The organism is Flavobacterium frigidimaris (assembly GCF_002217275.1).
GTDB lineage: Bacteria > Bacteroidota > Bacteroidia > Flavobacteriales > Flavobacteriaceae > Flavobacterium > Flavobacterium aquidurense.
Genome location: NZ_MUGV01000029.1, coordinates 1 through 57,671 on the forward strand (window position 1 = coordinate 1; position 57,671 = coordinate 57,671).

At 32.9% G+C, this 57,671-nt stretch carries 55 protein-coding genes and 1 tRNA gene; 28 read left to right on the top strand and 28 right to left on the bottom strand.

The window, feature by feature from the left end:
- Positions 1 to 162: 162 nt before the first annotated feature.
- Positions 163 to 1,041 carry a helix-turn-helix domain-containing protein gene (locus B0A65_RS16415; RefSeq protein ID WP_074659551.1) on the top strand — a complete coding sequence of 293 codons (879 nt, stop codon included), beginning with the start codon at positions 163 to 165 and terminating at the stop codon, positions 1,039 to 1,041.
- Between the two features lie 68 nt (positions 1,042 to 1,109).
- Here B0A65_RS16415 and B0A65_RS23555 read toward each other — a convergent pair whose 3' ends face one another.
- The 3 genes from B0A65_RS23555 to B0A65_RS16430 all read right to left on the bottom strand — a co-directional run bounded on the left by B0A65_RS23555 (position 1,110) and on the right by B0A65_RS16430 (position 2,204).
- On the bottom strand, positions 1,110 to 1,349 hold the full coding sequence (locus B0A65_RS23555) for an LbetaH domain-containing protein (RefSeq protein WP_242670298.1): 240 nt from the start codon (positions 1,347 to 1,349) through the stop codon (positions 1,110 to 1,112).
- Positions 1,350 to 1,459: 110 nt separating this feature from the next.
- Positions 1,460 to 1,726: a hypothetical protein gene (locus B0A65_RS16425; RefSeq protein ID WP_242670299.1), complete on the bottom strand. Its 267-nt coding sequence runs from the start codon at positions 1,724 to 1,726 to the stop codon at positions 1,460 to 1,462.
- An 85-nt stretch (positions 1,727 to 1,811) separates the two neighbouring features.
- Positions 1,812 to 2,204: a helix-turn-helix domain-containing protein gene (locus B0A65_RS16430; protein ID WP_074659552.1), complete on the bottom strand. Its 393-nt coding sequence runs from the start codon at positions 2,202 to 2,204 to the stop codon at positions 1,812 to 1,814.
- Positions 2,205 to 2,377: 173 nt separating this feature from the next.
- Between B0A65_RS16430 and B0A65_RS16435 the strand changes: the two genes are divergently transcribed.
- From B0A65_RS16435 to B0A65_RS16460, 6 genes are all read left to right on the top strand, one after another.
- On the top strand, positions 2,378 to 4,015 hold the full coding sequence (locus B0A65_RS16435) for a hypothetical protein (protein WP_074659553.1): 1,638 nt from the start codon (positions 2,378 to 2,380) through the stop codon (positions 4,013 to 4,015).
- An 11-nt stretch (positions 4,016 to 4,026) separates the two neighbouring features.
- Positions 4,027 to 4,863, top strand: a complete 837-nt coding sequence (locus B0A65_RS16440) for a hypothetical protein (protein ID WP_074659554.1) — start codon at positions 4,027 to 4,029, stop codon at positions 4,861 to 4,863.
- Entirely contained in the window at positions 4,850 to 5,212 is a 363-nt protein-coding gene (locus B0A65_RS16445) for a hypothetical protein (protein ID WP_074659555.1), read from the top strand. The genes B0A65_RS16440 and B0A65_RS16445 overlap by 14 nt, the downstream gene beginning before the upstream one ends.
- An 11-nt stretch (positions 5,213 to 5,223) precedes the next feature.
- Complete coding sequence (locus B0A65_RS16450; RefSeq protein WP_074659556.1) at positions 5,224 to 5,787, top strand: hypothetical protein; 564 nt, start codon at positions 5,224 to 5,226, stop codon at positions 5,785 to 5,787.
- A 52-nt stretch (positions 5,788 to 5,839) separates the two neighbouring features.
- Entirely contained in the window at positions 5,840 to 6,184 is a 345-nt protein-coding gene (locus B0A65_RS16455) for a hypothetical protein (protein WP_074659557.1), read from the top strand.
- 396 nt (positions 6,185 to 6,580) lie between these two features.
- On the top strand, positions 6,581 to 6,928 hold the full coding sequence (locus B0A65_RS16460) for a hypothetical protein (protein ID WP_074659558.1): 348 nt from the start codon (positions 6,581 to 6,583) through the stop codon (positions 6,926 to 6,928).
- 262 nt (positions 6,929 to 7,190) lie between these two features.
- Here the strand turns inward: B0A65_RS16460 and B0A65_RS16465 are convergent, their stop codons facing one another.
- Together B0A65_RS16465 and B0A65_RS16470 are read right to left on the bottom strand one after the other, a co-directional pair.
- Positions 7,191 to 7,502, bottom strand: coding sequence for a DUF6922 domain-containing protein (locus tag B0A65_RS16465; RefSeq protein ID WP_074659559.1), 312 nt, complete (start codon positions 7,500 to 7,502; stop codon positions 7,191 to 7,193).
- A gap of 48 nt (positions 7,503 to 7,550) precedes the next feature.
- Positions 7,551 to 8,240 (bottom strand): nucleotidyl transferase AbiEii/AbiGii toxin family protein, encoded by a 690-nt coding sequence (locus tag B0A65_RS16470; RefSeq protein ID WP_074659560.1) that lies wholly within the window; start codon positions 8,238 to 8,240, stop codon positions 7,551 to 7,553.
- A 224-nt stretch (positions 8,241 to 8,464) separates the two neighbouring features.
- Here B0A65_RS16470 and mobA point away from each other — a divergent pair, with 224 nt between their 5' ends.
- The 3 genes from mobA to B0A65_RS16485 all read left to right on the top strand — a co-directional run bounded on the left by mobA (position 8,465) and on the right by B0A65_RS16485 (position 11,035).
- Positions 8,465 to 8,899, top strand: a complete 435-nt coding sequence (gene mobA, locus B0A65_RS16475; RefSeq protein ID WP_074659561.1) for a conjugal transfer protein MobA — start codon at positions 8,465 to 8,467, stop codon at positions 8,897 to 8,899.
- A gap of 349 nt (positions 8,900 to 9,248) precedes the next feature.
- Positions 9,249 to 9,482: a hypothetical protein gene (locus tag B0A65_RS16480; protein WP_074659562.1), complete on the top strand. Its 234-nt coding sequence runs from the start codon at positions 9,249 to 9,251 to the stop codon at positions 9,480 to 9,482.
- Entirely contained in the window at positions 9,479 to 11,035 is a 1,557-nt protein-coding gene (locus B0A65_RS16485; protein ID WP_074659563.1) for a recombinase family protein, read from the top strand. Before B0A65_RS16480 ends, B0A65_RS16485 begins: the two co-directional genes overlap by 4 nt.
- Positions 11,036 to 11,312: 277 nt before the next feature.
- Here the strand turns inward: B0A65_RS16485 and B0A65_RS16490 are convergent, their stop codons facing one another.
- The 4 genes from B0A65_RS16490 to B0A65_RS16505 all read right to left on the bottom strand — a co-directional run bounded on the left by B0A65_RS16490 (position 11,313) and on the right by B0A65_RS16505 (position 16,547).
- Positions 11,313 to 12,254, bottom strand: a complete 942-nt coding sequence (locus B0A65_RS16490; protein ID WP_074659564.1) for a nucleotidyl transferase AbiEii/AbiGii toxin family protein — start codon at positions 12,252 to 12,254, stop codon at positions 11,313 to 11,315.
- On the bottom strand, positions 12,245 to 13,021 hold the full coding sequence (locus tag B0A65_RS16495) for a type IV toxin-antitoxin system AbiEi family antitoxin (RefSeq protein ID WP_074659565.1): 777 nt from the start codon (positions 13,019 to 13,021) through the stop codon (positions 12,245 to 12,247). Before B0A65_RS16495 ends, B0A65_RS16490 begins: the two co-directional genes overlap by 10 nt.
- A gap of 165 nt (positions 13,022 to 13,186) precedes the next feature.
- The gene (locus B0A65_RS16500) at positions 13,187 to 16,186 is read right to left on the bottom strand and encodes a DEAD/DEAH box helicase (RefSeq protein ID WP_074659566.1); all 3,000 of its coding nucleotides are present in this window, start codon (positions 16,184 to 16,186) and stop codon (positions 13,187 to 13,189) included.
- A 287-nt stretch (positions 16,187 to 16,473) separates the two neighbouring features.
- Positions 16,474 to 16,547, bottom strand: a tRNA-Met gene (locus B0A65_RS16505).
- A 153-nt stretch (positions 16,548 to 16,700) separates the two neighbouring features.
- Here B0A65_RS16505 and B0A65_RS16510 point away from each other — a divergent pair.
- Together B0A65_RS16510 and B0A65_RS16515 are read left to right on the top strand one after the other, a co-directional pair.
- Entirely contained in the window at positions 16,701 to 17,093 is a 393-nt protein-coding gene (locus B0A65_RS16510; RefSeq protein ID WP_026984135.1) for an START-like domain-containing protein, read from the top strand.
- Positions 17,094 to 17,148: 55 nt separating this feature from the next.
- A complete protein-coding gene (locus B0A65_RS16515; RefSeq protein WP_074659567.1) occupies positions 17,149 to 17,988 on the top strand; it encodes an aminotransferase class IV in 840 nt (279 codons plus the stop codon).
- Here the strand turns inward: B0A65_RS16515 and B0A65_RS16520 are convergent.
- The 6 genes from B0A65_RS16520 to B0A65_RS16545 all read right to left on the bottom strand — a co-directional run bounded on the left by B0A65_RS16520 (position 17,985) and on the right by B0A65_RS16545 (position 25,118).
- Positions 17,985 to 18,545, bottom strand: coding sequence for a YqgE/AlgH family protein (locus B0A65_RS16520; protein ID WP_026984133.1), 561 nt, complete (start codon positions 18,543 to 18,545; stop codon positions 17,985 to 17,987). The two genes, B0A65_RS16515 and B0A65_RS16520, sit on opposite strands and share 4 nt — an antisense overlap.
- 128 nt (positions 18,546 to 18,673) lie before the next feature.
- Positions 18,674 to 18,946 (bottom strand): HU family DNA-binding protein, encoded by a 273-nt coding sequence (locus B0A65_RS16525; protein WP_017498096.1) that lies wholly within the window; start codon positions 18,944 to 18,946, stop codon positions 18,674 to 18,676.
- 180 nt (positions 18,947 to 19,126) lie between these two features.
- Positions 19,127 to 20,074: a methionyl-tRNA formyltransferase gene (fmt, locus tag B0A65_RS16530; protein ID WP_074659568.1), complete on the bottom strand. Its 948-nt coding sequence runs from the start codon at positions 20,072 to 20,074 to the stop codon at positions 19,127 to 19,129.
- Complete coding sequence (locus tag B0A65_RS16535) at positions 20,074 to 21,969, bottom strand: RecQ family ATP-dependent DNA helicase (RefSeq protein ID WP_074659569.1); 1,896 nt, start codon at positions 21,967 to 21,969, stop codon at positions 20,074 to 20,076. Before B0A65_RS16535 ends, fmt begins: the two co-directional genes overlap by 1 nt.
- A gap of 65 nt (positions 21,970 to 22,034) precedes the next feature.
- Positions 22,035 to 22,568 carry an AAA family ATPase gene (locus B0A65_RS16540; RefSeq protein ID WP_074659570.1) on the bottom strand — a complete coding sequence of 178 codons (534 nt, stop codon included), beginning with the start codon at positions 22,566 to 22,568 and terminating at the stop codon, positions 22,035 to 22,037.
- 1,632 nt (positions 22,569 to 24,200) lie between these two features.
- Positions 24,201 to 25,118, bottom strand: a complete 918-nt coding sequence (locus B0A65_RS16545; protein WP_074659571.1) for a carboxylesterase family protein — start codon at positions 25,116 to 25,118, stop codon at positions 24,201 to 24,203.
- 256 nt (positions 25,119 to 25,374) lie between these two features.
- Here B0A65_RS16545 and B0A65_RS16550 point away from each other — a divergent pair, with 256 nt between their 5' ends.
- From B0A65_RS16550 to B0A65_RS16565, 4 genes are all read left to right on the top strand, one after another.
- Positions 25,375 to 25,671: a DUF493 family protein gene (locus B0A65_RS16550; protein WP_074659572.1), complete on the top strand. Its 297-nt coding sequence runs from the start codon at positions 25,375 to 25,377 to the stop codon at positions 25,669 to 25,671.
- Between the two features lie 3 nt (positions 25,672 to 25,674).
- Positions 25,675 to 26,397, top strand: coding sequence for a DUF4290 domain-containing protein (locus B0A65_RS16555; RefSeq protein WP_074659573.1), 723 nt, complete (start codon positions 25,675 to 25,677; stop codon positions 26,395 to 26,397).
- A 90-nt stretch (positions 26,398 to 26,487) separates the two neighbouring features.
- A complete protein-coding gene (gene murA / locus B0A65_RS16560) occupies positions 26,488 to 27,801 on the top strand; it encodes a UDP-N-acetylglucosamine 1-carboxyvinyltransferase (RefSeq protein WP_074659574.1) in 1,314 nt (437 codons plus the stop codon).
- 147 nt (positions 27,802 to 27,948) lie between these two features.
- Positions 27,949 to 28,824, top strand: a complete 876-nt coding sequence (locus B0A65_RS16565) for a cation diffusion facilitator family transporter (RefSeq protein ID WP_074659575.1) — start codon at positions 27,949 to 27,951, stop codon at positions 28,822 to 28,824.
- Positions 28,825 to 29,000: 176 nt separating this feature from the next.
- Here the strand turns inward: B0A65_RS16565 and B0A65_RS16570 are convergent, their stop codons facing one another.
- The 3 genes from B0A65_RS16570 to B0A65_RS16580 form a co-directional block, all read right to left on the bottom strand.
- Complete coding sequence (locus B0A65_RS16570) at positions 29,001 to 31,490, bottom strand: DUF5686 and carboxypeptidase regulatory-like domain-containing protein (protein ID WP_074659576.1); 2,490 nt, start codon at positions 31,488 to 31,490, stop codon at positions 29,001 to 29,003.
- Positions 31,491 to 31,560: 70 nt separating this feature from the next.
- Positions 31,561 to 31,974 (bottom strand): type II 3-dehydroquinate dehydratase, encoded by a 414-nt coding sequence (gene aroQ / locus B0A65_RS16575; protein WP_074659694.1) that lies wholly within the window; start codon positions 31,972 to 31,974, stop codon positions 31,561 to 31,563.
- A 131-nt stretch (positions 31,975 to 32,105) separates the two neighbouring features.
- Positions 32,106 to 32,672 (bottom strand): porin family protein, encoded by a 567-nt coding sequence (locus B0A65_RS16580; protein WP_074659577.1) that lies wholly within the window; start codon positions 32,670 to 32,672, stop codon positions 32,106 to 32,108.
- Between the two features lie 451 nt (positions 32,673 to 33,123).
- Between B0A65_RS16580 and B0A65_RS16585 the strand changes: the two genes are divergently transcribed.
- The 4 genes from B0A65_RS16585 (at position 33,124) to B0A65_RS16600 (ending at position 36,953) form a co-directional block, all read left to right on the top strand.
- Positions 33,124 to 33,699 (top strand): porin family protein, encoded by a 576-nt coding sequence (locus B0A65_RS16585; protein WP_074659578.1) that lies wholly within the window; start codon positions 33,124 to 33,126, stop codon positions 33,697 to 33,699.
- A 99-nt stretch (positions 33,700 to 33,798) separates the two neighbouring features.
- Entirely contained in the window at positions 33,799 to 34,302 is a 504-nt protein-coding gene (locus B0A65_RS16590; protein WP_074659579.1) for a hypothetical protein, read from the top strand.
- A 91-nt stretch (positions 34,303 to 34,393) separates the two neighbouring features.
- A complete protein-coding gene (gene xerD, locus B0A65_RS16595; RefSeq protein ID WP_074659580.1) occupies positions 34,394 to 35,290 on the top strand; it encodes a site-specific tyrosine recombinase XerD in 897 nt (298 codons plus the stop codon).
- Between the two features lie 142 nt (positions 35,291 to 35,432).
- Positions 35,433 to 36,953 carry a PAS domain-containing sensor histidine kinase gene (locus tag B0A65_RS16600; RefSeq protein ID WP_074659581.1) on the top strand — a complete coding sequence of 507 codons (1,521 nt, stop codon included), beginning with the start codon at positions 35,433 to 35,435 and terminating at the stop codon, positions 36,951 to 36,953.
- Between the two features lie 176 nt (positions 36,954 to 37,129).
- Here the strand turns inward: B0A65_RS16600 and rny are convergent, their stop codons facing one another.
- The 3 genes from rny to B0A65_RS16615 all read right to left on the bottom strand — a co-directional run bounded on the left by rny (position 37,130) and on the right by B0A65_RS16615 (position 39,491).
- On the bottom strand, positions 37,130 to 38,692 hold the full coding sequence (gene rny / locus B0A65_RS16605) for a ribonuclease Y (protein ID WP_074659582.1): 1,563 nt from the start codon (positions 38,690 to 38,692) through the stop codon (positions 37,130 to 37,132).
- Positions 38,693 to 38,901: 209 nt separating this feature from the next.
- Complete coding sequence (locus B0A65_RS16610) at positions 38,902 to 39,195, bottom strand: cell division protein ZapA (RefSeq protein WP_026984116.1); 294 nt, start codon at positions 39,193 to 39,195, stop codon at positions 38,902 to 38,904.
- Positions 39,196 to 39,200: 5 nt separating this feature from the next.
- Positions 39,201 to 39,491, bottom strand: coding sequence for a hypothetical protein (locus B0A65_RS16615; RefSeq protein ID WP_026984115.1), 291 nt, complete (start codon positions 39,489 to 39,491; stop codon positions 39,201 to 39,203).
- A 180-nt stretch (positions 39,492 to 39,671) separates the two neighbouring features.
- Here B0A65_RS16615 and B0A65_RS16620 point away from each other — a divergent pair, with 180 nt between their 5' ends.
- The 3 genes from B0A65_RS16620 to B0A65_RS16630 all read left to right on the top strand — a co-directional run bounded on the left by B0A65_RS16620 (position 39,672) and on the right by B0A65_RS16630 (position 44,698).
- Complete coding sequence (locus tag B0A65_RS16620; RefSeq protein WP_083370435.1) at positions 39,672 to 41,354, top strand: M23 family metallopeptidase; 1,683 nt, start codon at positions 39,672 to 39,674, stop codon at positions 41,352 to 41,354.
- An 11-nt stretch (positions 41,355 to 41,365) separates the two neighbouring features.
- Positions 41,366 to 43,825: a TonB-dependent receptor plug domain-containing protein gene (locus B0A65_RS16625; protein WP_074659584.1), complete on the top strand. Its 2,460-nt coding sequence runs from the start codon at positions 41,366 to 41,368 to the stop codon at positions 43,823 to 43,825.
- 150 nt (positions 43,826 to 43,975) lie between these two features.
- Positions 43,976 to 44,698: a CREC-EF hand family protein gene (locus B0A65_RS16630; protein WP_074659585.1), complete on the top strand. Its 723-nt coding sequence runs from the start codon at positions 43,976 to 43,978 to the stop codon at positions 44,696 to 44,698.
- 197 nt (positions 44,699 to 44,895) lie between these two features.
- Here the strand turns inward: B0A65_RS16630 and B0A65_RS16635 are convergent, their stop codons facing one another.
- The 5 genes from B0A65_RS16635 to B0A65_RS16655 form a co-directional block, all read right to left on the bottom strand.
- A complete protein-coding gene (locus B0A65_RS16635; protein ID WP_074659586.1) occupies positions 44,896 to 45,597 on the bottom strand; it encodes a hypothetical protein in 702 nt (233 codons plus the stop codon).
- Between the two features lie 112 nt (positions 45,598 to 45,709).
- The gene (locus tag B0A65_RS16640) at positions 45,710 to 47,539 is read right to left on the bottom strand and encodes an ABC transporter ATP-binding protein (protein WP_074659587.1); all 1,830 of its coding nucleotides are present in this window, start codon (positions 47,537 to 47,539) and stop codon (positions 45,710 to 45,712) included.
- Positions 47,540 to 47,878: 339 nt separating this feature from the next.
- Positions 47,879 to 49,606, bottom strand: coding sequence for a phospho-sugar mutase (locus B0A65_RS16645; RefSeq protein WP_074659695.1), 1,728 nt, complete (start codon positions 49,604 to 49,606; stop codon positions 47,879 to 47,881).
- Positions 49,607 to 49,731: 125 nt separating this feature from the next.
- Positions 49,732 to 50,679: a glycosyltransferase family 2 protein gene (locus B0A65_RS16650; RefSeq protein WP_074659588.1), complete on the bottom strand. Its 948-nt coding sequence runs from the start codon at positions 50,677 to 50,679 to the stop codon at positions 49,732 to 49,734.
- Between the two features lie 8 nt (positions 50,680 to 50,687).
- Positions 50,688 to 51,218: a DUF4199 domain-containing protein gene (locus B0A65_RS16655; protein WP_074659589.1), complete on the bottom strand. Its 531-nt coding sequence runs from the start codon at positions 51,216 to 51,218 to the stop codon at positions 50,688 to 50,690.
- A gap of 248 nt (positions 51,219 to 51,466) precedes the next feature.
- Between B0A65_RS16655 and B0A65_RS16660 the strand changes: the two genes are divergently transcribed.
- The 3 genes from B0A65_RS16660 to B0A65_RS16670 all read left to right on the top strand — a co-directional run bounded on the left by B0A65_RS16660 (position 51,467) and on the right by B0A65_RS16670 (position 55,131).
- Entirely contained in the window at positions 51,467 to 51,718 is a 252-nt protein-coding gene (locus tag B0A65_RS16660; protein WP_059116365.1) for a type B 50S ribosomal protein L31, read from the top strand.
- A gap of 359 nt (positions 51,719 to 52,077) precedes the next feature.
- The gene (locus B0A65_RS16665; protein ID WP_074659590.1) at positions 52,078 to 53,253 is read left to right on the top strand and encodes a GlmU family protein; all 1,176 of its coding nucleotides are present in this window, start codon (positions 52,078 to 52,080) and stop codon (positions 53,251 to 53,253) included.
- A 243-nt stretch (positions 53,254 to 53,496) separates the two neighbouring features.
- Positions 53,497 to 55,131: an ABC-F family ATP-binding cassette domain-containing protein gene (locus B0A65_RS16670; RefSeq protein WP_074659591.1), complete on the top strand. Its 1,635-nt coding sequence runs from the start codon at positions 53,497 to 53,499 to the stop codon at positions 55,129 to 55,131.
- Between the two features lie 77 nt (positions 55,132 to 55,208).
- On the opposite strand, the gene B0A65_RS16675 is transcribed toward B0A65_RS16670, so the two are convergent.
- Positions 55,209 to 55,493 carry a GNAT family N-acetyltransferase gene (locus B0A65_RS16675; protein ID WP_074659696.1) on the bottom strand — a complete coding sequence of 95 codons (285 nt, stop codon included), beginning with the start codon at positions 55,491 to 55,493 and terminating at the stop codon, positions 55,209 to 55,211.
- Positions 55,494 to 55,795: 302 nt separating this feature from the next.
- Between B0A65_RS16675 and B0A65_RS16680 the strand changes: the two genes are divergently transcribed.
- Positions 55,796 to 56,455, top strand: a complete 660-nt coding sequence (locus B0A65_RS16680) for an alpha/beta hydrolase family protein (protein ID WP_074659592.1) — start codon at positions 55,796 to 55,798, stop codon at positions 56,453 to 56,455.
- 262 nt (positions 56,456 to 56,717) lie between these two features.
- On the opposite strand, the gene B0A65_RS16685 is transcribed toward B0A65_RS16680, so the two are convergent.
- Positions 56,718 to 57,233: a hypothetical protein gene (locus B0A65_RS16685; protein WP_074659593.1), complete on the bottom strand. Its 516-nt coding sequence runs from the start codon at positions 57,231 to 57,233 to the stop codon at positions 56,718 to 56,720.
- A gap of 166 nt (positions 57,234 to 57,399) precedes the next feature.
- On the opposite strand from B0A65_RS16685, the gene rpmH reads away from it, so the two are divergent.
- Positions 57,400 to 57,561, top strand: a complete 162-nt coding sequence (rpmH, locus tag B0A65_RS16690; RefSeq protein WP_008464848.1) for a 50S ribosomal protein L34 — start codon at positions 57,400 to 57,402, stop codon at positions 57,559 to 57,561.
- The last annotated feature ends 110 nt before the right edge of the window (positions 57,562 to 57,671 follow it).

Below are 57,671 nucleotides of genomic sequence, written 5' to 3' on the forward strand. Positions count from 1 at the left end.
TTTATATTAATTTGTTTTTTTTGCATTAATTCAAAATAATTGTTCTTTTTATACTTTAAGTTTTCAAAGATAAGAGGATGAATGTTTTTGGATTAATATTAATTTATCAATTATATATCATATTATTGCAATACTAAACATTTATTAATAATATTTTTTAAAATGACAAATTCTGAAAATTTTCACCGTGAAATTGCACCACTTTCAGCTGGAGACAGTTTTTTGGTCTTTGACCGAATAAAAGATCGTTTTGATTTCCCCATTCATTATCATCCCGAATTTGAAATTAATTTTATTTTTAATGCTGCTGGGGTGAAGCGTGTGGTTGGTGATCACATAGATGAAATTGGTGAAATTGAGTTAGTTTTGATTGGACCCAATTTGTATCATGGTTGGCAACTTCACAAATGTAAAAGCGATAAAATTCATGAAATAACGATTCAGTTTCATAATGATTTATTTCCAGAGACATTATTGTCAAGACGAATTTTGGCTCCCATAAATGATATGTTTAACAGATCCATTCACGGAATTTTATTTTCCGATAAAATAGCTTATGAGTTAATGCCTCGACTTATAAATCTTTCTAAATTGGACGGTATTGATTATTTTTTAGAAATAACTTCAATATTGTATGATTTGGCGATTTCGAGAAATCAACGAATTCTTTCAAGTTACACCGTTGACTACGATAAATTTGAAGACTATGATAAAATGAAAATAATTTATGAATATGTTCAGAAAAATTTTTCAGAAAAAATCACTTTGGAAGATATTTCAACTATTGCAAATATGTCAAGTATATCGTTCAATAGGTTTATAAAAAAACGTACAGGCAAAACTTTCGTAAATTATTTAAATGACATCAGAATTGGTTATGCAGCAAGATGGTTAGTAGAAAATGATATGAGTGTTTCTGAAATTGCATACAAATCAGGCTTTAATAATATTGCTAATTTTAATCGAATATTCAAGTCAATTAAAAAATCTACACCAAGTCAGTATAAGGAAGAAGTTAATGGTATGAAACGAATATTATAACCATTTGTGTTTATTTATCATTGATATGTAAATTTATTGCATCTCTTATAATATTGATTAGGACTTTTTTATTTTGTTTGTTCTATTAGTTCAAGTTGTTTTACAATACTGCATTTTTCTAAAATTGTTCCTGGTGATAAAACTGCATTTGCTCCGATTTTAGAATTGTCTCCAACTATTGAACCAAATTTATCTGTCTTTGTCTCCACAGTATTATCCGATGTTTTGAAGTTGAATGATTCAAGTTTAAAATCGCAGTTTTGATAAAAATCATCGGTATTTGTTCTTTTAATTAAATCTTCTATCATTGAGCCTTTAGTTGTAATTATTATATCAAGTTTGTTATATGTAAATTAATTAGTAATCAGTCAAAAATAATTTCGTTTCTATCCTATCAATTCAAGTTAAAAAAAAAACACTACTTAACAGTGCTGAGTAATGTGATAATATCATTTACATTATGAGAAGAAATATAATTTAATATATAATTTTCTGCTTCTTTTTTTAGGTCTGTTGAAGTTGAAAAAGTGTTCACATAGAAATCTTCATTTTCATCTTCAATATGAATAATTTCTGTATAGCCTTTAGTAATTAATGTCCCTTTTAGTTTTAATACTTTAAGCTCACTTTCCCTGTCAATTTCTTTTTTTACTCTCAGCTTTATAGTTTTATGCATGGCATTCATTTTATATTAAAGTATGGAGATATTTGATAACAAAAAAGAGACTCGAAAGTCTCTTTTTGGAATTAATATATCTTTTATAAAAGCATCATTTTGCTTTTAATAATTTTTCCAAATATTCAACTTTATCTTTTTCGGCTTGAACTAAACGTTCGTAAAGTTCTACCACTTTATCTAGTGGGTTAAAATTACAAGTGTCTTGGCGTCCAAAATTATTATTTGCAACAGCTTCATTAAATGTATTGAAATAATTAAATACACCTTCTTCCGAGAAATTCTTTATTGCTTCAACAGTTACTCCCAAAGCCTTTGCTACTTCGATTAGTTTTTCTTCTTCAATTGTCTCGCTGTTTTCCATAATAGAAATAGCCTGCTGGTTTGTTCCCATAGCCTGGGCTAAAGCTTCCTGTTTCATGTCTTTTAGTTCACGAATACGACTGATTTTTCGTCCTATGTGATTTGGTTTTGTTACTGTACTCATAGCTCAAAGATAATAATTAAGAATAAAAAAGTAAGTCTCCTGTATGATATAGAAATAGTCTTGTACGGTACAATACAAATTGATACGGTACAGTACGACTAAACACTTACTTGCCTGTGTGTTAAACAAAAATACAATTTTTCACACAAGTATTAATTAAAAAAATTAAAATTATGAGTAGTGCAATTCAATTTCAAGATCGGAAAGAATTGGAGAATGCCGTTAGAGAGCTCCAATCATTTATGGATATTACAGCGGTCACTCTGCATGAGGCAGAGACCGCAGGTAAAAGAGGTTATATACTTACTATAATCTTAAGGGAAGATTCACAGCAGATTGCATCGGAAATGTATGACTGGGCAGATAAGATTTTAAAAAAATATCCGTCCGTTCCTTATGTAATTATAAATCTATGGGATGTACTGCATCGCTTAAAGTATGGAAGCTTGTATTATTTAAAGTGGTATTTATCAAATATAAGTCTGTTTAAAAACGAGGAGTTTGATTTTAAGATTAAAAAAGATATTCCCACTGTATCTGTTCTGCTTAAAAAAGCAGTAAAGAAAAACAGCGGGCTTTTAGCCAAAGCAGAATCATTAAGAAGAGGTTCCCAGCATTATGAAGGAACAAATAACCATCATATGGCGCTCTATACAATTCATCAGGCAGTAAACCTTCTTTTTGGTATAATCGGAGAACTGGTCATGGGAAAATCTCATTCGAATCATTATACACTAGAGCACTTAAATACGATAAAGGATTATGCACCTATTTTGAAACAGGTGTTTAATACGGATCATGATAAGGATAAAGAAATTGCTGATTTGCTTGATAGAGCAAGGATTGAATTTCCTTATGGAGGCAAAACAAAGATTAAGAAAGACAGGGTTAAAGAAGCACAAAAGAAACTTTACCGCATCTTAAAAGAAACTAAAAAGATCTTTCAAGACCAGCTTTCTTACTGCGAGGAAAAATCCGTTTTTTTTATTGAACCAAAACAGAATACAGACACTTTAAACGATGGTGTCATCGACTATGAGAAAATTGTCAATGATACCGTTACTTCTTATCTTAAGATTGAGGCAGTTTATTGTTTTGGAAAAGCGGAAAAAAGGATTAAACACTTTTATTTATTAATACTTGTCAAAGAAAGTAAAGTAAATGCAGTGCATGATCTGGCTGATATTATTAAAAGCAGAACCAAAGAGCAGTGCACCGCAACACTTTTGATTCATCATATTTCAGAGCTTAAGACTGCAACAGGCGATCAGAAATATTTCTTTTTGAATATTATAAAAAATGGAAAGGCTTTGTTTAAAAAAGAATCTGCTGTTCTGGAATTTGGAGATCTTCCAGTCCGCAGTATAGCATCTGCAAAAGAATATCTGTGCTATAGAAATATTGTGGTGAATAATATGGAAAAATGGCAGGAAGATTATGAATGGGCATGTTATGCTCCCCTTAAAGGTTTGATGCTCCATACTATGACAGAACAGATCTGTCTTGGGATGATCCGTTTGTTTATGGGGTATTCTCCGAATCATTTTTCTCTTTCTTATTTATTGGAAATCTGCGATCATTTTAACCCAGAAATAAGCAGTTACTTTCCGAGGGTTACAGAACAGGATAGAAACTTGTTTACGATATTAAGCAGATCATATGCTCAGCTAAGATACAGCGGTGCAGATACTTTTTCTGAAGTGGATATGAATCTTTTGCAGGATCGATACAATGATTTTGCTGGTTTCTGCACAGGTGTTGTACAAGATGAATTAAGACGTACTGAGAACCTGATTTCGGCTGAACCTTAAACAGACAGGTCATGAATTATAATATTTTAACACAGAAAGACCATCCTAAATATCAGGCAGTCAAGAAAACAGTGAAACTGTTAGTAGCGTTTATAGAAGCTGAGTGCATTTACTTTTCTGATTCTGCTGTAGAATCAAAAACAGGGATCCTGACGATTGTTGTGAGCAAAAAAAGCCCTCATTACTATGACGATGTTGTCTTCCATTTATGGAAAGTAGTTGAAAACTACAATAATTTTTCATTTTGTTTTTTTGACAGGGAGTGTATAAAGAGAGAAGTCGGAAAAGGAAATTTATTTTTTCTTTTCAATTGTAAAGAAACAGATCTTGTGTATAGAAATGCCGGAGAAAAACCTGTTCTGGATATAAAAAAAATAAATGTGAAACGGCTTTTGAAAAAGACTGTTACAAATTATCAAATGTGGATATCAGAGGCCAATACTATTGGCAGGGACTTAAAATACCACCGTGAAAACGAGAATCATTTAATGGCATTGTATGTTATACATGAGCAGTTTCGATATCTTTTTATTAATGCCTCATGGGTTCTAACGGGTGAATGGGTGATTGATGGAAACATTTCAGACCAGCAGGAGCGCATTGCGAAGTTTAATAGTGTCTTAGGCAACACTTTTAATTTAGATAACAAAGAAGAGAAAGAAGTTTTAAGAAAGCTTGATTTTGCCCGAAAAGCTGTTCAGTGGGGAGAGGAAATTGAACCGTTAACTGCAGAAATTGTTGAATCAGCATATGAAAAAATGCAGTGGCTGATGAATGAAGTAAAAATAATGTATCAGCAGTATGCTGAGCAAACCAAACAAATATTTAAAGAATATGGAAACCAATGAAAATAAAAAGGCGGATAATTTTATCAAAGAACTGAAAAGCAGTTTTTATTTTAGAACATTGATCCCGCAGAGAGATAAAGAAGGCACTTATTATGCCAGTATAAAATTTACAAGCTACATCAATCTGATGTTCACTATACAGGATCTTCTGAAAATAGCACTTCACACACTAGAGAATTCAGATCTTGAGAATTCCAGCCAGATCGCAGATCCTGCTTTTCATCTTACAAGTATTTTGGAAATTGCAATACAGCTACTGCCGTGCAGTGAAGCGGAAGGGCTTGATAAACTGCATAAGCTTTATTTAGAGATTAATAGCGAAAATAAAAATGAACAAATGGATAACTAATTTTTTAAATCATGAAAAAGAAGAAAAAAAACTTTGAGACCAAGTTCTGGGCTGGATTTGAGGCGGGAAATCCTTTTGAAGCATCTGATGCCCTTTTTGATTTTGCACATCTTGACTACTATAAGCGAAATTTAACGCAGGCAGTACTGTACAGCTTTAAAGAAGAAATCTGCAGTAATGATAGACCAAGCGAGATTTTTATATTCTATAAAGCGATATGGTCATTTTTGAAAACATACTACTGCCTGCATAAAAAAAGCAGTAAATGGAGAGTAAAAGAGTCAGTCCGCAACGAAAATGTATTTCATCTCACTTCACTGACAAAGCAGGAATATGACAATCCTTTCACAGTATTTCGAAAGGCATTTGCAGAGCAAAGCCTTAAGGAGTTTGAATTTTTCCTTTCTGAAATAGTGAGTCTTTCATTGTCTCCATACAAAGAAGAGGGGGATATTGACCTTACAACTCCGTATATCCATTTAATAAAAATGCTTGATGCGGGAGAGCTTATGCGTGAAAGAGGCCTTGAAAGGATAAAAAAAGTTAATGAATCTAAAGAGAATGCCGAATGCTGAAATTACTGCATCATTTCAGAGATGCTCGATTTAACTAATAAAATATATTGTTATGAAAAAAAATAAAATCAAATTAAATGATCTGGTTGAAAATCCGGAGTATTACTTTACAATGCTCAAACCTGCATCAAAAATACGGAACGATATACACAATCTCGAAATAAATGTTCAGGGATATTCCGATCTGTTTTGTATGATTATGGATTTACTCAAAGCAGGAATGCTGGCATTAGACGGAATGGAAGTCAGTACCAATAATAGTCCGAGGCATGTTGAAAGATACGTTTACAGCCTGTTGAGAATAATAGAAATGCTGATTCCATTGGAAGAAGGTGACTTACTGGATATGCTCCACAAGAAATATTTAAAAGAAAATAAAAAGAGCACTACAAACTAAGCTATGTCCATTCATAATTCTAATAAAACGCCGACTTTGGAGGCGTTTTCCAGCCCCGCAGGGCAAGTTGTTTTGAGATGCTGAATTCATTTCAAGCATCTCAAAACACAACTTGCCATGTTCTGGTGAACATATTATTAGAATATATTTTAATTGAAAGGGCTTGATGCCCTTTTTTTATGCTACTGGCAATAAAGTGCTTACTTAAGGATGCAGTGAATACTGACTATACAGTACAGCCCGAACGCAACGAAGGTTTTAAAATAATGCTGAATATATGGCGATAATGAACTTATGTATTATTATTTATGTATGCAGCCAGACATGTCTTCAAGCATTCAGGCATTCCGGCATTCAAGTAGGCATGTTTTCATATAACCATGTAGGCAGGTGTGTATGTATGCAGACTGGCATTCTTGCCTGCAAGCCGGCAGGCAGTCATCCACTCAAGCATGCAAGTGTACAGACAGGTCAGAAGGTGTGCCAGCAGTCCAACATTACCAAGAAGAAACAAAAATATTTTTCCAAAAGAAAACAGAAAAAGGAAAAAAAGAAAAAGAAAGCAATCTAAAAGGACGGGATGCAGTCAGGCAAAAAGGAATCGGAATAAGTCCCGAAGGGTGTCTTGTGAGGAACGAGCAAGGCATTATGCCGAAGTCTTTTTGCCTGACTGCGAAAGCCCGTCATACCTTCGGTTTCTTTTTAATTATTTCTTTTGATAAAAATATAAATAACAATCGGTAGATATATGATCGTTTATAAGGGTAGATGACTTTTCGGAAATTTTGCAATTACAATCTTAGTAGATATTCGGATATTGCATACAGCTTACTAAAACAAATGTTTTAAGCTTGTACTATATTATTTAGATAATCGTTTAAAAGCAAACGCCATAGTGCGGATAGTAAACATAAAATTGGAAGATTATGTTTATGGACATGCCCTCCACACTGTAATGAAGTGATTAGCATTATGTGTCGGAGGGCTTAATTTATTAAATGCAGGATTAAATCCAGTGATAGGGTTTATCCTTGCGGTTGAGGTAACAGTGCATCTCTTCCTTTTTGAGTTCGGGAAAGAATTTAAGGGCATCTTCAATGGCATAGTTGGGAAGAAAGGAAATCTCTTCACGGACTGCCTTAATTACTTTTTCACGACCATAAAAACGCACGATTTCGTCAATTTGATCCTGACCTCCACGTTCAACAATACGGGCAATAACCATTTTATATCCTCCATCCCAGTCAATGCTGTCGAATCTAAAATCCCAGAAGAATTTAGGGTGAAGATTGGGTATTTTTCTAGTTAATTTCTCCATTGTTTTTTGAATAATGGTTAGTATCAAATATAAGCAATTTCTGCTGAATTACCTGCGAAAACCTCTCTTTTTATTGGGGTTAATTGGTAAATTCTGGCTTTCAGATTTAAATTTATATAAAGGATTTTTTACTGCCAGTTCCAGACGTTTTTGGATGTTTTTCCAGTTCTGCTCTTTTTCTTTTAGTATATCTACACCGTCAAATGTGGTAATCTTGTCATAAGTATTCAAGCCTCTGCAAGCCCAGTATGGATCTTTGTCATATTTTCTCTGATAGGCTTGCAGATAAAACTTTAGAGGTTCTTGCTCAAGCATAAAGTACATGTCGACAAAATCCTTGTATCTGGTACCGCTCTGATGGATTGCATGGAGTTTCATTGCCCCAATATCTTCATTGGAAATCATGCGGACTCCTTCTGTTGTTTCCACAGAATTCAGAATAGGGTAATTGTGTGTAACAATATCGACTTTTACATTATCGATGTAGGTAAGAACTGTGTTATTGTACAGCCTGCTTTCTTTTTCATTTACACCATAAGTGTCATGTAAATATTTGAGCATCGTCTGCGGATCAAAATCTTTTGTTGTAAAAAGATCTATGTCTACCGATAAGCGGTGTCCTAGTCTTAAGGCCAGCGCCGTACCGCCTACCAATATGTGGTCTTTCAAATTTTCATCTTTCATAAGCCTTTGGAGAAGTTCCCACATCTCCGAAGTAACAGTTTCTTTGCAGAGCATAATTTTATATTTTCAGAAAAATTAATTCTGAAAAAGCCCTGCTTTTTTGAAGTGTCTTCTGATGGCTGTATTTGACAGCGAATGTCAAATTCTAAAGGTTTAAGACTAGGATTAGGAACAAATAAGACAAATGCTTCCAAGTACTTCCAAACACTTCCAAATTGGACTGTAACTGCTTAGTATAAATTATATTGGTTTTTTAAGTAATGCTATTAATTGAAATTATGATAAATGACGAAAAAAAGAACCCGCATAAAGGAGGCAGACCTTCCAAAATAGATCCCGCCGTCCATCGCTATTCCATCAGCTTTAATGCAGAAGAAAATGCACGTTTCCTGACTCTTTTCGAAACATCAGGAATGCATGTAATGGCACACTTTATTACAGCGTGTGTTTTTCAAAAAGGAATAAAAACAGTTAAAATCGATAAAGCGACATTGGATTATTATATGCGACTGACCTCCTTTTACAGCCAGTTTCGGGCTGTTGGGGTAAATTACAATCAGGTTGTCAAGATTTTATATCAAAAATTTTCCGAAAAGAAAGCTTCGGCATATCTGTACAAACTCGAAAAGCAGACAATAGAGTTAGCTGTTTTATCCAAAAAGATAATACAGCTCACAGAGGAATTTGAAGAAAAGCACATTAAAAAAACTTGACATAACAGCGAAATTTCAAGAACTGTAAGTCTACAGACTTGTTTAATTCGCGTCCAATGTATGAAACATGATTTTTGAGTGTACCATATATAAAGAATTGATAGGAAACATTATTGTATTTTTTTTAATTGCTCTTATTTTAAAAAAAATCCGCAGTTATGTTTCAGCATTTATATCCTTAGTTCTCCGCCTATGGTTTTTCGGAATTATGAAAACTTTCTATTATTCATTAGCATAACTTTTGAACATTATGACATCAAAAGACAAAGATTACCTTCAATGGCGAGAATATACTGATCTCAAAAACGCATTTTTATATTTGTTACTATCCATATAAGATAGGAAATAAATGAATGTGAAATTCAAAGACCGTCCTGGCGAGTCTTTGGCTACTAACAGCGAAAGTCAAATGAGAAGCGATGAGGAGGATAATGGAAAAAACAAGCTGAGTGCTGAGCAAGTATTGCAAATGCTGAGAGAAGAAGGGATGAATATTACCCTTGAACAATCAAGACTGATTTTGGAGTTTTTGCGAAAACTCGCCAATATTACAGTTTCTAATTATTTAAAAACAAAACAATGAAAAAATTAGCAGATTTGTATGTGCGTGTGAGCACTGACGAGCAGGCAGACAGAGGATATTCTCAAAGAAATCAAGAAGAGGTTTTGAGAAAATATTGTCAGATCAATGATATTGCTATAAGAGATGTTATCTATGAGGATCATTCTGCTAAAACATTTATCAGACCTCAATGGAATAAACTTTTAGAGAAGTTGAGAAAAAATAAAAATAAAACAGATCTGGTTTTGTTCACAAAGTGGGATCGTTTTAGCAGAAATGCGGGTGATGCTTATCAAATGATAAATATACTCAGAAAACTAGGGGTAGAGCCACAGGGAATAGAACAACCTTTAGATTTATCAATTCCTGAAAATAAAATGATGCTGGCTTTTTATTTAGCGGCTCCCGAAGTGGAAAATGACAGAAGAGCCTTAAATACTTTTCATGGAATGAGAAGAGCGAGAAAGGAAGGTCGTTATATGGGTTTAGCTCCGGCAGGGTATATTAACAGAATTCGTGAGGATGGCGCAAAATATATTGCCTTTGATGAGCCGGAAGCATCCATTATTAAATGGGCGTTTGTAGAGCTTGCAAAAGGCGTATTTAATACAGAACAGATATTTTTTAAAGCAAAGAAAAAAGGATTGAAATGTTCAAGAAATAATTTCTGGAGATTAATTAGAAATCCAGTTTACTGTGGAAAAATTGCAGTGCCGAAGTATAAGGATGAAGAAGCAAAATATGTCACAGGTCAGCATAAAGCTTTGATTACTGAAGCCCTTTTTAATGAAGTTCAAGAGGTTCTTGACGGCAGAGGAAGAAACTTCCGCCCAAAAATTGTCACGAAAGAACCTTTTCCTTTGAGAGGATTTTTTGTTTGTCCTGATTGCAATAAAACACTAACAGGAAGTATTTCAAAGGGACGAAATAATTATTATGCCTACTATCATTGTTCAGCAGGATGCAAATTTAGAATTAATGCAGATAGTGCAAATACTGTTTTTATGGATAATCTTAAAATGTATATTCCTATAGCAGAAATTGGTAATGTGTATACTAAATTAATTATTGAGGCATATAAAGAGAGCGATAAAATGAATTTTGATTATAAAATAAAGTTAGTTGAACAAATAAATGACTATAAAAAGAGGATTGCCTATATCAGAGATTTATTGTCAAAACAACAAATTGATGTGTCGGATTACAGCGAAATGAATTCGAATTATAAAAATGAAACCATCAAACTTGAGCAAAAGTTATCAAATTTAAATGAGACTGGTCAAGATGTAAAGGATTTACTTAGTCGAGGTGTTCTGAGGCTTCTTGAATTGAATCAATACTTTAAAGACGGGGGTTGGGTAGGATGCAGAGAGTTAATTGGTTCGATATTTCCGGAAAATTTCACTATCGTAAAAAACACCTTTCGAACCGCCCGAGTTAATGAGGTTTTGGAGCTAATATATATGATTAACAGGGCTTTGTTTGAAAATAAAAACGGGATAAAGGAAGATTTATCTTCTTTATCCCGTCAAGTAGCGAGGACGGGAGTTGAACCCGTGACCTCAGGGTTATGAATCGTGAAAATCATACATTTGTACTTGGTAATTACTTGATTTGTAATAATTTATAATTTATGTAAAAATAGGTTTTACACTTTTTTTTGGGTTTTCCTCACTCGAGTTCCTCACTTGAGTATTTAAGCAATTTCGATTATTTTTTTACTCTTGTGATAAATGGTTTTATTAGCATGACATTTATAACGTGTTAACTTTTTGGCTTTTTCTAACATGAGAATTTAACGTGTTAATTTTTTTAAATAACATTAACATGAGCTAAAAATTAAAAATCATTTTAACTTATTCTATTAAGGGTATATAATACCTTTTTTAATTTATCATAAGCTTCTTTATGCTTTTGTTCTGGCATCCTATTTAAATTTATCATTTTCCAAAGTACAGAAGGAAGATTTGCAATTATCTCAATATTCTCCATTTCTAGTAAACTCCAATCTGGAGTTTTATTTTTAAATGATAAAAGAAATTGCTTTTCATTCTCTGTCATTTGAGAATTGATTTGATGAATTAGATTTTCTCTAGCTTCCTCTAATTGCTCCAACGGAACATCTACTTCTGCCATTTGTCTAAATTCTGTTTCATAAATGTCAGTGATATCTTTACGATGGGGATCTAATAATTCAGACATCGGTCTTTGGTGACTTATTAGAAATATTAAAAATGTTTTTCTCAAATCATCTGTTAATCCTTCATTTTCCAAAAGAAATTTCACATCAAATAAATCTCTAGGATGTTGTCTATCTAAAGCTGCACATAATTTCCCAGCATATAAATCAGCATGTGACGCCAATTGCATTTCTACATATCCAAATTCTGCTTCTACTTCTTCAACTACTTCCATTCTCACTTCCGGAAAAACAGTTCCTCTTATTACAGGAGACAATTCTACTTTAATACGTATTTCGCCTTGGCTTACAATTAGTCTTAGAGCATCACTTTGGTCATGTGCATCTTGTACTCTGGTTCCAGGTATTCTTTCGTGTATAAGTTTGCTTATTCTAGATAAAGCTGCTCTAATATTGATTAATGCTTTATCGCGATCATCCATCGGGATGTATAATAAATCGATATCAACTGAAAGGCGAGGAAGTGCTCTATAAAATAGATTGATTGCAGTTCCTCCTTTTAAGGCGAAGCATTTTTCGGTGTCCACTAGTGGTAAAACACGAACTAAAAGTTGTACTTGTTTACGATAAATCTCTTTTGCATCTAAAGCCATTCTGGAACTGTTATTTTATATTTAGTATTTAATTTTCCACCCTTTATTATCATACGATTACCGGTTCCTAATGTTATTGTTTCTCTATTTAATTTGTCCAACCAAACATAATTTTGACGTTCTGCAAACCAAAAGAAAAGTCGCTTTACTTTTATGTTTTTGCAAGATTCTAATACCTTTTGAAGATTTCGAGGAGATAACGTTGTTAATCCCTGCATTAATTGATCAGCGTGTTCAAAAGTTGTTTTTTGTGGGACTTCTAATAATACTTCAAGATAAGCTCTTTCTGGTGAAGATATTATTAGTTTTCTATTGTCACTATCCCAATCTCGTTTTAATGTAAATTGATACATTTCTTGATCTTGCTTTGCAAACAAATTATTACTTGTGTGTCTCACAAATTTCACGTTCATATCTAAATTTTTAATCCACTCAGGAATTAGATCGTTACCAAATAAATAAACTATTTTATTTTCTGAAAGTGAGAGGTAATGTGATAATCCTTGAATTTCAAGTGCAGTTAAACCGCCAACTACCAAATCTGTTTTTAATATTGATTGTAACGAAAACACTATCGACTGCCAAGATATTTTGGAAACATTTCTAACGTAAACACCTTTGCTTATGGATTCCAACTGTTTGCTTTTTACCAAATTGTCTATTGCATGGCGGGTGAAATTATTTTCCACAAGCCACTTATGAGTTGTTATCAATCCCTCCGGCATTATTTCGTATAATTCTTTTCGTCTTAGTAAATTTGTTGCCATAATTTAAAAATTATATTTATTACGGCGTTAATCGCCGTTAAGTAAAGATAGTGTAAATTTATTTATTTACAAAATATTACGATAACGGCAATAATCGCCGTTATGAGTATTTTTTTTAAATATTTCTACTGAATGGCTATAATATTTATTAAATAAAAAAAATTATCAAGTCAGTCTTTCCTCAAGCAAACCTTTCCATGTAATAAAACCCTGTTTATCATCTGAATAGTCGTGAAGTATTCTACTAAAGTTTTCAGAGGGATTTTCCATAAAAGCCTGTCGTCCCTTATTTCTAATGATATTTAGATAACTATCGACTTTCTTTAAATTATCAGGAAGAGATTTTTTATTATTATCAAAATGCCAAATATAAGTCGCCTCTTCTGTATTTAATGTCTCTAAAACAATGTGAAAACCTGATTTTCCTGCTAGAAGAAATACAAATGAAAAAGGAGTTAATACGAATCTAATTTTTAGAATAGTCCGTTGGTGATTATTCGCTAAATATTGTAAATTTTTCTGATGTTTGTATTTTTGATTTTGTAAAAAATCATCTAATAACTCTTCTCCAGAATCGTAGAGGTTTATATTGCTTTTGTTTTGTAATTGGTTTATATCCAATAAAGATTCTTCTTCGGTAGAATGTGACTTACTCAGGAAAGTTTGTGAAATAAATTTGAATTTTACACTTTCAATCAAATCTTTGTTTATCTTTTTTAAATCGTTGGAAAATGCTAACTGTGAAATTAGTTTTCCGTTTTCGAATTCCGCTTTAATTGTAATCGTTATGTTTTTAATTTTAAGTGCTTTCGAAAAGTAAGATTTCAAAACTTCAAATTCTGGTCTCATTTCTAGATTTTCGATATCAAATTCAAGCTCGGTTTTCATCTCTGAAACATTATATTTTAAAACGATGCTTCCATATCGGAATTCAAGATTTTCAAACCCAACTTTTATTTTTCTACCAATATTAAAATTATCTTTTGAAAGATTTTCCTCTTCTTCGGTTTCATCAAATAAGGTTGCTTGCTTATCAATTTTCCTATAATAAGTATTTCTTTTTAAAAACATTTTATTTAAATAATCAATCTTGATGTCTCGATAATCATAAATAGTTGGTGTAATTTCAGAACGTTGTACTCTGCCAATATATTGAATCAGCTTTCCTTCGAAAGAAAATGGATAAACTAAAAAGAGACAATTGGCATTTTGTAAATCAGTGCCTTCTCCAAAGAATTGTCCGGTAGTAATTAAAACTTGATAATTTTTTTCTTTTAGTAGTTTCCATTTTGAATTTCTATTGCTTTCAGAATCTTCTCCACTTAATGTGATTACTTCATAAGATTGTTTTAAATATTGGTAAAGAGAGTCAATATGCTCTTTGCGTTCTGTAATAATAACAATTTTCTTGTCTGATTTTAGTTCATTAGTAATATCATCGAAAATGGCTTTGTTTCGAGCAGAATCATGAATTAAAATTTTTGATAATGTTTCAAATTTGTCTGTTTTTGAATTAAAAGAAACTTCAAGTTCTGTATTTCTAATAATAATTTTTGGCTTTTTTGCAATACTTATTTCATTGTGTTTTATCTCGGCAATTATTTCGCCCAAATAAATAGAAATCAATTTGCTATCATTATATTTTCTAAAAGGAGTTGCTGTTAATCCATAAAGATAAAATGTATGAAATTTTGAAACGGTATTTTTAAAAGTTTCTGCAGGAATGTGATGACACTCATCTATTAGAATAGTTCCAAAAGAATGTAAAAGTTTTTCGCTCTCAGGTTTTTCTAATTCTTTTGATAAACTTTGAATCATGGCAACTGTTATCTGTTTTCCAATTTTGGTTTTGCCTTGTCCAATTTTTCCAATTTCATTTTTTGAAATTCCTAAAAAAGTTTGGATTCTTTCTATCCATTGATCAGCAATTTGTTTGCGATGTGTAATGATTAAAGTGGATTGTTTTCTGTCTGTAATAATTTTTAGTCCCAGAATTGTCTTTCCCGAACCTGGGGGAGCCACAATAATCCCAAGATCTTTCTTGGAGATAGTATCAATTATTATTTGTTGATGTTCTAGGAGTTGTGCATTAAATAAAAAAGAAATCTCATTAAGCTTTTTTCTTTCATCTTTAAAATCGAATTCGATTTTATTATTCCTGCAAAATCGAATTATTTTCCCAATAAAACCTCTCGGAATTATTACTTCGTTTTCAGTTTCTTCAATCAGGTTGAAATATCGCTCTTTTCCGAAAGTATTTTTACCCATCTTCTTTTTTATCAAGAATTCGGAATTCAAAAAGTTCAATTCTTCTTTAAGAAAATTAATAAGTAAAAGTGGAATAGCGTTACGATTAATTCTGACAACGTTGTCCCATCTTATTGTTAACCCTTTCTCATATAGTATTTTTACAGTTGAATCTGGAATATTTTCAGAAATGTTTTGACTTTGGTATAATTCATTAAGTTGTACTGTTGAAATCTTTCGAATGTTCCTTAAAAAATCCCACTGATCCAGAATTGGCTCTAAATTTTCAATATCTAAAAAACAACTATTTCCTTGCTCAAATGTTTTCTTATAAAGGGGAAGTGCTATCAAATTTCCGAAACCTTTACCAGACAAGAAATCTTGATTCGGAAACATTCTGTCAAAGCTGGAGCTTTTATCAAATAAAGAAAAAACACCGGTTTGTAATAAAATAGAAATAAATATTTGCCTGCTTTTTATGGCAGGATAAGGTTCTTCAAAAAATATCCAAACATGTCCACCTTTTCCTGATCGAGAACGTTCTAAATAGGCAGGAATCCCTTTTTCATTACAGCCATTTATAAATTTTTCACAATCATTGATCCAGTCGACTTTATCAAAATCAGCAACAATAAACCAGGATGTATTGTTTTTAAGCAAAGGATAAACTCCAATATGTTGTTCCCCGTTTAAATGTTTTTCAATTTCTTTTTCCGTCAGAGGTAAATATTCTTTATCTGTGTAGGTTTGGAAAGTGCCGCCTTTCATTTTATGATTTCTGTACTGATATGGATCATAAAAATATGCGGGCATGTACCCACTTTTATTACCTTTTTCCCATCGAATAGCAAATATATCTTCTCTTCCCGTAAAAAGAGATTTGAAAAGTTGAATATTATGTACTGAAACTGAAGACATAATTTTATTACTCAGTTAAACTATTTAAGTCAATTACAAATATATTAAAGGAGAAGTAGATTTTTAATTTCTTAATTTAAAATTATCTTGTAGTTTAATTTAGTATATAAAGATTTCTAAAAAGTGTGATGCCTTTTGAAAACAAGATAGGATTATTGTGCTGAAGTATTTTTTCGCTTTGAAAAGTAATGATATTTAACCTGAGGTCTGGTTTTTTCCTCACTCAGTGAGGTTTTTTTTAAATAAAAAACCCTTAAACATTTGATGTTTAAGGGTTTTGTTTTTTGTAGCGAGGACGGGAGTTGAACCCGTGACCTCAGGGTTATGAATCCTGCGCTCTAACCAACTGAGCTACCTCGCCAAGATTGCAAGTGAACCGTGTTCCTCATTGCGGGTGCAAATATAAAAATAATATTAGAGCTTACAAGCATAAAATGAAGAAAAAAAAATATTTTTAAAAATGCATTGTTTTTGGACATATATTCTTATATTTCGAAAAAATTAAAAGTAGCACATGGATCCAAAAATACGTTACGAAATCGAGTTTCCTATAAATTCTTCGCCGCAATTATTATATCAATACATATCAACGCCTTCAGGTTTGTCAGAATGGTTTGCTGACAACGTAAATTCAAGAGGTGAGTTTTTTACTTTTATCTGGAACGACTCGCAGGAAAAAGCGCGTTTGGCGTCTAAAAAGACTGGTGAGAAAGTAAAGTTTAAATGGGTCGATGAAAGCAGTAAGGATACAGAATACTTTTTTGAATTGCATATTTTAGTTGATGAATTAACTAAGGATGTATCATTAATGGTGGTTGATTTTGCCGAAAAAGAAGAAGTAGGAGAAGCTAAACAATTGTGGGAGAATCAGATCTCAGACCTGAAACATCTTATAGGATCTGTTTAGTAAAATTCTATTTTATACCTTATATTTGCCCTGAACAAAATTCAGGGCTTTTTTTATGATCAATTTTAACGGAAACATAGTAGCGCAAGACGAGAATATATTAACTCAAAATCGCGCTTTTTTGTATGGTGATGGTGTTTTTGAAACACTAAAAATAGTAAATAACAGAATTTTGTTTCTTGAAGATCATTACTTTAGATTAATGGCTTCCATGCGTGTGGTTAGAATGGAAATTCCGATGAACTTTACAATGGAATTTTTTGAAGAACAAGTTTTAAAACTGGTTAAGGAAAATGAAATTTCTGCTTCAGCCAGAGCGCGAATAACTGTTTTTAGAAATGATGGTGGATTATATTTGCCAAAAACGAATGAGGTTTCCTATTTAATTCATGCAACTGCTCTTGAAAATACTTCGTATGCTTTAAATACTGCTCAATACGAAGTTGATTTGTATAAAGATTTCTATGTAACCAAGCAATTATTATCGTCGATTAAAACGACGAATAAAATGATAAACGTGACCGGAAGTATTTTTGCACACGAAAATGGTCTGGCAAATTGCCTTTTAGTAAACGATACAAAAAACGTGATCGAAGGCTTACAGGGTAATTTGTTTATGGTGACAGGTAAAAAACTAATTACACCTCCAATTTCTGAAGGATGTTTAAACGGAATAATGCGTAAACAAATTTTAGCTTTAGCTAAGAAAATAGAAGGCATAGAAGTGCTGGAAGAAATAATTTCGCCATTTGATCTTCAAAAAGCTGACGAATTATTTCTGACCAATGTAATCACGGGAATACAGCCGATAACCAAATATCGAAAAAAGGAGTTTACAGGTGATCTGGCGCATTTATTAGTACAAAAGCTCAATGAATCCATTGCTGAAAATTAATTCAGATACGGATTCTCTGGTGCATTAGACCAAATAAGATAATCGCCGCCAAGCTCAATAATTTGCTCTTTCCAGAAATGTGTGGTAGACTTGCCGATAATTTTGTTTTTATAACTATTATCAGTAATGATCCAGGAATTTCCCTGCATTTCACTCTCGAGCTGATTTTCATCCCAACCAGTATATCCTAAGAAAAAACGAATATTATTTTTACTAATAGATCCGTCGTTTATTAAGTCTTTGGTCGATTCGAAATCACCTCCCCAATAAATTCCATTCGAAATCTCAACACTATTTGGGATTAATTCAGGAATATTGTGAATGAAATAAAGGTTGTCTTGTTCTACAGGACCTCCGTTATATATCTTGAAAGTGGCGTCAATTTCAGGTATCAGATCATTAATAGTGTATTTTAATGGTTTATTAATGATAAAACCTATTGATCCTTCTTTGTTATGGTCTGCTAATAAAATTACCGATCTATTAAATGATAAATCTCCAATTATAGAAGGTTCGGCAATAAGCAGGTGTCCTTTTTTTAATTTTTCTGAAATCATACGGCTACAATTTTTATTAAATTTAATCATAAAATTTTTAAAAACCCAAATAAAATCGTTAAACCGCACAAAAAAACCCTCCATGAGGAGGGTTTTGATTATATTATAAGTTTAGAGAACTTTCTTACTTAGTTCACTGCACCTTCTAATTCAGCTCCAGCTTTGAATTTTACAACATTCTTAGCAGCGATTTGAATAGTTTTTCCTGTTTGTGGGTTTCTACCATCTCTAGCAGCTCTAGCAGATACCGACCAAGATCCAAAACCTACTAATGAAACTCTACCACCTTTTTTCAAAGTAGCTCCTACGTTTCCTAAAAATGATTCTAAAGCCAATTTTGCCGCAGCTTTTGTAATTCCTGCATCAGCAGCGATAGCATCGATTAATTCTGATTTGTTCATAATAATTAGTTATTAATTGTTGGTTAAAAAAAATTGTTAATACACAAATTTAGTAGGAAATCCGTTCCTTGCAAGTGTTTTCTTTAAATTTAGCAAAAATTGTTAATAACTTAGTTTTTTTGTTCATAAAGCCAGCTGTTCATCGACCAAAAACAGGTAGAAACCCCTGTTTTACTGACGTTAATACAGCTTTGCACTATTAGAAAAAGTTATTCCATTTAGTAATTCCGCCACTTGCATTCTCTTTTTTCCGGGTAATTGCAAACTAAATAGCTGTAAAAAGCCATTTTGAACCGCAACTTTGATTTCTTTTTTGCTACAAATCAAACTTCCGGCTTCGTAGGAATGTGCTTCTAAAACCAATTTTGCTTCGTATATTTTAATAGCTTGCTCTTCCTCTTTATCTTTCAAAAAACACCAGGCAGCAGGATAAGGACTTAGACCGCGAATCAGATTATTGATTTCATCTCCCGATTTTGTCCAGTCTATTTTGCAATTCTCCTTATTTAATTTATAAGCCGTTTTAATTTCTTCATTGTCTTCCTGAATTGTAGTGGTTACATTTCCATTTTCAATCACTTTCAAAGTTTCAATTACGGTCTCACTTCCTAAATGCATCAATCGGTCGTGTAATTGTCCGGCACTTTCTTCTGGCGCGATTGCGATTTCTGAATTCAGAATCATTGCTCCTGTATCTATTTTATCATCGATAAAGAAAGTAGTAACTCCAGTTTTGGTTTCTCCATTTATAATAGCCCAGTTAATGGGTGCCGCACCGCGGTAATTTGGTAATAACGAAGCATGAAGGTTAAAGGTTCCTAAACTTGGCATTTCCCAAACTACTTTTGGTAACATTCTAAAAGCAACTACAATTTGCAAATTGGCATTCAAGGCTTTTAGTTCCGCTAAAAAAGTCTCATCTTTCAAATTCGTTGGCTGCAATAAAGTAAGGTTGTTCGCCAATGCATATTCTTTCACTGCCGAATATTTTAATTTTTGTCCACGTCCAGCTGGTTTGTCTGCGGCTGTGATCACGCCCACAACATCGTAATTATTTTTAATAATGGTGTCCAAAATGCCTACAGCAAATTCGGGAGTTCCCATGAATATAATTCTCAATTTTTCCATTATGATTTTAAAGTGTATTTATTATTCGCTAATATGGTAATGTGATTGTTTTCTAATAATTCCTGAAGCACCAAAACAATATCTTTCGCATCTAATTTTATTTGGGTTTGAATTTCTCTGGAAGTCATCGAAGCTGATTTTAATAAATGTAGAATCTTATCGGCAATTGAATCGGCTTCAGTAATTTTTCCTTTTTGAGTAATACAATAGGAGCAAATACCGCAATTTTCGGTTGTTTCTTCTCCAAAATAATCTAAAACTAATCGGTTTTTACAAGTTTTGCTTTCTTTTATATAATATAGTACAGACATAAGTTGTTCTTCTTTTAACTTATTCTGTCTCTCTAAGTATTTCGAAACGCGATTTATAGTAAGATCATCTTCACGTACTTCATTAAATAATATAGTCGCGTCATTATTTTTGGATTTGTATTCGATGATTTCCTTTTCTTTCAGTTTTTCTAAAACAGCCGACACTTGTTCTTCTGTATGATGTGATTTTTTAGCAATCAAAGAAAGATTAAAAGGCGTCTTCATTTCGTATACTCCAGGATAAGTTCTTAAAATTGCCAGAATTATTTCTTCGTCATTTGGGTTTAAACTCATATACCGAATTACTTCTTTGGATTCAATCAGAAATTGCATCGTAATCTTTTCCGAGAATTCCTGAGACATTGTGATAATTCCCTGTTGATTCAGAAATTGTAGAGCATTATATGTTTTTAGAGTAGGGAAATCGTACTTATGACAAAAATGATTCAGTTTAAAAGAAAAAGAATCGTCTAAGCCTTCACCATATGCGATTTGAAAATAATTGCAAAGCTTTACATACATGGTTTTTAAAAACTTTTTATCGGGCAAAACGCTTAAGAATTGCTGTTCTGTCTGCTTGGCATCTGAATTATTAAATAGCAAAACCGAAAAAGCTTTTTCGCCATTTCGTCCCGCTCTTCCGGATTCCTGATAATAATTTTCCAGATTTTCAGGTAATTGCGTATGAATAACCGTTTTTACGTTGTCTTTGTCGATTCCCATTCCAAACGCATTGGTGGCTACAATAACCTGCGCTTGTTCCGACATCCACAATTGCATGTTTTTGTCTTTTTCTTTAGACGAAAGGCCGCCGTGATAATAGGTTGCTTTAAATCCTAAAGATTGTAATTGCGTAGACATATTCAAACACGATTTTCTATTTCGTACATATATAATAGAAGGTTGTGGATTCTTCTTTAAAATTTGTTCCGTGCGATACAATTTGTCTTCAATTTCGAAAACCATGTACGCAATATTTTTTCTTTCGAATGATTGCTGAAAAAGTACTGGTTCTTTCAAACCTAATTCGGTTTTGATATCTTCAATAACTCTTGGAGTAGCTGTCGCAGTCAAAGCCAAAAACGGAATCTTCGGAAAGTATTTTTTAAGTTCTGAAATCTTCAAATAGGCGGGACGAAAATCATGTCCCCATTGTGAAACACAATGCGCTTCGTCAATAGCAATCAAATTGATAGGAAGATTTTTAATTCGTTCCAGGATCCAGTCAGATTGTAAACGTTCTGGAGAAAGGTATAGAAATTTAAAATTTCCGTATTGGCAATTATCAAGAAGATCAATAATTTCTTCGGTGTGAATGCCGCCGGTAAGTGCAATTGCTTTAATATCTCGTTTTTGTAAATTCGCCACCTGATCTTTCATTAAGGCAATCAAAGGCGAAACAACCAAACAAATTCCTTCCTGCATCATTGCAGGAACCTGAAAACAAATCGATTTTCCTCCTCCCGTAGGTAAAAGGGCGAAAGTGTCCTGACCGTCCAAAACCGAGTCAATAATCTCCTTTTGTAACGGTCTAAAACTGTCGTGTTTCCAGTATTTTAAAAGAATTTCTTGCGCTTCTGGCATTGGTCTTGTTTTAAAGTTAAAAAATTTAGAAATCAGTTTCTAGTTTTGCAACTTTAACCAAATGCCTAAATTTTATCTAAGATATAAAGAATTCTGTTCTCCACCGTATCTTTAGGCACTTCAATTAAGTCGTAACCGTATTTCTTATAGGTTTCAACCAGGTGCTTTTGGATTGTTAGTGCCTGTTCGAAATTTTCGTAACGCTCAGTGTCGCTTTCGTAAATTTCCTCCCAAGGCGGTAAAATAAATGTTTTGGAATATTTAAAATCTTCGCAGGCTTTGGTAAAATGTTCAGGATATTCATCGCCAATGTAATCCATATAAGCTACAACATCCGGAATTCCGCGATCTATAAAAACTACATTTTCAGGTTCTTCAAGGGCGTTTTCGAATTGTTTAATTCTGCCTTCCAATAACATCTCGCTAAACAACAAAGGCTGTTCCAGGAACAATTGTTCGATCCCGCGTTGTTGCGCTTCGAGCGTAACTTGTCTTGAAATTTCAGGGTAACAGCAGTAGCCACGAGCTACTAATTCGTTGATCAGAGTAGACTTTCCCGTTCCCGGGCCACCAATTAGAACTATGATTTCTTTTTGCACTTTCTTAAAATAAAGCGCAAATTTACCTAAACTTATTGGTATTTAAAAAGATTTTTTTGTCTGAAGCGAATGATTTCGCAATTTTGGAGGTATGGGTTCCTGCTTTCGGCTATATCTTTTATGGCGAACCCCGCCATAAAAGGATACCGCCTCAATCAGGGCTAGCTAGGAAACATGGTTTTGTTTTTGGAATTATTTACAATATTGTGTGTATTTAAGAGGCTAGAATTGAACAACGAAATAATCTGAAATTTTATTAGACTGGACTAAAGTCCAGCTCTACAAAATAAATTGTTCCTCCGGAACGAAACAAAAAAGAGCCATGGGCTCTAAGAATATTGTAGGGCTGGACTTTAGTCCAGTTTAGTTCAAAGGAAATTAGTCCCGGCGGGACGTTATATTTATAGAAAAAATATTGGTTATTTCATAAAGCCCCATCAGGGTGACATTTTTCAAATTGACATATCGCTCCGTCGGAGCTTTTAAATATCAAACGTGAAAATGGTGAATTCCGGGATGATAAATTACGGTTCAATAAATACTATTATACTGGACTAAAGTCCAGCTCTACAAAATAAAATGTTCCTCCGGAACGAAACAAAAAAGAGCCGTGGGCTCTAAGAATATTGTAGGGCTGGACTTTAGTCCAGTTTAGTTCAAAGGATTTAGTCCCGGCGGGACGTTATATTTATAGAAAAAATTATAGGGTTGTTTGATAAAACCACATCGTGGTGGCATGTTTGAAATTGACATATCGCTCCGTTGGAGCTTTTAAATATCTAACGTGAAAATGGTGAATTCCGGGATGATAAATTACGGTTCAATAAATACTATTATACTGGACTAAAGTCCAGCTCTACAAAATAAAATGTTCCTCCGGAACGAAACAAAAAAGAGCCATGGGCTCTAAGAATATTGTAGGGCTGGACTTTAGTCCAGTTTAATTCAAAGGAATTTAGTCCCGGCGGGACGTTATATTTATAGAAAAAATATTGGTTATTTCATAAAGCCCCATCGTGGTGGCATGTTTGAAATTGACATATCGCTCCGCTGGAGCTTTTAAATATCAAACGTGAAAATGGTGAATTCCGGAATGATAAATTACGGTTCAATAAATACTATGATACTGGACTAAAGTCCAGCTCTACAAAATAAAATGTTCCTCCGGAACGAAACAAAAAAGAGCAATGGGCTCTAAGAATATTGTAGGGCTGGACTATAGTCCAGTTTAATTCAAAGGAATTTAGTCCCGGCGGGACGTTATATTTATAGAAAAAATTATAGGGTTGTTTGATAAAACCACATCGAGGTGGCATGTTTGAAATTGACATATCGCTCCGTTGGAGCTTTTAAATATCAAACGTGAAAATGGTGAATTCCGGGATGATAAATTACGGTTCAATAAATACTATCATACTGGACTAAAGTCCAGCTCTACAAAATAAAATGTTCCTCCGGAACTAAAACAAGGAAGAATCGTAGATTCAAAAAATATTGTAGGGCTGGACTTTAGTCCAGTTTAGGTCAAAGGAATTTAATCCCGGCGGGAGCTTTCTGATGTTGAAGAGTTAATCGTTTTTTTTTGCGAATTTATGATTTAATTTCTCTTGGTTTTCGTCGAATTATTTCAAATCATTCACAAAACAAGTATTTCCCAGAATCAACACCTTTCTTCTTAGAAGGAACAATCAAATGCGATTCAAATTTCTTCCCTTTCAAAACATCATTCACAAAATCCAGAGCATATTGTTTTCCGTCATGAAAAAGATAGCCAGAGAATTCATGTCCTCCGCCACAAAATGTAATCAGTTCAATATCCTTATGCAAATCAATCATATGATTGTAAACCGCATATGATCCAAAGAGAATTAACCAACCCGAAGCGTTTGTCGGGCAGGAGCGATGCGAACCTGCAGCATACGGAACCGTGTCGTCATTATTTCCATGCGCCAATAACATCGGCATTGCTTTTTCTTTTGTAATTAAATTGATATCCTGTATCGCTCCAGAGCCTCCAATGAAACCTGCGTATTTAAAGTCTTCAGGTAAATTGCTTTTATAGAGATTCATTAGTTTATAATCCCAAAAGGAAGCGTGGAAACCAATTTCGGCACCGGCACTAATTCCGGAAATAAATATTTTTGAAGCATCAAGATTATACTTATTTGCATTTGCAATTAAAAATGAAGTCGCCTGCCACATATCGCTCACGCCAATTTGGATGGCTTTTATTTTTTCGGTCAAAGTTCCTTTACAGCCAAAATCTTTTCCTTTCATATATAAACTGTACGAAATGCTGGCCACCGCATAACCGTTTTTCGCCATAAACATTCCAAACTCTTTCTCGCTTGTACGTTCTCCGCCAGAAAATCCTCCACCAAAAGCAAAAATCACTAACGGAATTTTTTCATTCGATTTTTTTTCAGGCAAATACAGATCTAAATCCAGTTTGATGGTGTCATTTTGGAAATAAGTCATTGTTTTGATTTGCTGAGCCTGAATATTGTTAAATGTGAGAATTGTTAAAAGTAAAAAGATATATTTTTTCATAGGATTTATTTTTAATCTCGAAAAGTAATAAAACCGCAAAGAAGACTTAAAATAAAACTTTGCGATTCTGCGACTTTGCGAGAGATTTTTATGGCAAAGTTTTTCAAATATAAGAGGAATTTTACAAAGAAATATTGTCATAAAGCTTTTTTCTCTGCACCTTTGAACCTTTGTAACTTTGAACCTTTTTTCTAAAAGAAAAAATCTAAAAAATCTGAAATCAAAACCGTATATTTGCGTTTATTTTTAATTACGAATGGAAAACGATAAAGAAAAAGAAACCGCCGAATTTTACGAAAGATTAAAGGTTGAGTTAGATAATTCAAATACTTGGCCAGCAGAATATTTGTATAAATTTATAATGCCTTCAGTGGGTGATAACGTTGAGCGAGTTGAAAAAGCTTTTGACAATATGGGCGCGGTTATCAAAACAACAAAATCTAAAACCGGTAAATTTACCAGTGTTTCTGTTGATGTAACGATGAGCAGCTCTGATGAAGTGATTGGTAAATACAAAGAAGTATCTACAATAGAAGGTATAGTTTCATTATAACTTATGGTCGAAAAATATAAAAAAGAAGTCGCAAATGATGTTGTTTTTAACTTAGAATACAATTCTGAAAGACAACGTTTACTTATTCCCGAATATGGTCGTCATTTGCAAAAACTGATTGATCAGGCTACTATTATTGAAGATGCTGAAACGCGCAACAAAGCCGCGAAATACATCATTCAGGTAATGGGAAGTCTGAATCCGCATTTGCGCGATGTACCCGATTTTCAACATAAATTATGGGATCAGCTTTTTATCATGTCTGATTTTAAATTAGATGTAGAATCGCCATATCCAATTCCGTCGAGAGATGTATTGCAGCTAAAACCAGATGTTTTACAGTATCCGCAAAACTTTCCAAAATACAGATTTTATGGTAACAACATCAAATATATGATTGATGTTGCCAATAAATGGGAAGAAGGTGAAATGAAAAATGCATTGGTGTTAGTAATCGCCAATCACATGAAAAAATCATACTTAAGCTGGAATAAAGACACAGTAAAAGATGACGTGATTTTTGAGCATTTATTTGAATTGTCCGGAGGGAAAATCAATTTGTTGCAAAGTACAGAAGAGCTTTTAAATACAACTGATTTATTGCGTACGAACAAACGTATGTCAAATAAAATTACGCCGCCGGGTCAGCCAAAAATTCAAAGTAACAAAAACAATAAAGGCCCGGGAAAGCCAAAACCTTTTCAGAAAAACAATAATCAGAAATAAAAAAGGTGCTAAGATACTAAGATGCTAAGCTACTAAGATTTTTAGCTCAGAACCTCAGAACCTTAGAACCTCAGAACCTAAAAAAGAAATATGGGAGTATTTAAAATCGAAGGAGGAATTCCTTTAAAAGGAGAAATCACTCCGCAAGGAGCAAAGAATGAGGCGTTACAAATTTTATGCGCTGTGCTTCTAACGGGGGATAAAGTAACAATTAATAATATTCCCGATATTATTGACATTAATAAATTAATCACTTTGTTGGGTAATTTAGGAGTTAAAATTCAACGCAATGGACCGGGTTCGATTACGTTTCAGGCCGATGAGGTTAATGTTGGATATTTAGAAACGGAAGCTTTCAAAAAAGAAGGCGGAGCACTTCGTGGTTCTATTATGATTGTTGGGCCGCTTTTGGCTCGTTTCGGAAAAGGATATATTCCAAAACCGGGTGGAGATAAAATTGGTCGTCGTAGATTAGATACACACTTTGAAGGTTTTATTAACCTTGGAGCAAAATTCAGATATAATAGAGAAGATCACTTTTATGGTGTAGAATCTCCGGCAGAAGGATTAAAAGGAACAGATATGCTACTTGATGAAGCTTCTGTAACCGGAACTGCAAATATTGTTATGGCTGCTGTTTTAGCAAAAGGACAAACGACAGTTTACAACGCTGCATGTGAGCCTTACTTGCAACAGTTATGCAAAATGTTGAACTCGATGGGAGCTAAGATCACCGGAGTTGGTTCAAATTTATTGACTATCGAAGGTGTTGAAAGCCTTGGAGGTTGTGAGCACAGAATTCTTCCGGACATGATCGAGATCGGTTCCTGGATTGGTCTTGCGGCTATGACAAAAAGCGAAATCACGATCAAAAATGTAAGCTGGGAAAACTTAGGTTTGATTCCAAATACATTCAGAAAATTAGGAATTACAATCGAGAAACGTAACGACGATATTTACATTCCGGCTCACAAAGATGGGTATGAGGTAAAAACGGATATTGATGGTTCTATTTTAACAATTGCCGATGCACCATGGCCAGGATTTACGCCTGACTTATTAAGTATCGTATTGGTTGTTGCTACACAAGCAAAAGGTGATGTTTTGATTCATCAAAAAATGTTCGAAAGCCGTTTGTTTTTCGTAGATAAATTAATCGATATGGGAGCAAAAATTATGTTATGCGATCCGCATAGAGCGGTCGTTATGGGACATAATTTTGAATCTCAACTAAAAGCAACAACAATGTCATCTCCGGATATTCGTGCGGGAATCTCATTATTAATTGCGGCTCTTTCAGCAAAAGGAACAAGTACAATTCAAAATATCGAACAAATTGATCGTGGATACGAGCGTATCGACGAGCGTTTAAGAGCAATTGGAGCTAAAATCGTGAGAGAATAGAAAAAGTTAGCCACAAATTCACGAATTAAATTAATATTAAGATTGTGTTTTATTGCACTAATTTTATTTAAAAATTAGTGCAATTGAATTCTAAAAATTAAGATTTTGTTTAATTCGTGAATTCGTGGCTAAAAAAAAATAGTCTAAATGACAGATGAACAAAAAGCTGTAAAAGCTACTATATTTAGTATAGTTGGAAACACCTGCTTGGCCTTGGTAAAAGGTTTGGCAGGTTTTTTTGGCAATTCTTATGCCTTAATTGCAGATGCAATAGAATCAACTGCGGATATATTTTCGTCTTTTTTGGTTTTATTTGGAATTAAGTATTCTAACAAACCACCAGATGAAAATCATCCTTATGGGCACGGGCGGGCAGAACCATTAATTACCTTTTTGGTCGTTGGTTTTTTAATTACTTCGGCAACTATTATTGGATACGAAAGCATTTCTAATATTCAAACTTCGCACGATTTACCTAAGTCCTGGACATTATATGTTTTAGGAGCAATTATTATCTGGAAAGAATACTCTTTCCGTTTAGTAATGAAACGAAGTAAAGAAACCAATAGCTCTTCTCTTGCTGCCGATGCGTGGCACCATCGAAGTGATGCAATTACTTCTGTAGCTGCCTTTATTGGGATTTCGATTGCACTGATTATGGGGAAAGGTTATGAATCAGCAGATGATTGGGCCGCACTTTTTGCTGCTTTTTTTATCTTATATAATAGTTATAAAATTTTCAGACCTGCGCTTGGCGAAATCATGGACGAAAATCTAAATGATGATTTGGTTGAAGAAATCCGTATCGCAGCTTTAACTGTTGAAGGTATTTTAGGAACCGAAAAATGTTTTATCCGTAAAGCCGGAATGAAATATCATGTTGATTTACATGCTATAGTTTCAGCCCAAATTTCAGTAAAAGAAGGGCATGAATTATCACACAAATTGCAGGATGCTTTAAAAGAAAAAATACCTCAATTGGGTAATGTACTGATTCATATTGAGCCGGATGATTATCACTGATGAAAAGATTCTAAGATACTAAGGTTCTAAGTTGCTAAGGTTTTCTTTGAAATGAAAAAAAAAAATCCGTTTATTCTTTTTCTAAAAGAGTAAACGGATTCTTTATAATTTTTATTTTGAGGATCCTCACGCTTCGGGATGCACCGCTCAGTAATTCCACTTAGAACCTCAGAACCTTATTCTAAAACATTCAAAATCTTCAACCCAAAAACAACCCCGTTTTGTTGAACTCCCCCTTGATAAGAGTGCACATAATCAACTCTAAACAACTTAAATTTTCCAAAACCTAAATTGTCTAAACCAACCGTGAACTCCGAATAAGGTTTTCGATCCGGAATTGCCAGTGAATGAAATCCGACGTTCATTGTTGACTTTAAAAGATTCAATAATGGAATTTTATTCATGATAAAACCAGTGTCATTATATTCTGAATGTATTTCAAGATAACTGTCGTTGGTGCTGTTTGTATAATAAGGCATCATGTTGAAAACATTCAAATAACGGTCGCTCGTTCCAATGTGTGTTTGATTTCCATTAAAATGTCTGTAGTCTATGAACGAAATATTTTCGGCATTGAAGAATTTTCCAGCTTTGAAATTCATACCTAAAAGTCCTTTATTTCCCAGGGATAAATCGTATTGAACAGCAGCGCCAACTCTTTCAAATTCATATTTTTTCTCACTTGCAGCAAATGCTTTTTCAAAAATTAAAAAGATAGTTGGATATTTCTCATCTTTAATATTATATCTTCCATCTGGTCTGGAAATGTATTTATTTCCGAAATTTATTCTTGCAGTCAAAGCAGTTTTAAATAAGTGGTGCTGATTAAAAGCTGGAGTTGTAAAATCGTCTGGAGCCAATGGATTATTTGAGGAATAGATATCATCTTTTTTAAAGAAAGAATAATCGGTTGTATTAAAAAGTGGTTTTCTTTGCTCGTACGCCACTTTAGCATTCAAATTAATCCCGTTTGCAACATCCTGGGCATAGTTGATTTGGGCAAATTCTAAATTGTACAATTTCATATAATTGTCCTTAAAGAATAAAGAACTAATAGAATTGACAAGTTTAGTTATAGGTTCAGCGCCATTAAATTGAGCTGTTTTTGTTCCTCCTGAAGCCCAAATTGTGGCATAATTAATAGTATTGAATCGATGGCTAAAATCTCCGGTAATGCGAAAACGTTCGTCCGAAAAGCCATAGTTAAAAGTGGTGCTTATAGAAGTATTTTTCCCTTTCTCTTCATCCCATTTTCTAAAGGAAAAACCAGAATCGAAATTAAATCCCTGAACAGTATTAAAGCTTAATGAAGTTATGTTTAATAAACCTTTATATGCAAAAGAATACTTCCTGAAAGTGTTTTTATAATCATAACCCATTAGAATATCCCAAACTTTAAATTTATTGTTTTTGGCATCAACAGAATCAGTATATTTTCTCGATTTTCTGATCGTTAGTAAACTGTCTTTTTTGGTGTAATCGGTACTTTCTTCAATGGTTAAAGGGATTGGGCGGATTTCATTCCAAAAAGCATCATCTTTTTTATTGGCGTTCGCTTCAAAAGCAACAATTTCATTTCCAAAAGTTTTCTTTTCAAATGAATCCGGAAACTCATAATTCGAATAAACATAATTGAATTTCCCTGAGAATTTAATTCCAAAAATTCCCGCATTAAATGAAAGTGTCTGCGCATTTTTGGACCAGATTTTATTTTTAGAATTATAACTGAAACTTTGTTTTAAAGTCATAATTTCAGTAAATTCATTTTTCATTCGGTAACCTTTAATGTCTAAATCTATAGCGTAAATCGCAAAACTATCATCGACAATATAAATGTAACCTTCAAAAACGGGTTCTTTGTCGCGTTTTGGTGTTACTTTAATTTTGTTGATTTGCTGATTGTTATCGTCAAAAAAAGTTCCTTCTAATTTGTATTTGTAGTAACTGAACGCATTATCTGCAATAGGAGAGATAAGTTTAATGTCAAAGTCTAAAGTATTGTCGTAAAAATCATAAGTTGATAAAGAAGCCGTGTTATAGCTGTATCCTTTATTGTTTCCGGAGATTTTAGAAGCAATGATTTTCTCTTTTAATTTATTCGGTTTTTCAAAAGAAATTTTCGAAATCGTCTCTGATAGATATAAAATTCCCGTTCCGGTCGAATCTAAATTGGAGGACATATCTTCGCCAAGATCTACTTTTTGTCCAAGGATTTTTTTGGGAAGATCTTTAACTTTAAACATTCCTTTTGAATAAAAGTCGGCAGTATAGCGAGAAGTTTTTTCTGAATTTTCTTTTTTGTTTGCAATTGCACTTTTTATGATAGCATTTGCTGGATTGTTTTTTGGGTCGATGATAACCTCATTTAAAGTAAAACTTTCTTCCAGCATTTTTACGTCCATTGTAATTGTTTTGGATTCTGATGAAACGGCTATTTTTTGAGTTTTAAAGCCTAAATACTGAAATGTAATTTTGTTTTTACCAACTTCTTTTACATTCAGTTGGTATTTTCCCTGTTCGTTTGAAGTTGTGCTAGTATAAGTATTGTCTTCAAGAACGGAAACAAAAGGCAAGGGGTTTCCTTTTTCATCTGTTATAGTTCCTTTGATTTGAGCAAAGTTAGAAATCGAAAAAAATAAAAAGGCAAATAAAGTATAGTTTCTCATGAAAGTTTTTTCTCTCACAAAAATAGAATAAGTTAAAAACGAGGCTATTAATAATTTGTTAAATAACGAATTATAAAAAAGATTGAATTGCCAATTCGTAGCTTTTTAATCCGAAACCTAAAATTACACCTTTCGCATTTCCAGATAAATACGATTGATGTCTGAAGCTTTCGCGTGCGTAAGTATTCGAAATATGAACTTCAATTACCGGAGTTGTAACTGCTTTCATAGCATCGCCCAAACCTATTGAAGTATGTGTGTAAGCTCCGGCATTCAAAATGATTCCATCAAAAGAAAAACCAACTTCCTGAATTTTTCCAATCAATTCACCTTCAATATTACTTTGATAATAAGAAAGTTCAACGTTTTGGAATTTCTGTTGCAACGTTTCAAAATAATCTTCAAAAGTTTGGCTTCCGTAAACTTCCGGTTCTCTTTTTCCTAAAAGATTCAAATTAGGTCCGTTGATAATGCAAATTTTCATAAGTAATTTAAATTTTATTAGTGTGAGTAATTCCATTTTACGTTTCACAGAATACATTTCACAAGTATGTAAAAATAAAAAAACCGTTCCAATTAATAGAACGGTTTTTATAAAACTATGTGATATTCTTTTTAGAACATGAATCCTGCAGAAATTTGAACTACTGAGTTTCTAACATCGGCATTAGGAGAAGCGTCTGTTAATCCTAGACTATAACGCCCCTGAAGAAAAATACTTTCCGTAAGTTTTAATCCCAACCCTGCATTAAGAGCAAAATCAAATGTATTGGCATCGTCAAATCTTACGTCATTTTTTTGACTTAATAAAAATGAAGCTTGTGGTCCAACCTCTAAGCTTAGTGATTTTGTCATATAGATCTTTGCCATTACAGGAATTGATAAATAAGCTAATTCATTTTTAAAGTCTTCCTGAGCATCGGCAAATTTATAAGTTGCTCCCTGAGTAGAGTATAAAAGCTCTGGTTGAATAGCGAATTTTTCTAATAATTTTACTTCTGCAACCACACCAACGTGATAGCTGGTAATTCCATCTTTATCAAATGCTACACCATTTAGTGATGAATCACCGGGCTGGCTTGCGAAGTTAACCCCCGCCTTTACTCCAAGTTTTAATAATTGGGCTTGTATTGTAGCTGATGTTGCTATGAACAGTACAGCTGCTAAAAGTATTTTTTTCATAAAAATGTTTTTAAAAATTGGTATTTTTTAAATGTTATATATAGACCAAAACTACAGAATTATGATTTTATTGTTTTGTATTTTACATTAAATAATTAATATTTTTCTCATGTTTTGCTAAGAAAGTCCTTTAATGTTCTCAATTTTAGAGTGTTATTCTGGTTAGATTTAATTCTGAAATTTTTTACTTTAATAAGAATTTGATTTCAATTCGTTTTGTTAAAATCAAAAATTTAGTAAGTAATTTCTATTATTTGTCTTTTAAGATTACGAAAAAAATTAGATCAAAAAAGCAACTTTTTTGCGCTTTCAGAGCCGATTATACCTGAGGTTTTTTTTGAATTTATAAGATTTTGGCTCTAATTACAGTTTTATTTATTAAAATACAAGTTCTTTTTTAATAAGTGTTTTTTTATATTTGACTTATTAATTTAACCCAAAACGAATAAAAATGAAAAGAATTTTTTTAGTTGCGATTGCAGTAATGGCGTTTGGATTTACAAATGCTCAACAAACAAGATTTGGAATAAAAGGAGGTCTAAACATAACTACATATGCCGGAGGTGATTACTGGGATGCTAATTCTCTAGTAGGTTTTCAGGTTGGTGGTTTCGCTGAGATCAAAATTATTGAAAGATTAGCTATTCAACCAGAAATTTTGTTTTCTACGCAAGGTGCTAGACTGGATACTTCTTTTGGAGATTATGATGAGAAATTAAATTATATAAATGTTCCAGTTTTAGCTAAATTTTATATTACAAAACAATTTACCGTTGAAGGTGGTCCACAATTAGGGTTTTTAGTATCTGCTAAACAAGAAGGTCATGATGCGAAAGACGATTTTAAATCGGTAGACACTGGATTCAATTTTGGAGCTGGTTATAATTTCACAGAAAATGTTTCTGTGAATCTTCGCTACACAGTTGGTCTGTCTAATATTCTCGATTATGAAGTTAATAATGCAGATGAATATTTTGATAGTCCAAAAAACAGTGTTTTGGCATTGACTTTGGGGTATAAATTCTAAAATTTCTCTATAAATATTTTAAAAACCTTTCCAAAAAAGGAAGTTTTTTTTGTATCAATTTAACAATGATTATATCCGGTCACATTATTATATAAAAATATGAAAAAGATTATTTTATCTGCGATTGCAGTTATGCTATTTGGATTTGCAAATGCTCAGGATGGACATTTTAAAGTTGGAGTAAATGGTGGTTTGCCAGTAGGAAATTCTGCAGATGTTTTCTCCGTGAATTTAGGTGCAGATGTTGCATATCTCTGGAATGTAGCAGATCGATTTACTGCGGGAGTAACCACAGGTTATATTATTTATACTGGTAAAACATACACCGGCTATAATGGAAATTTCGCCTATGAGATGACTACCAGTAATCAGGATTTTGTTCCTGTTGCAGGAACTGCTCAATATTCAGTTACAGATAATTTATTTGTTGGTGCAGATTTAGGATATGCTATTAATACTGATGGAGATGCAGATGGAGGGTTTTTGTATCAGCCAAAATTTGGTTATCAAAATAATAAAATCGAATTGTTTGTTTCTTACAAGGGGATTGCTAGTAACGCAACTATTTCGTCGCTAAACCTCGGATTTAACTATAAGTTTTAAATTTATTAAAAATCGATAACGGTTAAGAGGTTGTTTCACGAGTTGTGAGACAGCCTCTTTTTTATGCTTAAAAATCACTTACTTTGTAGATATGAATTGGAACAGCTATATAAAAGATTATCAATCGTATTTGCGAATCGAAAGAGGTTTGTCTAAAAATACCATCGAAAATTATGGTTTCGATATTGAAAGACTTTGCCTTTTTTTGGACGTAAATAAAATGGAAATTTCACCATTAAAAATTACGGATGAAACAATTCAGCAATTTATATATCAGGTTTCTAAGGAATTAAATCCGCGTTCGCAGGCACGTATTATTTCTGGATTAAAAAGCTTTTTTAATTATTTAGTTTTTGAAGATTATAGAAGTGATAATCCTTTAGAGTTAATCGAAACTCCAAAAACAGGTCGAAAATTGCCTGATACTTTAGCGGTCCAGGAAATTGACGCGCTTATAGCTGCGATTGATTTAAGTTCAAATGAAGGCGAACGAAATAGAGCTATGCTGGAAACTTTATACGGTTGCGGGCTCCGCGTTTCCGAACTCGTTTCTCTCAAAATTTCTGATTTGTTTTTTGACGAAGGTTTTATAAAAATTACGGGTAAAGGAAATAAAGAACGTTTTGTGCCAATTGGGAAATTGACTCAGAAATATATCCAGATTTATCAGAATGAAATTAGGGGAAATTTGATTATTAAAAAAGGCTGTGAAGATACCTTGTTTTTGAATAGAAGAGGAAACCAATTAACGCGAGCTATGATTTTTACTATTATAAAAGATTTGGCAGTAAAAATCGATCTTAAAAAAAATATTAGCCCACATACACTTCGTCATTCTTTCGCAACACATCTGCTGGAAAATGGAGCCGATCTACGATCGATCCAGCTAATGCTTGGTCATGAATCGATTACAACTACTGAAATTTATGTGCATTTGGACAGAAGTTTTTTAAAAGAAGTTATGCATTCTTTTCATCCAAGGAAATAGATTTTTTTGAAGAGATTCTGTTTTTATCTTAAAAATTAATATATTGTATGATTAATTCTACTAAATGCAGATAAAATCGACGAACTGCGTTTTTATTGGTTTAAAGATGATTTTTGTCATTCAATTTAAATAAAAGTACAATATGGTTTTTGATTTATATGGAAATGATGATTGCCTGGAAGTTAATAATTTTTATAAAAAATTATTGGCCGAAATGCCTGATTTGCTTTTTCAGTTTGTAATAGACAAAGACAATAATTACACTTTTCCACTTGTTAGTAAATCGGCTCATGATATTTTTGAAATTTCTGCTACAGCGTTTACAAATGACATCAAGTTTATTGTATACGACAGAATTTTTCCTTGTGACAGAGAACTTTTTTTTCAATCCTTAGTTAAAGCACGAAGAGAAGTGAAGCCGTGGGAAATTGAATTCAGGGCTGTTTTACCAAAAAAAGGTTTGCGTTGGTTTAAAATCTCTTCTAAAACGGAAAAATCTTCTGGTGATAGTATTAGCTTTTTTGGACACGTTTCTGATATTACCGAGCTAAAAGATAAAGAAGAAAAGTTGCGTATCTCTGAAGAGCGATTTCAGTTTGCTCTTGATGCTTCGACTGTTGGGGTTTGGGATTGGGACATGGTTACCAATAGTGTTTTTTATTCGTCATTGTCCCTTAAAATTCTGGAATTAGATTCAACAGATATATTTGACGACCCTGAGCGTTGGGATAAAATTGTTCATCCGGATGATCTGCCTAAGTATTATTCTGATATTCAGGAACATTTTGATAATAAAATACCTTATTACGAAAATTACCATCGTGTAATGACTTCAAGCGGTAATTACAAATGGATTCTCGATCGCGGAAAAGTAATTAAGCGCGATGAAAATGGAAAACCATTGCGTGTTTTAGGAACGCATACAGATGTTTCTTTACAGAAGGAAAAAGAATTAGAAATTATAAAAACAATGAAATTATATAGTGACCAGAACAGTCGCTTGTTGAATTTTTCGCATATAGTTTCACATAATTTAAATACGCAGGCAGGAAATATTAAGTCAATCTTAGATTTTATTGATGCCGATGTTGATAAGCAAACCGTCAGTGAAATGTTAGTGCACTTGCGGACAGTTTCGAATGATTTGAACGATACTATCTCGAATTTGACACAAATCGTTAAAACACAAAGTAATCTTAATATTGCTGTTGTTCCTTTAAAACTTTGCGAGTATATTGACAAAACGATTACAACGATAAAAGGATTTGACAAGCAAAAGAACGTCACGATTATAAATAATGTACCGAATTATTTAACGATTAATTTTAACCCTGCTTATCTTGAAAGTGTTTTGTTGAATTTTACAACGAATGCTATAAAATATGCGCATCCTGATCGGGATCCAATTGTTGTTTTTGATTTTGCTATTGAGCAGGAAGGTCAGAAATCATTAAAAATTACAGATAATGGTTTGGGTATCGATTTAGCTATCCATGGCGACCTTTTATTCGGGATGTACAAAACCTTTCATAAACATGAAGAAGCACGCGGAATTGGGCTCTATATTACCAGAAATCAAATAGAAGCGATGAAAGGTAGTATTACTGTTGAAAGCCAGGTAGGAGTGGGAACAAGTTTTAAAATTATATTCAGTGATTTGTAATGCCTTTTCTGTTATGTTAGGATTTCTGGCTGTAGATGCCATTTGAACTAAACATAGACCAAGATTTTAGATAAAACACCGTAAATTTTTCAGAATTATATTGATATCAAAACCTATAAAAACAACAAAGGCTATCTTTTTTGGATAGCCTTTGTTGTTTTGTATAAAGAAAGAGATTACTTCGCAATATTTACTGCTCTGGTTTCTCTAATTACTGTTACTTTAACCTGACCAGGATAAGTCATTTCAGTTTGGATTTTTTGTGAAATTTCGAAAGATAAGTTTGCTGCATTATCATCAGAAACTTTTTCGCTTTCTACAATTACACGAAGTTCTCTACCAGCCTGAATTGCATATGCATTTTTTACACCTGTAAATCCGTAAGCTACTTCTTCAAGATCTTTCAAACGTTGGATGTAAGAATCTAAAACCTGACGTCTCGCGCCTGGTCTTGCTCCTGAAATAGCATCACAAACCTGAATAATCGGAGATAACAATGATTTCATTTCGATCTCATCGTGGTGAGCTCCAATCGCGTTACAAACTTCTTCTTTTTCGCCATATTTCTCTGCCCATTGCATCCCTAATAAAGCGTGTGGTAAATCACTTTCAGTATCTGGCACTTTACCAATATCATGAAGTAAACCGGCTCTTTTTGCTAGTTTTACATTTAAGCCTAATTCGGCAGCCATGATACCACAAAGTTTAGAAACTTCTCTTGAGTGTTGTAATAAGTTTTGTCCGTAAGAAGAACGGTATTTCATTCTACCCACAACTTTAATTAATTCAGGGTGTAATCCGTGAATTCCTAAGTCGATTACAGTACGTTTACCTACTTCGATAATTTCATCATCAATTTGTTTTGCTGTTTTAGCAACAACTTCTTCAATTCTTGCCGGGTGGATACGTCCGTCAGTTACTAATTTGTGCAATGACAAACGTGCAATTTCTCTACGTACAGGATCAAAACAAGAAAGAATAATAGCTTCTGGTGTATCATCAACAATGATTTCAACTCCGGTTGCAGCCTCAAGAGCTCTAATGTTACGCCCTTCACGACCAATAATTCTACCTTTTACATCATCAGATTCAATGTTAAATACAGAAACACAATTCTCTACTGCTTCTTCTGTACCAACTCTTTGGATAGTGTTGATGATAATCTTTTTAGCTTCTTGTTGCGCTGTAAGTTTGGCCTCTTCAATTGTATCCTGAATATGAGACATAGCTTTGCTTTTAGCTTCGGCTTTTAAACCTTCGACTAATTGTTCTTTTGCTTCTTCGGCAGAAAGTCCTGAAATTACTTCTAATTGTTGTAATTGGCTTTTGTGTAATTTGTCAACTTCCGCTTGTTTTTTATCTAAAACTTCAATTTTGTTATTGTATTCTGCTGTTTTAGCTTCAAAATCATCATTTACTTTCTTAGCTTTAGAAAGCTCATTTGATATTTGAGACTCTTTATCACGCACTCTTTTTTCTACTTCAGCAACTTTTTTATCCCTTGCTAAAATAACTTGTTCGTGTTCTGCTTTTAATTCGATAAAACGTTCTTTTGCCTGAAGGATTTTATCTTTTTTAATATTTTCTGCTTCTAAATTAGCATCTTTTAAAATGGAAGCTGCTTCTTTTTTTGCGTTTTTTATGAGATTAGAAATATTACTTTTTTCGATAATTTTAGCTATTCCAAAACCTGCTGCAATACCTATTATACCTGAAATAATGATCGTTATGATGTCCATGTTTGTTTAAATTTATATATAAAAAAAGCCTACATTAATTGCTTGAATAAACTCGTAAAGACAAGTTTTGAGCTAACTCACTGTTCAAGTTTTCCCGATAAAATCGGGACGTACTATAGTAGCGACGATTCACTCACTTTAATTTGTTAGTGTTGAGTTTACCAATTGTGAACTAATGTAGGCAGTATCTTAGTTTCTGTAAAGAACGTTTAATTTTCGAGATATTGATCTAATAGCGAATTTAATCTTTTAATTCTTTCGATGGTTTCTTCGCCATCGATTGCGTTATCAATTTGTTTTTGTTCTACTTGTGATGCAAATTGCAGGGCACACATAGCCAGTACATCTTGTTTATCACGAACCGCGTAACTTTCTTCGAATTGCTTGATCATCGCATCAATTTTTTTAGAAGCACTCCTAAGTCCTTCTTCCTGAACTGGTTCAACCGTTAACGGGTAAACTCTGTCTGCAATTGATATTTTAATTCTCAGCTTTCCGTCCATGTCTTTTAATCTGATAGTTGTGCTATACAGTAATCAATTTCGCGAATTAATGAATTTATTTTAAGCTTTGTCTCTCTCTTGTTATTGTCGCTGCCGAGCAACGAATTGGCTATTTTAAGTGTGTCATATTGCTTTTTCAAAGCCTCCATTTCTTCAGATTGTTTCTGGATGATTTGCGCAGCTTTGGCTAATTGTAATCGTAATTCCTGATTGTTTTTCTCCAGGCCTTTTGATTTTTCAAAAAGCTTTTCGACTTTATATTCAAGAGTATCAATTATTTCGGCAATTACACTCATTATAAATCCTATTCATTACTTAATCATACAAAGTTAGTATTCCTTTTTATTAATGCAATTTTTTATCGATTTTTTTGCATTAAAAATAGGCAAATAAATGAAATTCAATCAATTGTATTTTTGTATTAATTATCGTCGGATTTCGCCTGTTATTTTTTTATCTTAGCAAAAATGTTCCTTATGAGATTTTCAATACTTACCCTTTTATTTTGCCAGTTTATTTTTGCCCAGACTCAATATCCTAAAGATTATTTTGATCCGCCATTAGATATTCCGATGCAACTTTCGGGGAATTTTGGGGAGTTGAGACCGAATCATTTTCATGCTGGTTTCGATTTAAAAACCAATCAGAGAGAAGGTTTAAATGTTTATGCCGTAGCAGATGGATATGTATCAAGAATCAAAATTTCGACTTTTGGAAACGGAAAATGCATTTATATCACACATCCAAATGGCTATACATCCGTATACGGGCATTTGCAAACAACAATAGGTGCTATTCAGGATTATGTTCAGAAAATACATTATAAAGAAAAGGCGTTCGAAATTGAAATGTTTCTAAAACCCGGAGAATTGCCTGTTAAAAAAGGCCAGTTAATTGCGCTTTCTGGTAATACTGGTTCGTCTGAAGGGCCGCATCTGCATTTTGAAATTAGAGATTCAAAGTCCGAATTTGTTATTAATCCAATCTTTTTTGGATATGATAAAAAAATAAAAGATACTAAAAAACCAACGATTTCAAGTTTATATGTCTATCCGATGGACAATACTACAGTGAACCAATCGAAACAGCCTTTGTTGTTAAATGTTGCGCTTCAAAAAGACGGAACCTATTTGGCAAGTAAAGTAAAAGCTAATGGAAAAATCGGTTTCGGAATTAATGCGGTTGATTTTGATGATGTTTCAGGAAATAAAAATGGTGTTTTTAATGTTTCGACTTTCGTCAACGGAAACCAAAATTACAATTATCAGTTCAATACTTATTCGTTTGATGAAATGCGATATGTAAATGCTTTAATTGATTATGCCAGATATAAAAAATCTGGGCAACGTGTACAAAAGCTTTTTATGAAAACGCCTTTTGCATTAAGCATTATAAAAACAGATTCGCTTCATGGAATTATTCCGGTCGAGCCGAATTTAGCCTCAACCTATCGTATCGAAGTTTCGGATTATTTTGGAAATTTAAACGCCATTACAATTCCAATTGAATATGATACTGCAACTCCGGTTGTAAAAGCAGAACCCGTAACTTCTCCCTATTTTATAAAAGTCAATAAAGATTCTAATTTTGAAAAAGATAATATGTCTGTGTTTTTTCCTGCAGGAACTTTTTATGATGATTTCAATCTGAATTTTGATGTAAAGAATAACAAAATCTATATTCATGATGATGTTGTTCCGGTTCATTCCAATTTTACAATTACAATTAAAGACAGTTCTTATCCTGAAACATTACGAGACAAACTTTATATAGGAAGAATAGGCAGTTATAATGCAACAACAAGAAAGAATGATGTGTTTACGGCCAAATCTAAAACTTTAGGACAATTTGGTCTTGTACTCGATACAATTGCGCCAGTTATTAAAATTGCAAAACCAATTGAGGGTAAATGGATCAGTGATATGAAAACAATTCAGTTTACTATAAGCGATAGTTCATCTGGAATTAAATCGTATAACGGGTATTTAAATGGAAATTGGGTTTTGTTTGAATATGATAACAAAACGAGAAAAATAACACACAAATTTGATGATACTCTATTGGCTGAAGGAGCAAATGATTTAAAAATTGAAGTGATTGATAATGTGGGTAATTCTGCTATCTTTGAAACTCATTTTTTTAGAAGTCAACAAAAATAAAACCACAACATTTGAGCCATCGTAAGTTAATATTTGTTTTTCTTTTTCTATGCAGCTGTGTTTCATTTGCTCAGAATGCACATGTAAAAGGTATTATTTTAGATCAGGAAAATCGTCCGGTTTCAGATGTAAATATTACGGCTTCAGGAAGTGTTGCACAATCAGATTCAAATGGTTTTTTTGAAATTGAAATACCTTCAAACAAGAAAGTGTCCCTGATCTTTACTCACATTTCTTTAAAAATGATGAGCCTGACAGTGAGTTTAAAATCGAATGAAATTTTTGTTTTTAATCCTGTAATGAATAACTCTGAAGAACAGATGGGAGAGGTGTTTGTTTCTTCCAAAAATAAAAAACGTGTTCAGGGAATTACTACAATAGATGTCGCGACGATCAAAAAGATTCCCGGAGCAAATGCCGGAATCGAAAATATTCTAAAAACGCTGCCTGGTGTAAATTCTAATAATGAATTGAGTACGCAATATGCAGTTCGTGGTGGCAATTACGATGAAAATTTAGTTTATGTAAATGAAGTAGAAGTCTATCGTCCGTTTTTAATTCGTTCAGGCCAGCAAGAAGGATTAAGTTTTACAAATACTGATTTGGTTCAGAATGTTGATTTTTCGGCTGGAGGATTTGAAGCTAAATTTGGTGATAAATTATCATCAGTTTTAGATATTACCTACCGAAAACCAACTCAGTTTGGTGCCGCTTTTGAAGCCAGTTTGCTGGGCGCAAGTGCAGCAGTAGATTTGGTGTCTAAAAATAAAAAATGGTCAGCAGTAACTGGAATTCGCTATCGAAACAATAGTTTACTTGTAAATAGTCAGGATACACAAACAAATTATACGCCAACATTTGCAGATATTCAAACGAATATTACTTATGATATTTCTAAAAAATGGCAAATGAGTTTTTTAGGAAATATTTCTCAGAATAAATATTTGTATCAGCCTTTAACACGAGAAACCAGATTCGGAACAATAGACCAGCCAATGAAGCTTAATGTTTATTACGAAGGACAGGAAAAAGATCAATATGATACTTATTTTGGTGCCCTGAAAACAACTTACAAAGTTGCTCCGGATTTTACTTTAAAATTAATTGGTTCATTATTTCATACAACAGAACAGGAACATTTTGATATTTTGGCGCAATATCGTTTAGGAAACGTTACAGATGAAGGAACTCCAGATGCAATTGATTTCACGCGTGGAATTGGATCGCAGCTGAATCATGCCCGAAATGATCTGGATGCCTTAATTGCAAACGTGGAGATAAAAGGTTTTAAGGAATGGAAAAATGACAGCCAGTTAGAATTTGGTTTAAAATATACCAGAGAATCCATTCGTGATCGAGTGGCAGAATGGGAAGTTATTGATTCTTCAGGATTTTCTTTAAATCCTCCATTGGTTATTTTGCCAAAAAATAATCAACCTTATCAACCGTATAACGGACCACTTTTGCCTTATCAGAATGTTCGTGCGACAAATTTTAATACGGTAAACAGAATTGTAGGTTACGCACAATGGAATCAGAAAACAGCAATTGGTTCAAGCCAGGTTTGGTATCATGTTGGTGCCCGTTTTCAAAATTGGACTGTTTCCGGAGCAGCGGTTGAAGGTAAAAATCAGACGGTTTTTAGTCCGCGTGCGCAATTTGCTATAAAACCGGATTGGGACATGGATATGGTATTTAGAGTTTCAGGAGGAATTTATTATCAACCACCTTTTTACAGAGAGCTTCGTGATATGAATGGAGTTGTAAATCCGAATGTGAAGGCACAAGAATCTGTTCATATCGTTTTGAGCAATGATTATAATTTTAAAATGTGGGATCGACCTTTTAAATGGGTTACGGAAGTCTATTATAAATCACTTTCGGATGTAAATGTATATTCTATTGACAATGTCCGAATTCGCTACATAGCAAACAACAATGCAACAGCCTACGCCCAAGGTTTGGATTTTAGATTGAATGGAGAATTTGTGCCGGGAACAGAATCCTGGGTTAGTTTTGGTTACTTGAAAACCGAAGAAAATTATGAAAACAGAGGTTATATTGCCAGACCAACAGATCAGCGTTTAAAATTCGCTATGTTATTTCAGGATTATATGCCAAATATTCCAAGTGTGAAATTGTATCTGAATTTGGTTTACAATACAGGTTTACCAGGAGGAGCGCCAGCTTATTCAGATCCGTATTTATATCAAAACAGACTGAATGATTACAGAAGGGCAGATGTTGGTTTTGCTAAAGTTTTTGTTGATGCCAGTACCAAAACTGCTAAAGCAAATTGGTTAAAAGGCTTTAAGGAATTATCTGTTGGATTAGAGATTTTTAATCTTTTCAATAATCAAAATGCAATTACGAATACATGGGTTCGTGATGTGTATTCTAAAAATCAATATGCTATTCCAAATTATATGACTTCAAGAGTTTTTAATGTGAAAATTAATGCGAGGTTATAAAAACGATTTAAAGTAAAATGAATTTCAGCAATAAGGAAACAGTTTCTTGCGTTCTAGAAGTAAGGTAATAATGCCATTTTGAGAAAATTCAATAACAATAAATAATACAATCAAAAATACTATATTTGATATTCCAATATAATCGCATAAATGAAAAACTATCTAAAATATATCGCCTTAGTAATCATCGGAACGGTAATGAGTTGTAAAGATGAAGCTCAGAAGCCGAAAGTAATTTATGATGCTTCAAATAAGGCAAAAGTGTTAACTAAAACAGATTCTACCCAGATAGAAGTGGCTGATTTGCCAATTCAGATGGAAGGAACGAATTATTTAATTCATCCTGTTGGAGATTTAAGAGTTTTTGAAAAAGGTTCAAAAGCACGTTACGGATCGTCGAGTGTAAATGATGTGAGTTTTACTATTTCAAACCTGGGTGAGTATGAAATTACAGGTTATTTGCAAAATTTGAAATTTCAAAGAGTTGATTCTGATTCTATTCGTCCTCTTTCTGATAAGCCAGTTTTAATTTTAACTGCGACTTACCTGAAGACAGTTGCAGACCGAACTCAGAACAAAATCATGGTCTACACTTTAACAGATTCTGATACCAATAAAGATGGTAAAATTGACACAGGTGATATTAAAACATTGTATTTGAGTGATATTAGTGGAGAGAATTTTACAAAAGTTTCTTCAGATCTTCAGGAATTAGTAGATTGGAGTTTAATCGAATCTAAAAATCGTCTGTACTTTAGAACAATTGAAGATACTAACCAAAATGGACAATTCGATAAAAACGATGTTTTACATTATAACTACATTGATTTAGCTTCTAAAAAATGGGAAGTTAAAAATTATAAACCTATCTGAGGTTCTAAGGTGCTGAGGGACTAAGATTCTAAGGTTTTAAATGTTTATACATACAAAAGCCATTTGAAAATTTATATTTTCAAATGGCTTTTGATTTTTTAATAATCTAAAAAAAGAAATCCTTTTTAATTCTTTAACCTGGGGCAAAAAACTCAGAACCTTAGTATCTTAGAACCTTAGTAGCTTTAAAAAAAAATCTAAATCAAAATATCGCTTTCCAGATCTGATTTCTCGATTTCGAAACCAAATCCCAATCGTTCTACCAATTCAATAACGAGCTTTTTATACCAGTTCTCCGATTTTGGATGAATGTATATTTTTTCAATTAATTGATTAATATCAACATTGATTTTCAATCCGTCATTTAATTTGATGCTGCTTTTTGAAGTATCAGTAATGATGCGGACTTCACGCTCATACTGAAAGCTTTTTCGCTTAAACAAAAACGGAAAAAATAAATCATCAAACGGAATGTATTCTTTTTTATAATCAATGTAATTGACCTCGCCAATATACTGATCAAAATTATTTTCAGGATTCAATGCTTTTTGCATTCTCCCAATCGTTGACTGAATCGCTAATCCTTCACTATTTTGTGTGAAAATCTGCCACATGGCAAACGATTCATATTCATTGATATGCCAGCTGCTTATAGCAACTTGTTCGCGCTGTGTTTTGTAATATTTCAGGAAATCCGGATTGTTGATAGCAAGCTTCTTGATCTCTTCAAATGTAGGTTCACTAAAGGTGCCTTCATACTGATCTTCAAATTTATCAGAGCGAGACATGAATAATTTTTTCGAAAGCAGTAAATCAAGAAATTTAGATAAGTCAAGGTATTTCCATACAATAGTATCGGGGTCGTCTGGAAGTTTTATGTTTGGATTATTAAGATACATTTTTTAGAAAATTAAATAATCTACATAAAGTTAGAAAATTAAACACAGATTAAAGAAATTAAATATAGTTTTAATATTTCCTTAATCTGTGTTAGTGAGATATTTTTAGTCTTTATGATTCGAAAGACTGCATTGTAACCAATTTGTTGTAAGTGCCGTTATGTGCAATTAATTGATCATGTGTTCCTTGTTCAACGATTTTTCCTTTATGCATTACAAAGATCACATCTGCTTTCTGAATTGTAGAAAGTCGGTGGGCTATTATAATCGAAGTTCTGTTTTGCATCATATTCTCTAAAGCAATCTGAACAAATTTTTCACTTTCAGTATCCAATGCAGATGTAGCTTCGTCTAAAATCATAATTGGAGGATTTTTTAATACCGCTCTGGCAATAGATAAACGTTGTTTTTGTCCGCCTGAAATTTTGCTTCCACTGTCTCCAATATTAGTATAAATTCCTTTTGGCAGATCTTTTACAAACTCATAAGCATTAGCGATTTTTAATGCTTCGATGATTTCATCGTCAGTAGCATCTAATTTTCCTAATGAAACGTTTGCTTTTATTGTGTCATTAAATAGAGTGATTTCTTGTGTAACCAGTCCTATTAAATTTCTAAGCGAGTACAAACTCATGTTTTTGATGTTAATTCCGTCAATAGAAATTGTTCCTTCGTTTACATCATAAAAGCGAGTTAATAAATTCGCAATTGTACTTTTTCCGCTACCAGATTGTCCAACCAAAGCAACAGTTTGTCCTTTTTTAATTTGAAGAGAAAAATCTTTTAGAATACTTGCTTCTTCATATTTGAAATTGATATTTTGAACGTCGATACTATTATCAAAAGTTGTTTTTTCGATTGCATCAGGTTTTGAAACAATTGGATTTTCCTGATCTAAAATTTCAAGAACACGTTCTGCAGCAGCATTTCCTCTTTTTACTCCGTATGAAGCTTTAGATATTGCTTTTGCAGGTGTCAGGATATTATAAGCTAATCCCATATAGGCAATAAATGAAGGACCACTCAACGTTTTGTCAATCAAAACCATTTGCCCTCCATACCATAATAAAATAGCAATAACGGTAATTCCCATAAATTCACTCGCAGGAGAAGCTAAATTCTGGCGATTACCAATACTATTTGATAATATAAAAAAACGTTCAGTTGAATTTTGAAAAACCGTATTAAAGTAGTTTTCAGAATTATATCCTTTTACGACTTTCAATCCCCCAATAGTTTCTTCAATGGTAGATAAAAAAGCGCCTTGTTCTTGCTGTGCTTTAGTCGATTGTTTTTTCAGTTGTTTTCCAATTAATGAAATAATATAACCGGATACCGGAATAAAAATAAAAACAAACAGCGTTAGTTTGGTGCTAATAATTAGCATCGTTGTTATAGTAAAAACGATAGTTAAAGGTTCTTTTACAATAAGTTCCAATATGGCTAAAAATGAGTTTTGAACCTCATTTACATCAGCAGAAATTCGGGAAATAACATCTCCTTTTCTTTTCTCAGAATAAAAAGCTAAAGGAAGTTCCAGTGTTTTTTTATATAACGCATTTCGCATATCTTTTAAAACACCATTTCGCAAAAAAGTAATGAAAAACATAGCTAAATAATCTGCTAAGTTTTTTAATAAGAAGATTGAAATTATAATCGCTACCATTATAGATAAAATGTAGCCCGGATCATGATTACCTTTTGTGGTAGTGATGTAATAGCTCAAATAATCCTCGCCATATTGTTGGAGTTTTAAAATCCCCTGATATACTGGTTTTACTTTTCTAGCCTTTGTTTGGTCAAATAATACCTGAAGCATTGGTATTAAAGCAACAAACGAAAGGGTGCTAAAAAGTGCATACAAAACATTAAAAAAGATGTTTAAGAATGCATATTTTTTATACGGATATATAAAAGGAACTATTTTTTTGAAATTACTCATTTATTTTTTGATGTTATTTTCTGCTAGAGCAATGGCTTTTTTCAACTTTTCCAGCAATAATTTTTTTTTCAGGTAATTGGATTTAATAAGCTGAAATTTTGATTTGGTAATCATTATCAAGCATTAAAAAATTAATTTGTTCTGGAGATTTTTCACTGCACAAAATTAATCCAATTGGTTTGTTTTTGCTTTTTTTTTGCTTTTTTTTAATAAAAAAACTCTAATTTACATTATTTCTAAACGTAAATTAGAGTTCTAAATATTTAGATATACTTAATTGTGCACACAATGTGTGCACAATTGTAATTTGATTATAAAGAGTTTATCACTCATTATGTTTTATTTCAATTGCATATCTGCAATGATATTTTGTATTTTCTGATCTAAGAAACTTTCGGCTGCATCAAAATTTTCAACTGAATCTAATTCTGCATTTACGCTGATATAGAATTTGATTTTTGGCTCAGTTCCACTTGGTCTGGCACAAATTTTAGAACCATCTTCAGTATAATAAATCAATACATTCGATTTCGGAATATCCATTACAGATTCTTCGTCGGTCAATAGATTTAATGCAATAGATGAGTCGTAATCTTCAACCATAATCACACGTTGCCCGTTGATTTCTTTCAAAGGATTTTTACGTAAATCAATCATCATCTGATTAATTTCCTGTAAACCTTCCATTCCTTTTTTGGTCAGTGAAACCAAATATTCTTTGTAAAAACCATTTTCAACATAAAGTTGTAAAAGTTCTTTATAAACACTGCTTCCTGCAGCTTTTGCCTGAGCAGCAACTTCGCAAATCAATAAGGTAGCAGCAACCGCATCTTTATCTCTAACAGCATCACCAACCATAAAACCAAAGCTTTCTTCGCCACCTCCAATAAATTGAAGTTCCGGGAAATCTTTAATCATTTTAGCAATCCATTTAAAACCAGTCAAACCAACTTTGCATTCAACACCATAACTTGTTGCCAATTCCATTATCATTGGAGTCGAAACAATTGTAGAACCAACGAATTGTTTTCCATTAATTTTTCCGGCTTTTTTCCATTGTTTCAATAAGAAAGAAGTCATTAAAACCATGGACTGATTTCCGTTTAATAAAATCATTTTGCCATCGTTATTTCTAACAGCAACTCCTAAACGATCACAATCAGGATCTGTTCCGACAACAATATCTGAATTTGTTTTATCAGCCAAAGCCAAAGCCATAGTCAAAGCTTCCGGTTCTTCAGGATTTGGCGATTTTACCGTTGGAAAATCTCCATCTGGAACAGCTTGTTCTGGTACAATATGCACATTTTTATAACCTGCCTGCGATAAAGTATCCGGAATAGATTTTATTGAAGTTCCGTGCAATGAAGTAAATACAATCTGTAAATTATCTTTTGCTTCAGCCGGAGTATTAAAACTGGCATTTTCAATAGACGATTTTATAAAAGCCTTGTCGATTTCAGTATCAATATATTTAATTAAGCTTTCGTTTGCGTCAAACTTAATTTTATCGTAGCCTAGATTTTCGATTACATTAATAATTGCAGCATCCTGAGGAGGTACAATTTGTCCGCCATCTTCCCAATATACTTTGTAGCCATTGTATTCCGGTGGATTGTGTGAAGCTGTAAGAACAATTCCACATTGACAACCTAAATATTTTAGGGCAAAAGATAATTCAGGAGTAGGTCGTAAATCTGAAAACAAATAAACCTGGATTCCGTTTGCAGAGAAAACATCTGCTACAACTTTAGCAAGTGTGTTGCTATTATGACGACAATCATAAGCAATAACAACCTTTAAGGGCTGGTTTGGAAAAACTTCGTGTAAGTAATCAGACAAACCCTGAGTATTTTTTCCAAGCGTATATTTGTTAATTCTGTTGTTTCCAACACCCATTACACCGCGCATTCCGCCAGTTCCAAATTCAAGATTTTTATAGAAGCTCTCTTCAAGTTCTTTAGGTGACGTTGTCATTAATTCTTTAACTGCTGCTTGTGTCTCTTTGTCAAATGTAGGAGTCAACCATTCGTTTACAGCATTCAGTATATTAGGTGCTATATTCATCATTCGTATATTTTTATATTTTAATAATAATTTTCAGGAGCTATTCCTGCTGTCCTTCCAAATCTTTTGTTTTTTAAAGAAAAAAGCAAAAGGATTTTCCCTCCCATCAGGGCTAGGGGTTTATGTTAAAAATTAACCTCTCGGGCAACCTTATAACGTGCTTCGTTACTTTTGGTCCTCAAAATAATTTCACCAAGAAAACCTGCCAAAAACAATTGCGTTCCTATTATCATCGATGTTATTGATAAATAGAAATGAGGTCTTTCAGTGATTAAACGGCTTGTTTTATGGATAAACAATTTGTCGATTCCTAAGTATAAAGCTAATAAAAATCCAATCATAAACATAATGGATCCTAATAAACCAAATAAGTGCATTGGTCTTTTTCCGAATCTTGATAAAAACCAGATCGTAATCAAATCAAGAAAACCGTTGATAAAACGATCCATACCAAATTTGGTTTCTCCATATTTTCTGGCCTGGTGAATTACCACTTTTTCTCCAATTTTATTAAAACCGGCATTTTTAGCCAAGACCGGAATGTATCGGTGCATTTCTCCTGATACTTCTATGTTTTTTACAACCGTATTTTTGTAGGCTTTTAATCCACAGTTAAAATCATTTAATTCAACTCCCGATGTTTTTCTGGCAGCCCAGTTAAATAATTTTGAAGGCAGATTTTTTGCCACAACAGAGTCGTAGCGTTTCTTTTTCCAGCCTGAAACCAAGTCAAATTTTTCTTTGGTAATCATTTCAAACAATCCGGGAATTTCATCCGGGCTGTCTTGCAAATCGGCATCCATTGTAATAATGACATCCCCTTTTGCTTTTGCAAAACCAGCGTGTAAAGCCTGGGATTTTCCGAAATTTTTCATGAAACGAATTCCTTTTACATTAGGATTCTCATTTGAAAAACTTTCAATAATATTCCAGGAATCATCCGTACTTCCATCATCTACAAAAATGATTTCATAAGAGTAATTATTAGATTGCATCACTTTAATAATCCACGAATAGAGTTCTTTCAGTGATTCCTCCTCATTAAGAAGCGGTATAAGTATAGATAAATTCATTTATTTTTTTATTCTTGTGTAGTTTTGCTTTTAAAAAATGCTGCGAAAATTAAACCAAAAATGGCGCTGATTACAATTGCAAAAACAGATCCTTTTATTAACTCTAAAGTTGAATAGGGGTTGCTTAACTTCATTTTTGCAATAGCCTCATTAATAGCTGATGCCGGAGTTCCAAATTTTTGCATCATCCCAACTGTATATTTAATCATTAATTCGCTTAAAGTGTCTTTTGCGCCAGGGTCAATAACATTAAATAGAATAATATTAAAAAAAGTCGAAATCAGAATCCCAATTACTGCAGCAATAAAATAAGTAGTAAAAGCTTCTTTAAAGCTAAAAATGCCATTTAATTCTCTCTTTGTTTTAGAAAGTAAAATGATAGAAATAGTTAAGCTAATAGCAATACCTAATAATCCCATCCACCATGCTGTGAACAAATTTAAATCAACCGCATATATTGTTGCCGTTATTAAAGCAGATGCAATTCCAATCATTACACCGTAAGTAATCCCATTCTTTTTTATAACTTCATTAATCATATTTCTATATGTTTTAAAATTAATCCACAAATATAGCAATTCCCAATATAATCGAAGAGAAAAAAAGCTTTTTGAATTTTACTAAAAAAAATGAGCTAAATGTTTGTTTATTAAAAAAGAATTGTAAATTTGCACACTCAAAAATAATTAAATTTTTAAACAAAAAAGAGTAGCCTTTGTTTACACCTTTTTCTAACCATGGAAAAGCTTCAAAATAAAATTGCTCTAAACAATAAATAAAAGAAAAGATGAAAAAAGGAATTCACCCAGAAAATTACAGATTAGTTGCATTTAAAGACATGTCAAATGACGAAGTTTTTATTACTAAATCTACTGCAGATACAAGAGAAACAATTGAAGTTGACGGAGTTGAGTATCCAGTTGTAAAAATGGAGATTTCTAGAACATCTCACCCTTTTTATACTGGTAAATCTAAACTTATCGATACTGCAGGACGTATTGACAAGTTCAAAACTAAATATGCAAAACACGCTAAATAATAATAGCTGTTTTATTCATACAAAAGCCTTCCAATTTGGGAGGCTTTTTTTGTGTTGTAAAATTTAACCGCAAAGTGCGCAAAGATTTTTTGTCTGGCACTATGTTGGAAAAATACAAAGTTCAAAGCTTTATAAATTTAGCTTTGCGAACTTATTTTTTTTTAAAACTTAATTATAAAAACTTTGCGCGCTTTGCGGTTAAATGATCATCAATATAAAATCACAATATTACTGCTAACCAAAAAAAACAATTATTTTCTTATTTTGAATAAAGGGCTTTTTAATCAAACCCATAAATATTTGTAACTTTGGCCTCGATAACCAAATCAAGATTTTAACAAGTACCAAATATTTTATTTATGAATTACATTCTTTTTGACGGTCCCGTTCGGAATGCCTTATTACCTTTTACATTTACAAGACCAGTGGCCGATATATTAATCGGAATAATGACTATTCGTCAAAAATGGGAAGCGCGTTTAGGTTCTACTATAACCACTATTACAGAGGATTATCTGTCTGTAAAATTTCCGATGGTGGAAATGGAAGAAAATGTAATGATCAATGCTGCGTATTTGCCAAATGATGTGCTTGCTGAAATGGTTTCTGATTTAAAAGAAAATCAGGCCATTTTTAAAGGAGAAGATGTAATTGCTTTTTTTACAACTGAAAATCAGGAAGAGGTTGATTTCGATTCGTATGAAATCATCCAATATAATGACGATTGTTTGACAGTTGAACATACCTGGGATATTTTTTCTAAAAATGATGCTGCCATTCGTGCAGATTTTGCTTTCTTGACAGAAGACAGAAAATCACAGCCAATTCCAAAAAGTGTAAATGTTATTGCTCCTGAGAATGTTTTTATTGAAGAAGGAGCAAAATTAGAGTTTGTAACGCTGAATGCTTCAAATGGTCCTATATATATAGGTAAGAATTCCGAAATTATGGAAGGAACCGTAATTCGCGGCCCTTTTGCTTTATGCGAAAATGCGATGGTAAAAATGTCAGCTAAAGTTTATGGAGCGACAACCGTTGGACCTGGATCACGTATTGGAGGAGAGGTTAAAAACTCAGTTCTTTTTGCCAATTCAAATAAAGGACATGAAGGTTTTCTGGGAGACTCTGTTTTAGGAGAATGGTGTAATATTGGTGCAGACAGTAATAATTCGAACCTGAAAAATAATTACGAAGAAGTAAAGTTATGGAGTTACGAAACAGAAGGTTTTGCTAAAACCGGACTTCAGTTTTGTGGTTTGATGATGGGAGATCACAGTAAATGTGGAATCAATACGATGTTTAATACAGGAACTGTAGTAGGAGTGAGCACTAATATTTTCGGAAGTGGTTTTCCTCGCAATTTTGTTCCGAGTTTTTCCTGGGGCGGTGCGGCAGGATTTACAACTTATGTAACTAAAAAAGCTTTTGAAACTGCAAAACTTGTTATGGGACGCAGAAATATAGATTTTAATGAAACAGAATCAGCGATCTTAGAGCACATTTTTGAAGAAACGAAAAAATGGAGAAAGGATTAATTAGATAATTAGTCAATGTGCCAATTAGATAATTTTAGCAAGCCCGACAGGTTTTTAAAGCCTGTCGGGTTTTGTTTTGTTATGAATTTAAAAATTATTTAATTGGCGCATTGGCACATTATCTAATCCTTGAAATTATCTAATTATCTAATTGCCAAATTATCTAATTAATCTATCTTTGCACCACGAAAAAATAGGTAGTCAAATAAACGATTAACCGATTAAACAAATTCACAGAGAGTAATGATTACAGTTAACGATATTTCGGTTCAGTTTGGTGGAACTACATTATTTAGCGATGTTTCTTTTGCTATAAATGAAAATGATAAAATTGCCCTTATGGGTAAAAATGGTGCGGGAAAATCGACACTTCTAAAAATAATTGCTGGTCAAAGCAAACCTTCTACCGGAAGTATATCGACTCCAAAAGATGCTGTTGTGGCTTACTTGCCTCAGCATTTATTGACTAAAGACGGTGCTACTGTAATGGAAGAAGCGTCAAAAGCTTTTGGTGAGATTTTTAAAATGAAAGCTGAAATTGACGAAATCAACGAGCAATTAACTGTTCGTACTGATTATGAAAGTGATGCTTATATGAAGTTGATTGAAAGAGTTTCGGACTTAAGCGAGAAATTTTATGCAATCGAGGAAGTGAATTACGAAGCTGAAGTAGAGAAAATTTTAGTTGGTTTAGGTTTTGAACGTGAGGATTTTACTCGTCAGACTTCTGAGTTTTCAGGAGGATGGAGAATGCGAATCGAGCTGGCAAAAATCCTTTTGCAAAAACCGGATTTAATTTTGCTGGATGAGCCAACCAACCATATGGATATCGAAAGTATTCAGTGGTTAGAGGAGTTTTTGCTAAATCAGGCTAAGGCTGTTGTGGTGATTTCGCATGATAGAGCTTTTGTAGATAATATCACCAATCGTACCATTGAGGTTACAATGGGAAGGATTTACGATTATAAGGCGAAGTATTCTCATTATTTAGAATTAAGAAAAGACCGTCGTATACACCAACAAAAGGCATATGATGAGCAACAAAGAATGATTGCTGATAACAGGGCTTTTATTGATCGTTTTAAAGGAACATTTTCTAAAACAGATGCAGTTCAGTCTCGTGTTAAAATGCTTGAAAAGTTAGTTATTGTTCAGGTTGATGAAGTAGATAATTCGGCATTAAAATTAAAATTCCCGCCAGCAGCACGTTCAGGGCAATATCCTGTTGTGGTAAAAGATTTGTCTAAATCGTACGGAGATCATGTGGTTTTTAAAGATGCTAATATTGTTATTGAAAGAGGACAAAAAGTAGCCTTTGTTGGTAAAAATGGTGAGGGAAAATCGACTATGATCAAAGCGATCATGAAAGAAATTGGTATCGATGAAGGAAGTGTTGATATTGGTCACAATTCTCAAATTGGATATTTTGCGCAAAATCAGGCTTCGTTATTAGATGAAAATGCTACGATTTTTGAAACGATTGATAATATTGCTGTTGGTGACGTTAGAACGCAGATTAAAAATATTTTGGGCGCTTTTATGTTTCAGGGTGATGATATTACCAAAAAAGTAAAAGTACTTTCCGGAGGAGAAAAAACCCGTTTGGCAATGATTAAATTATTATTAGAACCGGTAAACTTATTAATTCTGGATGAGCCTTCGAATCACCTTGATATGAAAACTAAGGATATTATCAAAGACGCGTTGCGTGATTTTGACGGAACATTAATTTTGGTTTCTCACGACCGTGATTTCCTTGACGGATTAGCAACGAAAGTTTTTGAATTTGGAAACAAAAGAGTAAAAGAACATTTTGAAGATGTTGCTGGTTTCTTGGCACATAAAAAAATGGATTCTATGAAAGAGATCGAAAAATAATCTCTCAGTCTGTATAAAACGAAAAAGCACAAGTTAATTCTTGTGCTTTTTTTATTTAGTGGAGAGAAATTGTGAAATTAAATTCTAATTCCCGGAGGAAGTAATTCCTTGTACTTTGGGTTTTTCTTGATAAAAAGTACAATTTTTGGATGAATTGGCATTAGTTTGAACTTCTTTTCAATGACAATTTCCATGATGCTTTTGAGTAACGCATTAATCAATTCTTGATTTTCAAAACCTTCGGGAGTGTTAATTTTGGTTAGGAAAATTTTCTTTTCCTGAAATGAGTACTCAACAGAAATTAGTCCTTCAGGGGTTATGGTCTCAAATTGTCTTGCGAAAGTGTTGTCTTTGATTTCCATAATTGTTTCAATAGGTTCCATAATTTGACATGTTTTTGTAGGTTAAAAATGTTAATATAGATTAGGGTTTTAACTCGTTCAAAATTCTTTTAAAGAAGATCGAATGCGAATTATTTGGCATACAAAGGTAATCATTTGATTCTCAATATGAAATTATTTTTTTAAGTGACCGCGTAATACTGTTTTTGTAATTTTATTTGTTTTAATATCGAATTATGGTGTAAGATTTGCTGTGCATATTAGTAAAAAAAGTAAATTTAGCTTGAAATTAAAAACCGTAATTAAAATTCCTTTTCTACCAAATGAGTAAAATTCCTGTATATTTTATGCCTGGTTTGGCAGCAAGCTCAACCATTTTTGAAAGAATTAAATTAGATGAATCTGTTTTTGAAATGTGTTTGTTGGAGTGGGAGATTCCAAATCCTAAAGAATCATTATCTGATTATGCACTGCGAATAACCAAAAACATCAAACATGAAAATCCGGTTTTGATTGGTGTTTCTTTTGGTGGAATTCTGGTTCAGGAAATGGCAAAACATATTCAGGTTCGGAAAATAATCATTATTTCGAGTGTTAGAAGTAATACGGAATTCCCAAGAAGAATGAAAATCGGAAAAACTACAAAAGCTTATAAGCTCATTCCGATGAAGTTAATTTTGAATATTGAAAACCTTGCGAAATATTCTTTTGGGGAAAAAATCAATAAACGTATTAAGCTGTATGAAAAATTTCTTGCGATGCGAGATCTTAATTACCTGCAATGGGCTGTTGAAAATGTTATTTTATGGGATAGAGATCAGCGTGATGAAAATGTAATTCATATCCATGGCGATAAGGATGATGTTTTTCCTATAAAATATATCAAAAGTTGTATTATCGTAAAAGGAGGAACACATGTTATGATTCTGAATAAATACAAATGGCTGAATGAGAATTTGCCTTCGATTATATTGGAAGATTAAGATTTTTAAGCAGTTAAAAAAATAAACCTTCTTGTGAAAATGAGCGCCCTAGCCCCGATGGGAGGGAAAATCCTTTTGTGCCGGTCCCGATAGCTATCGGGAGGCGCAAAAGATTGGAAGGAACAGCGGGATCAGCTTCTAAAAATCTCAATAATTATTCTCAATCAAAAATCTAAAATCTAAACTCAGCAATCTAAAATAAAAAAATCCCAAACGCCATTAATTGGAATTTGGGATTTTAAATATTGTAATTTAAAGAAGTTTAGATTTTCTTCATTTGCTCTTTCATCATTGTGATTTGTTCTTTCAGTATACCTTGTTTGTCTAATTTCTTAGCTTCATTCAGTAAATTAGTTGCTTCAAGCTTTCTTCTGCGTGACATTGCAACTCCTGCAAGGTTTAATTTCGCTACAGCTAAATCCATGTCCATTGATAGTCCAAGTTCGATTGCTTTTTTGAAATGTTTCTCGGCTTGATTTATATTTGTTTGAGATAACATGATTCCGTGAAGGTAATTAAAGTATCCTTGTTGTTTTCTTACTAAGGCAGTTTCCGGATTTTTAATGTAGGTTAGCCACTTTTTAGCACCTTCAAAGTCTTGTTTTCTTAATTTAAGGAAGGCTAAAAGGATAAATTCGTTTTTAAAATAAAGAAAAATGGGAATTGCAGTCAATAATATAAGGAAAATACCATTCCCGATATTGCTCTCTGTAAATTGCCAAATGCCAGCAACTACAAGAAGTCCGGCTAAAATAAGTTTAATATTTTTGTTAAACATAATAGATGTATATTTGAGATTGCAAATATAGTAAAATGAATTAAAAATATTTTTATTAAAGTACTTGCCAGAAAAAAAAGTCTTTGTATATTTGCACTCGGTTTTAGAATAACGATATTCAAAAACAGAAAAGAGATATTAGATACCATTTTAAAGATACAAAGCAATGAGCAAAAGAACGTTTCAACCATCGAAAAGAAAAAGAAGAAATAAGCACGGATTTATGGACAGAATGGCTTCTGCGAATGGAAGAAAAGTTCTGGCGCGTAGAAGAGCAAAAGGAAGACATAAATTAACTGTTTCTAGCGAGCCTAGACACAAAAAATAATGTTTGTATAAACATACATAAGGCGATTACTTTTTTAGTATCGCCTTTTTTTATACCTTGTCGGTAAAAAAGCTGCAACGTTCTAGTTTAGAATACACTACGAATGTTTT

What these genes read in the sequence shown, in the direction of transcription:
- B0A65_RS16415 (WP_074659551.1), top strand. Translation starts at nt 163, where the DNA reads ATGACAAATTCTGAAAATTTTCACCGTGAAATTGCACCACTTTCAGCT.
- B0A65_RS23555 (WP_242670298.1), bottom strand. Translation starts at nt 1,349, where the DNA reads ATGATAGAAGATTTAATTAAAAGAACAAATACCGATGATTTTTATCAA.
- B0A65_RS16425 (WP_242670299.1), bottom strand. Translation starts at nt 1,726, where the DNA reads ATGAATGCCATGCATAAAACTATAAAGCTGAGAGTAAAAAAAGAAATT.
- B0A65_RS16430 (WP_074659552.1), bottom strand. Translation starts at nt 2,204, where the DNA reads ATGAGTACAGTAACAAAACCAAATCACATAGGACGAAAAATCAGTCGT.
- B0A65_RS16435 (WP_074659553.1), top strand. Translation starts at nt 2,378, where the DNA reads ATGAGTAGTGCAATTCAATTTCAAGATCGGAAAGAATTGGAGAATGCC.
- B0A65_RS16440 (WP_074659554.1), top strand. Translation starts at nt 4,027, where the DNA reads ATGAATTATAATATTTTAACACAGAAAGACCATCCTAAATATCAGGCA.
- B0A65_RS16445 (WP_074659555.1), top strand. Translation starts at nt 4,850, where the DNA reads ATGGAAACCAATGAAAATAAAAAGGCGGATAATTTTATCAAAGAACTG.
- B0A65_RS16450 (WP_074659556.1), top strand. Translation starts at nt 5,224, where the DNA reads ATGAAAAAGAAGAAAAAAAACTTTGAGACCAAGTTCTGGGCTGGATTT.
- B0A65_RS16455 (WP_074659557.1), top strand. Translation starts at nt 5,840, where the DNA reads ATGAAAAAAAATAAAATCAAATTAAATGATCTGGTTGAAAATCCGGAG.
- B0A65_RS16460 (WP_074659558.1), top strand. Translation starts at nt 6,581, where the DNA reads ATGTATGCAGACTGGCATTCTTGCCTGCAAGCCGGCAGGCAGTCATCC.
- B0A65_RS16465 (WP_074659559.1), bottom strand. Translation starts at nt 7,502, where the DNA reads ATGGAGAAATTAACTAGAAAAATACCCAATCTTCACCCTAAATTCTTC.
- B0A65_RS16470 (WP_074659560.1), bottom strand. Translation starts at nt 8,240, where the DNA reads ATGCTCTGCAAAGAAACTGTTACTTCGGAGATGTGGGAACTTCTCCAA.
- mobA (WP_074659561.1), top strand. Translation starts at nt 8,465, where the DNA reads ATGATAAATGACGAAAAAAAGAACCCGCATAAAGGAGGCAGACCTTCC.
- B0A65_RS16480 (WP_074659562.1), top strand. Translation starts at nt 9,249, where the DNA reads ATGAATGTGAAATTCAAAGACCGTCCTGGCGAGTCTTTGGCTACTAAC.
- B0A65_RS16485 (WP_074659563.1), top strand. Translation starts at nt 9,479, where the DNA reads ATGAAAAAATTAGCAGATTTGTATGTGCGTGTGAGCACTGACGAGCAG.
- B0A65_RS16490 (WP_074659564.1), bottom strand. Translation starts at nt 12,254, where the DNA reads ATGGCTTTAGATGCAAAAGAGATTTATCGTAAACAAGTACAACTTTTA.
- B0A65_RS16495 (WP_074659565.1), bottom strand. Translation starts at nt 13,021, where the DNA reads ATGGCAACAAATTTACTAAGACGAAAAGAATTATACGAAATAATGCCG.
- B0A65_RS16500 (WP_074659566.1), bottom strand. Translation starts at nt 16,186, where the DNA reads ATGTCTTCAGTTTCAGTACATAATATTCAACTTTTCAAATCTCTTTTT.
- B0A65_RS16510 (WP_026984135.1), top strand. Translation starts at nt 16,701, where the DNA reads ATGGATCCAAAAATACGTTACGAAATCGAGTTTCCTATAAATTCTTCG.
- B0A65_RS16515 (WP_074659567.1), top strand. Translation starts at nt 17,149, where the DNA reads ATGATCAATTTTAACGGAAACATAGTAGCGCAAGACGAGAATATATTA.
- B0A65_RS16520 (WP_026984133.1), bottom strand. Translation starts at nt 18,545, where the DNA reads ATGATTTCAGAAAAATTAAAAAAAGGACACCTGCTTATTGCCGAACCT.
- B0A65_RS16525 (WP_017498096.1), bottom strand. Translation starts at nt 18,946, where the DNA reads ATGAACAAATCAGAATTAATCGATGCTATCGCTGCTGATGCAGGAATT.
- fmt (WP_074659568.1), bottom strand. Translation starts at nt 20,074, where the DNA reads ATGGAAAAATTGAGAATTATATTCATGGGAACTCCCGAATTTGCTGTA.
- B0A65_RS16535 (WP_074659569.1), bottom strand. Translation starts at nt 21,969, where the DNA reads ATGCCAGAAGCGCAAGAAATTCTTTTAAAATACTGGAAACACGACAGT.
- B0A65_RS16545 (WP_074659571.1), bottom strand. Translation starts at nt 25,118, where the DNA reads ATGAAAAAATATATCTTTTTACTTTTAACAATTCTCACATTTAACAAT.
- B0A65_RS16550 (WP_074659572.1), top strand. Translation starts at nt 25,375, where the DNA reads ATGGAAAACGATAAAGAAAAAGAAACCGCCGAATTTTACGAAAGATTA.
- B0A65_RS16555 (WP_074659573.1), top strand. Translation starts at nt 25,675, where the DNA reads ATGGTCGAAAAATATAAAAAAGAAGTCGCAAATGATGTTGTTTTTAAC.
- murA (WP_074659574.1), top strand. Translation starts at nt 26,488, where the DNA reads ATGGGAGTATTTAAAATCGAAGGAGGAATTCCTTTAAAAGGAGAAATC.
- B0A65_RS16565 (WP_074659575.1), top strand. Translation starts at nt 27,949, where the DNA reads ATGACAGATGAACAAAAAGCTGTAAAAGCTACTATATTTAGTATAGTT.
- B0A65_RS16570 (WP_074659576.1), bottom strand. Translation starts at nt 31,490, where the DNA reads ATGAGAAACTATACTTTATTTGCCTTTTTATTTTTTTCGATTTCTAAC.
- aroQ (WP_074659694.1), bottom strand. Translation starts at nt 31,974, where the DNA reads ATGAAAATTTGCATTATCAACGGACCTAATTTGAATCTTTTAGGAAAA.
- B0A65_RS16580 (WP_074659577.1), bottom strand. Translation starts at nt 32,672, where the DNA reads ATGAAAAAAATACTTTTAGCAGCTGTACTGTTCATAGCAACATCAGCT.
- B0A65_RS16585 (WP_074659578.1), top strand. Translation starts at nt 33,124, where the DNA reads ATGAAAAGAATTTTTTTAGTTGCGATTGCAGTAATGGCGTTTGGATTT.
- B0A65_RS16590 (WP_074659579.1), top strand. Translation starts at nt 33,799, where the DNA reads ATGAAAAAGATTATTTTATCTGCGATTGCAGTTATGCTATTTGGATTT.
- xerD (WP_074659580.1), top strand. Translation starts at nt 34,394, where the DNA reads ATGAATTGGAACAGCTATATAAAAGATTATCAATCGTATTTGCGAATC.
- B0A65_RS16600 (WP_074659581.1), top strand. Translation starts at nt 35,433, where the DNA reads ATGGTTTTTGATTTATATGGAAATGATGATTGCCTGGAAGTTAATAAT.
- rny (WP_074659582.1), bottom strand. Translation starts at nt 38,692, where the DNA reads ATGGACATCATAACGATCATTATTTCAGGTATAATAGGTATTGCAGCA.
- B0A65_RS16610 (WP_026984116.1), bottom strand. Translation starts at nt 39,195, where the DNA reads ATGGACGGAAAGCTGAGAATTAAAATATCAATTGCAGACAGAGTTTAC.
- B0A65_RS16615 (WP_026984115.1), bottom strand. Translation starts at nt 39,491, where the DNA reads ATGAGTGTAATTGCCGAAATAATTGATACTCTTGAATATAAAGTCGAA.
- B0A65_RS16620 (WP_083370435.1), top strand. Translation starts at nt 39,672, where the DNA reads ATGAGATTTTCAATACTTACCCTTTTATTTTGCCAGTTTATTTTTGCC.
- B0A65_RS16630 (WP_074659585.1), top strand. Translation starts at nt 43,976, where the DNA reads ATGAAAAACTATCTAAAATATATCGCCTTAGTAATCATCGGAACGGTA.
- B0A65_RS16635 (WP_074659586.1), bottom strand. Translation starts at nt 45,597, where the DNA reads ATGTATCTTAATAATCCAAACATAAAACTTCCAGACGACCCCGATACT.
- B0A65_RS16640 (WP_074659587.1), bottom strand. Translation starts at nt 47,539, where the DNA reads ATGAGTAATTTCAAAAAAATAGTTCCTTTTATATATCCGTATAAAAAA.
- B0A65_RS16645 (WP_074659695.1), bottom strand. Translation starts at nt 49,606, where the DNA reads ATGAATATAGCACCTAATATACTGAATGCTGTAAACGAATGGTTGACT.
- B0A65_RS16650 (WP_074659588.1), bottom strand. Translation starts at nt 50,679, where the DNA reads ATGAATTTATCTATACTTATACCGCTTCTTAATGAGGAGGAATCACTG.
- B0A65_RS16655 (WP_074659589.1), bottom strand. Translation starts at nt 51,218, where the DNA reads ATGATTAATGAAGTTATAAAAAAGAATGGGATTACTTACGGTGTAATG.
- B0A65_RS16660 (WP_059116365.1), top strand. Translation starts at nt 51,467, where the DNA reads ATGAAAAAAGGAATTCACCCAGAAAATTACAGATTAGTTGCATTTAAA.
- B0A65_RS16665 (WP_074659590.1), top strand. Translation starts at nt 52,078, where the DNA reads ATGAATTACATTCTTTTTGACGGTCCCGTTCGGAATGCCTTATTACCT.
- B0A65_RS16670 (WP_074659591.1), top strand. Translation starts at nt 53,497, where the DNA reads ATGATTACAGTTAACGATATTTCGGTTCAGTTTGGTGGAACTACATTA.
- B0A65_RS16675 (WP_074659696.1), bottom strand. Translation starts at nt 55,493, where the DNA reads ATGGAAATCAAAGACAACACTTTCGCAAGACAATTTGAGACCATAACC.
- B0A65_RS16680 (WP_074659592.1), top strand. Translation starts at nt 55,796, where the DNA reads ATGAGTAAAATTCCTGTATATTTTATGCCTGGTTTGGCAGCAAGCTCA.
- B0A65_RS16685 (WP_074659593.1), bottom strand. Translation starts at nt 57,233, where the DNA reads ATGTTTAACAAAAATATTAAACTTATTTTAGCCGGACTTCTTGTAGTT.
- rpmH (WP_008464848.1), top strand. Translation starts at nt 57,400, where the DNA reads ATGAGCAAAAGAACGTTTCAACCATCGAAAAGAAAAAGAAGAAATAAG.